Origin of the sequence: Arthrobacter sp. MYb227 (genome assembly GCF_002975435.1) — a bacterium.
Classification (GTDB): Bacteria; Actinomycetota; Actinomycetes; order Actinomycetales; family Micrococcaceae; genus Paeniglutamicibacter.
The window spans coordinates 574077-630085 of the sequence record NZ_PCPT01000001.1 but is presented as its reverse complement, the minus strand read 5'-3'; the positions used below and the strand labels follow the sequence as shown (position 1 = coordinate 630085).

Sequence of the window (56009 nt, the reverse complement as noted above, 5' to 3'; positions counted from 1 at the left end):
CGGCGCGTGCCGGGTCAATCGAGTCGGCTGTCTCGCCCTCGGCGTAGCGGTAGCCGTCACGGCCGCGGATGCGCTGGTCACCGCCCGAGCAGAACGAGTGCCCACCGTCCTTGGCAGAGGGGCCGTTGCCGGTTAGCAGCACCGTTGCCACATCCGAGCTCATGCGTGCGTGATCCATCACGCGGTAGAGCTCGTCAACGGTGCCGGGGCGGAAAGCGTTGCGAACCTCCGGGCGGTTGAACGCGATGCGTACAGTGGGAAGGTCACGCAGGATCGTTCCGCGTTCATCGCGTTCGACCTGGCGGTGGTAGGTCATATCTTCAAGGTCAAAGCCTTCGACCTCACGCCAGCGCGTGGGATCAAAGATGTCGGAAACCTTGGCTGGCAACTGGGGAGTGGAATCTACGGTGCTCACAATATTGAATGCTAGCCGCTTGGATCAGTCTTGAGCCAAAGCGCTCAGAGGAATGAAGTAAAGCAAACACTTACTAAGGGAGATATTCCGGTCTCACACGCCAGAGCGTAGGCTGAAGAGCATGGCCCATTCGCCCAACAGGATGCCGCATAAATACACTTTTTTATACTTGTTCAACAACTTTTTTGCGCAATGTTTACGGCCTCAATAATTTCCCGAGAATCCGGGCCTCATTAGAGCATTTGCAAAAATATTGGTGGCATGCATCACGCCTGAATTCGGTGAGTGATGACACAAAACAATTTAGATGTGACGCAAATTTGGTGTAAGTTGGCCGATTGTGTCCTTCTTCATATGTTGCCTACCACTATTGCCAACACTCTGAAGATGCACCACGCCCGCCGCACCCAGGCAACGGGTGGTTGAAGTCTTAAAAGGAGTTACGCGTTGGAACCCGACAACGTTCATCAACACCAGCATCACCCCTCGACTAAAGAAGCCGAAATCTCGGCTGAGGGGTACAAAAAGACCCTTTCCCGCCGACATGTTCAGATGATCGCCATGGGCGGTGCCATTGGAGTCGGCTTGTTCATGGGCGCTGGTGGACGTTTGGCCTCAACCGGCCCGGCGCTGATTTTCTCTTATGCACTAGCTGGCGTTATTGCCTACTTGCTGATGCGCGCACTTGGCGAATTGATCATGTACCGCCAGTCCTCTGGCTCCTTCGTTTCCTATGCCGGGGAGCTCTTTGGCGCCAAGGGAGCGTTCCTCTCCGGGTGGATGTACGTCCTGAACTGGGTCATGACAGGCATTGCCGAGCTGATTGCTATTGGCCTTTACTTTCAGTTCTTCTTTCCTGGCGTTTCGGTGGAGGCCGCTGCACTGAGTGCACTTGCATTGCTGGTGGCAGTCAATCTCTTTAGCGCGAAGGCTTTTGCAGAATTCGAATTCTGGGCTTCCTTCCTGAAGGTCGCAGCTATCGTGATCTTCCTGTGCATTGGCACCTATCTAGTGGTCACCAACGCACAGGTTGGGGACGGGCATGCGGCTGTTAGCAACCTCTTCGCCTCCGAGGGCGGCATGTTCCCACGTGGCGTCATGATCTCCATCTTGGTTTTGAATGCAGTGATCTTCGCCTACAACGGCATTGAGCTGGTCGGCATTACCGCCGGCGAAATGGAAGATCCAATCAAGGAAGTTCCCGCAGCTATCCGCGCTGTAGTGGTGCGTATCGTGGTCTTCTACGTCGGCTCGGTCACCCTATTGGCCATGATCATTCCTTGGAACCACTACAAGGCGGGCGAAAGCCCATTTGTCACGGTCTTTGACCAGCTGGGCTGGGGTTGGATCGGCAGCGTCATGAACTTTGTTGTCATCACCGCCGCCCTGAGTTCTTGCAACTCAGGTCTGTACTCGATTGGCCGGGTGTTCCGAGCGATGGCTAATAATGGGCACGCGCCTCAGTGGCTGACCAAGATGAACAAGCGTTATGTTCCCTACGCAGCAATTTGGGCCATTGCTGGCGTTTACTTCATCGGTGTCATCCTGAACATCTGGCTCGGTGGAACCTTCGCATTTGACCTTGCGCTGAACACCGCATCCATTGGTGTGCTCTTCACCTGGGCAGCGATCTTCGGCTGCCAGATCATGTTGCGCAAGAAAAAGGGCAAGATTTCCAAGCTACCCATGTCTGGCTCCCCGTATACAAGCTGGGCTGGCCTGATAGCACTTGCCATTATTACCGTACTGATTGGCTTTGACACGATGGTCGGTCCGGATGGCGAGATCTTCCACCTAGGCCTCTACACCATTGGCTGTATTCCGATCATTGCCGTTGCCTTGTGGATCGGTTGGCGCAAGGTGCGTAACAACAAGCCCAAGAGCGAGTTATACGCCTAAGGGTTGCTAGAGGGCCTTCGCTTGAATGATGGCGGTGTGTATGGAATCAAATACTTGGTATCCAGACGCGCCGCCATCTTTTTGCGCTTTTCCGATTCGAAAGAAGCATCACGGTGATGGGTGCACGGCTCAATAATGTGGCTCCCTTCATGGGTGTGTCAAGCATGCTAATTCTTGGGAAGAATGCCGGAATTGCGCGTTCTGTGGCCCGAATGCTCGAGAATTAGAAACGTTGAGGGTACTCCAGTCGGGCTTTTGCGTCAATGCCTTGCCTTTTGCGTCTAAACGAGATTGACCTCACGTATGCCAAGATGGGATTCTAGGTGTGAATTAATTAGTGAACGAATGGTCGGTAAATCTCTGGCTTGCCTTCAACGGTGAGCAAGGAGCAAGACCAATTCACGGAACATGATGATTGAATTCGCGGGAATACCCAACGAAAACAATCTTGGCGTGTGCCGAATGACAAAGGAGTTGTGATGACCGAGGCATTCTTGGTGGGCGGAGCCCGCACCCCTGTTGGACGTTACGGTGGAGCGCTTTCAAGCGTGCGCCCCGATGACCTGGCGGCAATTGCTATTAAGGCGGCAGTTGAGCGCGCAGGGATCGACCCGGCAGATGTTGATGAGGTCATCTTCGGAAATGCCAATGGCGCCGGTGAAGAAAATCGCAACGTGGCCCGCATGGCCTGGCTACTTGCCGGCTTCGATGACTCGGTCCCTGGCATCACGGTCAACCGCTTGTGTGCCTCGGGCATGAGTGCTATCACCATGGCTAGTCACATGATCAAGGCAGGTGCCGCGGACATCGTGGTGGCCGGCGGCGTGGAATCTATGTCTCGTGCCCCTTGGGTCCAGGAAAAGCCGACAACCGCGTTTGCCAAGCCCGGAGCCATCTACGACACCTCCATTGGTTGGCGTTTCCCGAACCCAGAGTTCCTCTCCGGTGAGCTGTCCCGCGAAGGCAAAGCAACCTTCTCGATGCCAGAAACCGCAGAAGAAGTTGCTCGCGTCTACAACACCTCCCGTGAGGACTGTGACGCCTTTGCCGTACGCTCACACGAACGTGCGCTTGCTGCCATCGAGGCAGGGCGCTTCAAGGACGAGATCGTCCCGGTCACAGTAAAGACCCGCAAGGGCGAAGTCATCGTTGACACCGACGAAGGCCCGCGCCCCGGCACCACCGTCGAAGTCCTTTCCAAGCTGCGCCCGGTAGTTAAGGGCGGCACCGTGGTGACCGCCGGCAACGCCTCGACGCTGAACGATGGCGCTTCGGCCATCATCGTGGCCTCCGCGGCCGCTATCAAGAAGTATGGTTTGGTCCCGCGCGCCCGCATTATCGACGGCGCCTCCGCCGGCCTGGCCCCAGAAATCATGGGTGTCGGCCCGGTTCCGGCCACCCGCAAGGTCATGGAACGCTCCGGCTACAAGATCGAAGATTTGGCCGCGGCCGAACTCAATGAGGCATTCTCCTCGCAGTCGCTGGCCTCGATGCGCGAACTGGGCATCGACCCGGAGATCGTGAACAATGACGGCGGAGCCATCGCATTGGGCCACCCGCTGGGTTCCTCGGGCTCACGCATCGTGATCACACTGCTGGGCCGCCTGGAGCGCGAAGCCAAGGAAGGCGGGTCCAAGCTGGGTCTGGCCACCATGTGTGTTGGTGTTGGGCAGGGCTCTGCGCTGCTCATCGAGGGAGTCTAAGAATGACCAAACGTTTGGAGTCTTCCGGTTTCACGACCCTGAAGCTCACCGAGTTCGACGACAGGCTCTACGTCCAGCTCGACCGTCCGGAGGTCAGAAACGCGATCGACCAGCTGATGGTCGACGAACTGCACGCGGTGTGCGCCTATTTGGAACGCACCCCGAAAATCATGGTGCTCTCCGGCACCCCGGCAGATCCGGAAACCGGCACCAAAGGCATCTTCGCTTCCGGCGCAGACATTGCCCAGTTACGTGAACGCCGCCGTGATGATGCACTGGCCGGAATCAACTCGGGTATCTTCGATCGTCTTGCCAAGCTGCCGATGCCGGTTATTGCGGCCCTCGACGGATTCGCACTGGGCGGCGGGGCGGAATTGGCTTTCGCCGCTGACTTCCGCATCGGCACCCCCGAGCTGCGCATGGGCAACCCGGAGACCGGCCTGGGTATCATGGCCGCCGCGGGTGCCACCTGGCGCCTGAAAGAACTCGTGGGCGAACCCGTTGCCAAAGAAATTATTTTGGCAGGAAAAATCCTCAAGGGCGATGAATGCCTACGCGTAGGGCTCATCACCGAGCTTGTCGAAGGTAAAGACCTGCTTGAGGCCGCCTCGGCGTTGGCCGATCGGATCGCCCAGCAGGACGCGCTGGCCGTGCGGATCACCAAGTCGGTGTTCCACACCCCGCGTGAGGCACACCCGGTGATTGACTCGCTGGCGCAGGGAATACTCTTCGAATCCCAAGCAAAATTTGATCGCATGCAGGCGTTCTTGGACAGGAAGAAAAAGTAATGACAACCCTTCCCAATTCACTTCCCAGCAAGGTCGGTGTGCTCGGCGGTGGACGCATGGGCGCCGGCATCGCCCATGCCTTCCTGATCAACGGCTGCGACGTGCTGGTCGTTGAACGCGACGAGGCCAGCGCGCAGGGCGCCCTGGAACGCGTCACCGAATCGGTATCCAAGTCGATCGCCCGCGGCGGCATCGAGCAGACCCAGGAACAGATCATCGCACGCCTGCGCGTATCGGTGGACTATGCAGACTTCGCCGACCGCGGATTGGTGGTTGAAGCCGTCCCGGAAATCTGGGACCTGAAGGTCTCCTCGCTGAAGAAGGTCGAGGAAAACCTCGCCCCCGACGCGATCCTGGCTTCGAACACCTCCTCGCTGTCGATGAGCGGGCTGGCCGCCGAATTGCAGCGCCCGGCAAACTTCCTGGGCCTGCACTTCTTCAACCCGGTCCCGGCCTCCACGCTCATCGAGGTAGTCATCGCCAAGCAGAGTGCCGAAGACCTCATCGAACGCTCGCGCGGCTGGGTTGCGGCCCTGGGCAAGACCGCCGTGGTGGTCAACGACGCCCCGGGCTTCGCGTCCTCGCGGCTGGGCGTGGCCATTGCACTTGAGGCCATGCGCATGGTCGAAGAGGGCGTGGCAAGTGCTGAGGACATCGACAACGCCATGGTGCTTGGCTACAAGCACCCGACCGGCCCGTTGAAGACCACGGACATTGTGGGACTCGACGTGCGCCTGGGCATTGCCGAGTACCTGAACGAGACCCTGGGGGAGCGCTTTGCTCCACCACAGATCCTGCGCGATTTGGTTGAGGCCGGGCACCTGGGCCGTAAAACAGGCAAGGGCTTCTACGACTGGAACGATTCCAAGTAGCTAGAAATGCTTCACTCAAGGCGGTGGCAAGAATGTTCAAGACCGAGTCTGGTCCGAAGATTCTCGCCGCCGCCTTGCTTTGTCTGACGGCGAACAGCAAGTGTTGAGCTGCCCACTTGCACCACTTCTGGGTAACGTGGGAATTGAGACTTCAAAACCCTAAGAGAATTCCTGCACTGCAGGGAACGCGGAAGAAGGAAACACATGTACATTGTCACCAATCGAATCGATGTTCCCAGCGAACGTGCGCAAGCCTTCGAAGAACGTTTTATTGGCAATATGCGTAATAACCTACCCAAAGTCACAGGACTTGCCCGGGCCACACTTGATCGCCCGGTGGATGCCGGAACACCCTACAAGGTCACTATGGAGTTTGTCGCAGAATCTGATTTTGAGGCATGGAAAACCTCAGACGCTTTCCGGGCCTCGCACGCTCGCCCCGCAGCAACCGAAACTCCTGCCGCTGCGGATTCCAGCGCGCCGGTAGATACCCGTTCTGTCACCGGTATTGAACGGCACGTGCGTGTGGAAACCTACACGGCGCCCAACGCATAGAAGTGCCTGTGGAGAGCATGAACGCACAAGCTGAACCGCAATGGGAGGGCGCAGTCAACGCTCGTGTTGTGCTGGGCAATATCTACCGGATGGGACGTAGCGAATGGCTGACAACTACCGGGTGGCACCAAGCCTATACGGAAGGAATTCGTACAGTTATTGACCTGCGAAACCCTCAGGAGCGGCACCGCCGACATACAGACCCACAAGTTGATGAGGCTGCAAAAGCCGGGATAACCATCATCAATTCGCCCACCGAAGAAGCCGGGCACCCGGAATTCGAACGGCTTGCTGTTCCCTATATGAATCATCCGCGAATGTATCAGGAAAACCTTGAATTCTTTCCTCATCGCATCGCCGAAGTATTCCACCAGATTGCCAAGGCCGAAGGCAAAATCGTTTTGCATTGCTCGGCGGGACGGGACCGCACCGGTCTCATTGTCTCAATGTTGCTCAAACTTGCCAGGCGGGAAGACTTACTTGAAGCCCAATATGAGGCCGCGCTGCGTGGGATTAATGAATGGCACAAGATCAGCAACTACAAACACCCGTACGAGTCCTACATCGAGGACAAGGACCTTATCGAGCCGTTGGCCGAACGACTTGAAGCCTTGGATGAGTTCGTTGATGACTTGAGCGTCGAAGAATTCCTGTTAGGTGAGGGCATCACCGAACCAGAGATCAAAGAAATCTTGGCACGCATGGGGCTTTAACAAGACCTAACCGAAGGCGAAGAGCCGGTTAATTTTCCGATGAAAGTGTATTGCCGAGGTTCGTGCAACCGTAGGCTTTGAGAATGATCTTGATGCTCCCCACCACCTTGCCTGGAAAACTTGTCACACTCGAACCGCTGTCCATGAGGCACCACGATGAGCTTGTTGAAGCGGTGCTTGACGGTGAAGCATGGAAGCTCTGGTACACGGTGGTACCTTCGCCGGAATCGATGCGAGACGAGGTAGCACGACGTCTAGAACTGCAGAAGCAGGGAAGCATGGTTCCGTGGATTAGCCGGAGAAACTCCGATGGGATGTTACTCGGGATGACCACATTTATGGGTGTGGAACCGGAACTACCACGATTAGAAATCGGGTCAACGTGGAATCGTGCCTCGGCAAGCGGTACCGGAACCAACGTGGACGCAAAGCTTTTATTGCTGACCCACGCATTTGAGGTGCTCGGCTGTCCTGCCGTTGAGTTCCGTACGCACTGGATGAACCAAGTATCACGTGCAGCCATTGAACGTCTGGGGGCCAAACTGGATGGAGTACTGCGCTCGCATCGTCGAATGGCCGATGGCTCATTGCGTGATACCTGCGTGTATTCGATCATTGAATCGGAATGGTCGCAGGTTCGTTCTGGGCTCGAATTTAGACTGGCTAAACACCTCTCCAGCTAGCGGATCCTGGAATGGGGCACCGTAGGGTCTTCGCAGAGATACCACGAATGCTCCTTATCCGGATTCCGTCGACTGGAAACTATAGGCAACGACCTCGATAGGGACTGGATCGACGGTTGTGACCGTTAGATAGATTGGGCCTTGAATTCTTGTATTCCCCGTCGCGCCTCCGCTGCTGCTCGACGCCGCGCAGCTGCCACCTACAGAGCCGAATTCCCTACCAGTTTTCCCATCAACAAATGAAGCGTTGAAGCGTGTCTCCTCGGAACACCAGACATAGACGCCGAAGCCCAGCCCCCCTCCACTAAAAGGTATTAACGCCTGTTGATCACCATGAGATGACTCGGCAAAAAGCAGTTTCGCCGAGTCATTCACTACTCCAGCCGACCTAAAAGACCCGTCAAGTAATTGCCGGGCATGTGAACCCATCGAAAATTCCATGACACGCTCTGCTAAACCCTCTTGTGTATAGAGTTCTAGATCCGGAACGGCAATGGACGGAATAGGCTCAACCATCGGTGGACTCACCGCCGGTGTAGATTCGCCGGTTTCAATGTCCAGCGGAACACAAGCGCTCACTGCCCAAGTCACCAAGGCGGCTACCGCGAAGAAGGGGCGCAAACGTTGCTTCATAGAGAAAGCCTAGTCGCGAGGACCTTTCGAAAGTTGAAAAGATTGTAACGATCCGGGTTTGGAGCGAACTAAGAGCTGGGGGCGTACCGGCCCTCTAGTCCGCCTTTGCCCGAAGCTCGAGTCGAAACAGCTCACGGATCCCACCGTCATGGCCCTTCAAAATGTTGGTATCAACTCGCGTAGGTACCGGAACCTGCGGTCCCGGGGATCCTTGCTGAGCTAGATCGCAGAGAAATGGCCACAATTCATCGATCAGGGCGTTATCGATGAACAAGATTTCACTGTAATCAATCGTGGCAGGCTCTAGGCCTCCGCTTAATTCGTCCCAGGCAATGGGGTGATCGTTGAGATCCCGAATTTCTGCGATAGACCAGCGCACCTCGTTATGGGAGTATTCCGGTATCACATAGGCATGGTCGGCTTCGGGGTAACGCCAAGTAATGGAATCTCGAACAAGTTCCGTCGATAGCCTCTGGGCCTCGTACGGAAAATTGGGCGGCGCCGAGTCCCATAACTGATGTATCTGCTCGCTTCGAGCGATAAATTTTACGCCCGCATCGAGCACATCGACGTCGATTTCGTCGTGCGGGGGTGGCGGAACTGCTTCAGTATTCCAAGGAGCCATGGTAGTTCTGGGGTCCCATTTCAATGATGCTCATGAGCGAAGACGGATGTAGATAGTCTAAAGCGAGGTGACCGTAGCAAAAGATGCGTCTACCGATGCGAAACCATAAGTGTTTGTTGCCAAGGCGGTCGAACTTGACACTTTGAGACCTCCGGCCGCAGGATTGAAGAGTCTTATTGTCGACGTGAGGATCACGCTGTGCTCAAAGTTCTTGCCTTCGCCTAATCGCGCCAAGGAACAGTTTCCCGCAACACCCCCTGATCGATGTTGCCAGAGGGATTCATGTTTTCGGCGTATTGCTTCGTCGAATCGAGAACTCATATGCAGACCCACCCCATTGTTATTGACCAGCTTGAATTTTTTTGGCCCAATGGCGGCACCCTATTTGAAGGGCTTTCAACATCATTTTCGCAGGGCGTCACGGGGCTCATAGGTTCTAACGGTTCCGGGAAATCAACGCTTTTGAAGCTCATTGCCGGTGAGCTCCTACCCACATCCGGTAGCATCACGACAAGTTCAAAGCCCGGTTATTTGGCGCAGAATACAGTTCTTCATGTCCAACGCAGCGTTGCCGATTTGATGGGCCTTGAAACGAAGCTTGCCGCGCTTGAACGGGTGATTGGTGAGCAATCGACGGATCTTGAAACCGATATGGATCTCATCGGTGACGACTGGGACCTAGCCGAGCGCAGTACCGCGCTGTTGCAGGGATACTTGGGGACACATATCGACTCAAGCTTCATGTCTCGTAAGGTGTTGAGCCTTTCGGGAGGAGAAACTATGGCCGTTTCGCTCGCCGGGATCGAACTGAGTGAAAGCTCAATTCTGCTTCTGGATGAGCCGACAAACAACCTTGATCGTGCGGCGCGGAACAAGCTCTATGGGGTGTTAGAACGCGCCAGTGGAACCGTAGTAGTCACTACACACGACAAAACGTTGTTGGGGCTGGTCGGCTCCATTGCAGAATTACGACCGGTCAACGTACGTGCCCTACGAGCCGAGAAAATGGAGATGATCCATTTTGCTGATTGGGATTCCAGGCTAGATGCACTAGAAAGTGACAAGGCATCTGCCGAGCGCCGAATTCGCGATGCTAGACAGGTCCTAGCTACCGAGAGAAGGCAACGGCGGGAAGCCGAAACGAAGATTGCTAGGCGTGCTAAGCAGGGACACAAGGCTGCCCAATCTATGCCCAAGATCTTGGCTAACACCCTGAAGAATAAGGCGGAGGGTACCGCGGCCAAGACTAGAACAACTATGAAATCTAAGGAATCCGAGGCACACACGGAACTGGAAGCGGCTCGCAACGATCTTCCGGCCGGCTTAAGGATCGCAATTGAGCTCCCCGAATCGGCTGTCCCCGCCGGACGTGACATCCTGCAGCTCGGTGGCGCCGAGATCTTGCTCGGTGTTTTGAGCGAAGGAGGGGAACCGATAAGCGAGAACGCCGTTCTCAGCGTGCGCGGACCGGAAAAAATCTCAGTGGTGGGCGGCAATGGGGTAGGCAAAACAACCCTGATGAATCGCCTCGCATTGGCGTCGAAAGTTCCAGTGGGATTCATACGTCAGCGATTAGGCGGAACAGACTCGGATAGTTGGGAAGGGCTAAACGAGCAGTCGAGCATGCTAGATAACGTGCGTGCCGCGGCACCGGAAAAGACTCCCGGCCAATTGCGTGAACAGCTAGCAGCTTTTCATTTCCGGGGCAGTCGGGTTGAAGAACCAGTGTCGCAGCTTTCCGGTGGGGAGCGCTTTCGGGTCGCCTTGGCGATGGTGCTGCTGGCGACGCCGGCACCGCAACTACTCCTGCTCGATGAACCAACAAACAATCTGGATTTGGTCACGATCGAGCAATTGCTTTCCGCGCTCGAGTCCTTTGGCGGGGCCATGATTGTGGCCAGCCACGACGAGGAATTCCTCGAGGTGCTGGCCACGGATCGTGAATGGGAAATGCAGAGAATTCCTAGACAGCCGGACGCATGACCTGCTTGGCGCTTGGAACATGCTCCGGAGCGTGGGCAACAGCCCTGGCGCCCACCTCGGCCAGTGCAATGATGGTGAAAGCATTGAGCCCGTGAAGTGCACCAACCCAAGGTGCACCAAATGCGATGAAGGCAAGAGCAATTTGCACCACCACGGCTGCTACAAGCCATAGTGCCCATTTCAGCCCCGCATGGCCCAGTAGCGCAATGACTACCAAGGCCAGGGCCAACACGGGTGCGGCATACATGCCTATGCTTCCGTGCAGCATTGCACTGAATGGTGGGCCATCAGGAACAGTCCCCTCCTCAAATCCGGGAATGAACCCGAACAATGTCCAAGCGATCAGAGCTGCCTGGATGACTACTGCCGCGGCAATAATGTGGGCGACAACCTTGTACGCGGTACGCAACTTTTTGTCCTTTCCTAAAGTTGCTTCAACTAGCAAATTGGAAGGCCAGGAGTGGCCACGTGGCTGCGTTCTGTTGTCTTGAGGTGCGAGTCGAATTGGTTTCATATGAGCAGCCCGGAACAGTTTTGATGGCTAAGAATAGTCCCGAAAGGCCGCAGAAACCAGCACGAGTAACCCGGCAATGATGTAGGCGCCGTCCGGTGTTATTCACCAGGTGGCCGCCATGAGCTCAGAGAGTAGTTCTTCGCTGTCTTTTTCGAGCCCACGCGAGGCAAACCAGCTACACATATTTCGACAATCACGCTGCAGGAGCTCAACACCTTGGGAGTTGCCAGCAAGATCAACGAGCTGTGGTAAATCAATGATCACCAAGCGCTCACCAGCGGCAAGTACGTTGTAGGCCGAGAGATCTCCGTGAGCAAAACCCAAGCTTGATAGGACACGCATCGCCTCAACGAGTTGTTCCCAATAGTCACGTAGGCGTACCTGCGTTGGATGTACCTGATGCAAACGGGGCGCAGCCATGCCCGGTGAATTGGGGTCTTCAATGAATTCCATGAGGATCTCGGTGCCAAGGATTTGAACCGGATAAGGAACCGGGACTCCGGCAGCAAAGCATAGTTTGAGGTACTGCCATTCGGAGTCTGCCCAACGCGATGCTTCGACGAGCTTGCCGTAAGTACTGGAATTTTTGAGGGCCCGCGCATCACGTGAGCGACGTATGCTGCGCCCTTCGGTATAGATCGTTGAGCGTGAAAACATGCGCTGCTCGGATGACCTATAGCGTTTCGCTGCAAGTAACGCGCTGTGCTCGGTGGTTGCACGTTCAATGAGGAAGACATCCGCTTCCTTGCCGGTTTTCAGCACCCCGAGTTCGGTATCGATAGCTGCTGCGTCTTCGATGACAAATTCGGGGTAGGGATGTGGCCCACGCATGAGTTTTTCGGTGTCGGGCCAGGTTGACCAGCGCTGGTCTTCTCGCAATTGGTCATCGAGCATATTCCAGTCGGGATCTTGCTTAGCGCCGCCTGAATCTTGACGAGAGGTCTTCGGCTTACGGATTGGTTGGAAAGTGGATTCTGAAAATTTTTTCACGATGTTTGGGACTTCCGAACGAAGGGAATAAGGATTTTGGGGTGCGCATTGGGACACTCATCGGGTTCCCTCCTTCGATAGTCATAAATGGAATGATTCAAGAAAACCATGAGTGGTCGATGTTTGTCAATCACTTTGAGGCGCTGACCCAAAAAGCGTGCAAGCTTGGTGAGGCATAACGATAAGCATTATGCTGGGGCTGATTCCAAAAAGACTTGAAATCACATTTGCCTCACGAGCCGGGAGTATTTGATGTCAATACTGGGAACCATTGCAATGCTTCTGGTGGCCTTCCTGGCCGCGTTATTGGTGGCACCGCTCTTCGATAGGAAGACTGCGCGAAATGGTGGGGAAGCTGCGCAGCGCCGTGTGGTGCTGACGCGGGGAATTGCGGTGGCGTACATCGTCATTGCCAGTGCTTCCACCATTTATCGTTTGGCCCAGACACTGACGGCGCCGAGTCTGGTGGTCAAGATGCCGGTGGAAGAATTTTGGCCTTCGCTTCCGAGCGGCTCCACCATGACGGGGGTTTCCGCCACGGTACTTTCGGGTGGGTTTACCCAGGCCCTGGTAGAAGTGGAAGGACTGGCGGCCAATACTCGCTGGTTGTTGGCAAGTACATCCTTTTTGCAGGGTGTGGCAGCTATTTTTATCGGTGCAGCAGTAGTTAGCATGTGTAATGGCTATATCACCAAGGCAACATTCCGTCCGGTGCTGATCAGATGGTTCACCGCCGCCGCGGTGGTGATTCTCGTGTGCGGGCTCGGGTGGCAACTTACCGAATCCCTGGCAGGGATGCAGGCATCGGAGCAAGTCCTTAGTTATCATGGGTCATCATTTCAAAGGGACGCCATGGAACGAGAAAGCTTGCAGGACATTATCGGTATTCCGACACCGGTTTACCTTGATATTAATTTCAACCTGTGGCCGCTGTGGGCAGGACTTGGGCTGTTCACGACCGCGCAGATTTTTAGGCGCGGCCTTGAAATGCAAAAAGATACTGCAGGACTGGTTTAGTGGGTAACTCGGAAGTTGAGGAACCCACGGGGATACTCTGCAATCTTGGTGCGTTGCTAGAAAAACGAAATATGACGCTGGTGGAGCTCAGTGAGAAAATCGGGATAAGCGTCGTGAACTTATCTGTCTTGAAGAACAACCGCGCTCGAGCCATCCGATTCTCCACTTTAGTGGCCATCTGTGGGGCACTTGACTGCCATGTTGGTGAGTTGTTAGAAACCGAAAACGAGTCCTAAAAGCACTAATGAGGACAGTTTTGGCGTAGGATCTGCCCATGGAAAAGAAACGCGGGCGCATTGTCGCATTCACCATTGGAGCGGTGCTTGTCTTTGGTGTGGCGGTGATCGGCGCTGTCTGGGTTTCTAATGCCGCAAAGGCGCGTTCCCAGGTGGAAGTCCTGATTGGGGCAGATGCTTTTAGTTGCGAGCGCCCGGAAGATGTCACGATTTTCGAGTACGAACTTGGTTCCTCCGAAGAAATCAAATACCCGGTACCGGCCCTCAAACTCAACGACGGACTTGCTTGCACTTTTTCCTTTAGCATCAGCAATGCAGGCAAAACGAAGGTTTCCTTGACGGGCCTGGGCATTGCCATGATGGGGGAGGGCAATGCAAACGGGGCGCATATGCCCCGCCTGACACTCAATTTAATTGAACGTACCGTCGGTGGTTCCGCAGATGCCAATTTCGTCTTGAATCAAGACCTTCTGCCGGGTGACGCGGTCCGGATCTCGGCAGTGGTTGAGCGAAGCCCCGGGTGCATGTCGGTCGGTGGTTCAATGGGGACCGTGCGAACCCCCGAGGTGACCCTTTCCGCCTATGGACTGAGCGGAACCGTCACACCTCAGGGGCCGGCGTTCGCTGTCGTTGGTACGCCGGACTCCACCTGCGACACGTAGTTACAGGGAGAGCTAGCGGATATCAATAATCAGGTTGGTGATGCGCATGGTGCATAGTCGCTGACCTGCCTCATTTTCGATAATTACCTGATGGCTTGCCATGCGACGGCCCAAGCTAATCGGCGTTGCGGTAATAGTAATCAGCCCTTCGCGAGCACCCTTGTGATGAGTTGCCGAGATATCGACACCCACTGCCGACTTACCCAACGTTGAGGCATGTTTCACAGCGGCCCACGAACCCACTGCCTCACCCACAGCTAGCGAAGCACCTCCGTGCAGTAGACCAAAGGACTGGCGGTTTCCTTCGACCGGCATGGTTGCAACAACCTTGTCCACCGATTCTTCAATGATCTTGATGCCCATTTTTTCATCAAGTTCGCCCAGGGCTATCTGCCAAACACCATCGATGGAATTTTCTGCGGTGGGGGCGGTGGGGCGTTGTTCACTCATCGTGGAGTTCTCCTCAAGCTAAGTCATATGGACACGTGAGACTCGTAGTGTCCTGCACCATACTGTACTGTGGTTGCTAATACTGACCGATCGTTCAGGAAGGATTCGTCGATGACGACAACTCCCATGGCTCCACTTGTTCCTAGCTTTGTCCAAAACGCCTGGTGGACTCCGTCCGATCCGGCCGAAGGCACCGCGGTACTCGATGCAAACACCGGAGAGGCCCTAGCAACCGTTGACTCCAACGGCCTAGATCTTGCCGCAATGGTTGACTACGCACGCACCGTCGGGCAGCGCGAGCTGGGCAAGCTATCCTTGCACGAGCGTGCCCTAAAGCTTAAAGAACTCGCCCAGTTCCTTAATGGACGCCGCGAAGAACTCTACGAAATGTCCTTCCGCACCGGCGCCACCAAGATCGACTCAATGGTGGATATTGACGGTGGCATAGGTGTGCTCTTCACCTTCTCTTCCAAGGGACGCCGCGAACTTCCCAACTCAAACGTCATCCTTGACGGACCCATGGAAGTTCTCTCCCGCGATGGCTCTTTCGCCGGTGAACACATCTACACCCGCATCCCCGGTGTTGCCGCACAGATCAACGCGTTCAACTTCCCGGTCTGGGGAATGCTTGAAAAGTTTGCACCGGCTTTCATTGCCGGCGTTCCAACCATTGCCAAGCCAGCAACTCCCACCGGTTATGTAGCCGAGGGCATGGTGCGCTTGATGGTTGAATCCGGCATCCTGCCAGAAGGCTCCATCCAACTGATTTCGGGTTCGGCCCGCACCCTGCTTGATGTGCTTGACTACCGCGACATGCTTTCCTTTACCGGTTCGGCTTCCACGGCATCTTCGCTGAAGGCACACAAGAATGTCATCGACGGTGGAGTACGCTTCACCGCCGAGACCGACTCGCTCAACGCAGCGATCCTGGGGCCCGATGCCGTCACCGGCACCCCGGAATTTGAGGCATTCATCAAGGCTGTTGTCACGGAAATGACTGTGAAGGCCGGGCAGAAATGTACAGCAATCCGCCGCACCATTGTCCCGGCAGCACTTGTGGATGACGTAGTGAAGGCCGTTGGTGAACGAATCGATCAGCGGGTGGTCATCGGTGACCCACGTGCCGAAGGCGTCACCATGGGTGCGCTTGCCTCACTGGAGCAGCTGCGTGATGTACGTGCAGCTGTTGAAGAAATGATTGCAGCTGGCGGCGAGATTGCTTACGGCACCCTCGATGCCCCAGTGGTGCGCACGGCAAACGGGAAAGAAGCAGTTGTTAGTGCTGGCGCCTTCATGTCCCCACTCTTATTGACCTGGGACGATGTAAATAACCAAGCGGTTCACAGCCGTGAAGCCTTCGGCCCGGTTAGCTCCGTGATTGGGTATACCGACCTTGAGGACGCGATTCGCTTGGCCGCAATGGGCTCGGGCTCGCTGGTGGCAACAGTATGTACCAATGATCCGCAGATCGCCCAGACGCTCAGCGTGGGTATCGCCTCGCACCACGGCCGCGTGCACATGCTCAACCGCGAGACCGCACGTACATCCACGGGGCACGGTTCCCCGGTGCCGCACTTGGTACACGGTGGCCCCGGGCGTGCAGGTGGTGGCGAAGAACTTGGCGGTATCCGCTCGGTCAAGCACCACATGCAACGCACAGCAATCCAGGGTTCACCAAATATGCTCACGGCAGTTACCGGTATTTGGCACACCGGTGCCGACCGCGTGATCGCCGGTGCTGCTGAGTTTGGTGCTGTGGAAGGTGCAATTCACCCGTTCCGTAAGTCGCTTGCCGAGCTAAAGATTGGTGATGCTTTTGCCTCACCATTGCGTGAAGTAACGCTGGAAGAAATTACCGCCTTCGCCAATGAAACAGGTGACACCTTCTACGCGCACACAGATCAGGCAGCAGCGGAAGCCAACCCGTTTTTCCCGGGTATTGTTGCCCACGGATACCTGTTAGTGTCCTGGGCTGCAGGACTGTTCGTCCAGCCAGCGCCCGGCCCGGTGCTTGCCAACTACGGTCTGGAGAACCTGCGCTTCATCACTCCGGTGCCGTCAGGAGATTCCATCCGTGTCACGCTGACCGCCAAGAAGATCACTCCGCGTGTCACCGATGAATACGGCGAAGTGGCTTGGGACGCAGTCATCAATAACCAGGCTGGCGAGATTGTGGCAACCTACGATGTGTTGACGTTGGTTGAAAAGGAAAACACCACTTACGCTAACTGGGCCTAAAACGGCTCATTGGTGAAAGCCAAGTAAATGATGTGACGGCCGGTTTTGGTAGATCTCCCATAAGGAAAGCTACCAAAACCGGCCGCTGTCATTTCACCGAGCTGCTTGTTGGGTGCCAAAATATTTTTTGCGAGCCGTTACCCCAAGTGAGCATCCGAATGTGAGAGGGTAGCGGACAGAACGGAATCTGGAATGGTCAAAGGCGCGCACCTGAACTGCATGTTCACCTGAAAGGAATCGAACATTCGATGAATTCACCGGTAACCCAAAATACTGGCTCATGGTCGGAACGAGAACAGCTGGATTTTCTCGGTTCCGAAGAGTTCACCGGCATGCTCGCAGAGATTGTGGCTCCGCTGGGTCTGGAGCATGCAGCGATCACAGTGGCAGAGCTTCATCATCGTCCCGGGGCTGGAGTCTCAGGTGTTTTTGAGGCCACCGACGGGAGTACTTCAATGTATCTCGGGGCGACCGCTGAAAAGCTGAAAAGCGTACCTGAGGGTACTGTCCGAATCGAGAATGAGCGTGGGAGTGTGACCGTGTGGTTACATCCGGCAGATCCGCTATTACCAGGATTGCCGCTGGCAACAACTCCTGCCTTCGTTGAGGAAACCTGGGGTGGGGGACGGACCCTAGAAGGGCTGCGAACGCTTGCCTATCGGCCCTTGCGACGTGCCGTAATGATCGCACAATTTGCCAATGACGAGCAGCTGTTCCTCAAGGTATTGCGTAAAGACGCCCAATCGTTGATGGACAAACACCTTGCCCTACTTGAAGTTGGTATTCCAGCCCCGGTTCCGGCTGGCCCTCCGGTTAACGAAGTCTTAGCTTGTGGACGAACCTCAGGGCAGCCGCTAGCCGAAGCACTAATGCATTCAGCGGTACTTCCTCTGAGTCCACAACGTATTATCGGATTGCTCGATTCGCTGCCAAAGACCTTGTTAGAGTTCCCGGCACGACCGGCATGGTCTGATCGATTAGGGTGGTATGGACATGCTGCGCAGACCGCCGTCCCCGATCAAGGGGAACGGATCGGGTTACAAATTCAGCACTTGTCTCAACTGCTTGAAGCCTGCCCACGCGGCCCCGTGGTGCCAAGTCACGGCGACTTCTATGAAGCAAATATCTTCGTCCAGGATGGGGAAATTACCGGATTACTGGATATTGATTCAGCTGGTCCTGGTTATTTGGTTGATGACTTGGCCTGTTTCCTAGGCCATCTCGCCGTATTACCAAACTTAGATCAGCGGTATCACCGAGTGCAAGAATACCTAGAAAGTTATTGTCGGGCCTTTGCCGTAGAACTTGAATCTCGAGGTATCCCAGCGGCTGGACTCTATGCACGAGCAGCATGCGTGGTGTTGTCGCTAGTGGCCGGGGCACGAGATGAAAATAATCCACAGTGGCACCTCATCGCCATGAATCGTTTGAGCATCGTTGAACATTTCCTAGGTCGTACGGACTAAGAATTTCGTTCTAAGGCAAAGATGAGAGTGTTCTCATCTGTTTCTCCTCTTCTCCTCACTTTCACTTGTCATGCTGGAAGCAGTTCAACAGCAGAAGAAAGATTGAAAGGTCTGTAGCCATGAAGAAGTCACGTATGTTTTGGTCAATCACCGGCGCACTTGGTGTAGTAGCAATTGGTGCCGGGGTTGCTGTAGCGCAGCCAACTACCACCCCGGCTAGCGAAACCGTACTTACTCAGCAGAGCAACGATTCTCAGTCACTGACCTCGGTACAACAGGCAGCCAACGCCACGACCAACTCGGTGGCGCCAACGCTCTCTGCACACTCGCCGGTGTCGGCGAAGAGCGCTGTCTCGCCGGTGTCGGCGAAGAGCGCTGTCTCGCCGGTGTCGGCTAAGTCGGCTGTCTCGCCGGTGTCGGCTAAGTCGGCTGTCTCGCCGGTGTCGGCTAAGTCAGCAGTTTCGGCTAAGACCGCCGTCTCCCCGCTGTCACCTCAGTCTCCGGTCTCTGCTCAGTCGGCTCCCAGCGCTGACTAACATATAGAATCCCCTCAGTAGGATCCCCCTAGGGCTGGTATCCGGGCTCGATTCCCCCTCGAGAACGGATACCAGTCCACCCTTCGTTGTGGTGGGAAATGCAAGCGCGCAGCGTGCCTTCCGTTACCCCGGTAAGTCTTTGGATACCACGTAGATTTCTCTATGTGCAAAGTTGGCAACGTGAACACGCAAAGTATTTGAAACGAACCGAAGCCGCACAAGGGGCATCTTCGGTATGAAGAGACCTTGATTGTTTTTGAACGATTTGGGCCGGTATGGCTCAAGTCTTTAAGCAAGTGGAACGCGTAAAATACGTGTGTCTGTCGCGTACTGTCGTCTTTAGACGGGCTCTTCAAAGCGGTATCCCATGCCGCGCACTGTGGTGAACCATTCGGCTCCAATCTTGTTGCGCAAATAGCGCACATACACATCTACGACGTTTGATCCGGGGTCAAAGTCATAACCCCAGACACGCGATAGCAGTTGCTCACGACTGAGTACCTGTCCGGGATTACGCATGAAGGCTTCGGCTAGGCCGAATTCCCGTGCAGAAAGATCAATCTCCCGGCCGTCCAAACGGGTCCGACGGCTACTGGCGTCAAGCTCGAGCGGGCCAAAACGGATGACTTGGTCCTCGGCAACTGTTGCTTGAGGACGTAAGCGCAAGCGAACGCGCGCAAGCAATTCCTCGAAGCGAAACGGCTTGGCCATATAGTCATCCGCTCCGTTCTCCAGTCCCGCTACCGTGTCATCAATGCTCGAGCGTGCTGTGAGAATGATTACCGGAGTTTCGGTGTCCGTGGAACGGATCCGGGCCAGCACCGAAAAACCATCCTCATCGGGTAGACCTAAATCGAGAATGATGAGCTCGAACTCGCCAGTTTGGGCCAGATAGCCGCCCTCTAAACCTGTTGCGGCAATGGTTGGCTGGAAGCCGGCTGCTTTTAGTCCTTTGGCAACAAAAGAAGCAATACGTTCTTCATCTTCAATAATCAGTATCCGGCTCATCTTCTGCACTCTCTAAGTAAATGGGGATTTCAATAACAAAGGTTGAACCGGCACCGATTTGTGAGTCAACGCCAACATGACCGTGATGTGCTTCGGCGATTGCCGAAACAATGTTGAGTCCCAACCCGGATCCTTCGGTACGTTTTGAATTGCGGCCACGCCCAAAACGTTCAAAGATCTTCTCCTGATCCTCTGGAGCAATACCCACACCCTCATCACGAACCCACAGACGCAACACTTGGTCTTCATCCGAAATGCTGACGAGGTTTGTGCCCATGGTGATAGTTGAACCAACAGCGGTGAACTTCACGGCATTTGAACATAGCTGAAGCATTGCTTGGGTGATGCGTTGAGGATCGAGGTTGGTGATGATTTCTACCCGGTGACCAATGCGCCAGATTCGTTCACCCAAGGGGTAAGCACGGTCCAAGAGTTCATCAAGTAGCGTTCCGGTATGAGTGGGAACTGGTTGGACGAAACCAACACTATTTGAGGTCGCGAGCGTCACCAGATCGTTGATCAGGAATGACATGCGGTCTAGCTCGGAAAGAGCGATATCCCTGGCTTGGTCCACATCCTCGGGGTCATTACGGTCCATGAGTTCAAGATGGCCCTGGACAATGGTGACCGGTGTACGAAGTTCATGGCCAACATCATCGAGTAATTGGCGTTGAGACACCACTGCATTTTCTACCCGGTCGAGCATTGCGTTGACCGTAATGGTGAGTTCGGCAAGATCATCACGGCCCACCACTTCAATGCGTTGGGATAGATCCGATTCGGAAATTTGCTGCGCTGTATCGCGCAATAGCGCCACAGGACGTAGGAAACGTCCTACTAGTAGCCAGCCCGCGGCACCTGCGGCAAGTAATACCGTAAACCCGACGACCGTGTACATGAGGAAGCCACGGTTCAGTGCGTGCTTTTCTGCTGAGTAGTTGTAGGCAAAGATCAGATGAGAATTGGAAGCCGACTGGGTGAAGTTTATCGGTACATTGAGCACACGGTAGGTGGAAGTGGTGGTGCTCATGCTTTGGAGCATGATGTACTCATCCGAGGCTTGGTTGAGCACCCATGAAACAAATTCTGGGTCTTCTTCTAAGCGGGTGTTGACCACTTCCGGGGCCGTCCAGCGGATTTTCCCATCAACTATGCTGAGCATTCCTTCATGTTTGGCGGGCAGGGTTTGTTGCATTGCTGCATATAGCAATGCTTCTGCCGTGAGGGGTTCTGCGTTGGTAGCCCGCACGGAATGTCGGGCAGCAAGCACCTCAAATTCTTGGGCACTACGTTTGAGTGAATCATCAATGCGGGCATCCATGGTCCCGACCTGGAGAAGATACACGGCAGTTCCGGTGATGGCGAATGCTACGGTCATGAGCCCTAACATGCCGGCAAGTACGCGGGTGCGTACGGAAAACCCACGACGCTTAGCCGAACTCTCATCGCCCTGTTCCAAGGTTTTCGTTGCGCGCCGCTCCGCTCTAGTCATCGTCATCATCCCCGTCATCATCATCATCATCGTCGTCGTCATATGACTTAGAAGGTGGCAGGGGTTTGACTGGTGCCGGTTTGGAGGGGAGCACAGTTTTTTGGGTTGGCTGGGGTTTTACCGACGGTCGCGGAGTCTTAGAAGGTGCCGGTTCTGCCGGTGGCGATGATGGGGGCGTGGGTTCAGGTGACTGCGTAGCTGTAGAAGGTGCTGCCGGTGATGGTAGCGCCGAGGTCGCTGGAGCACTTTGATCGATGCGAATTGCCGGGCCCAAATTTACGGCCGGGGGCGCCGAAAGCTGTTTGGCCACCGCATAGGAACCCAAAGCTAAGGCAGCTAATGCCAAAGCGGCGAGCACGATCTTGCTCAGTCTTCCCCATCTCATGCATTCCAGTATGTCCGAGAATGATGAGACAGAGATGAGAAAGACTTCATTCTGACCAGTACCAAGACACCACCAGGGGCTAAACCGCCGGTTCCATGGAATCAAAAGAGGCAAAAATAGGAATATCTGTGGTCCCTGAACTTAAGGGACCACAGATATTCCTCATGAAGATCTACTGCCGGTGCTTAGTAGGCCTTGACGCGCTGTTCCACGATCAGGTGGATGAGCGCAAACTGGCCTTCCTCATCGATAGCCTTCAGCGCGGCCTGAAGAGCTGCTGGAATGTCCGCATCCTTCTCAACTCGCACACCAAACCCACCAAAGGCCTGAGCCATCAAGGCGAAATCGGGGTTCTTCAGCTGGGTTCCGGAAACTCGTTCCGGATAGTGACGTTCCTGGTGGGTACGGATGGTCCCGTATTCCTGGTTGTCCATCACGATGACCAACGGGGTTGCGCCGTACTGAGCCGCGGTTGCCAGTTCCTGACCGTTCATCAAGAACTCGCCATCACCGGCGATGGTCACCACGCGGCGCCCAGGGAAATTCAGTGATGCGGCGATGGCGGAAGGTACCGAGTAACCCATGGACCCGTTACGCGCCGAAATCATTGAGGCGTATTCTTCGGTGGGGAAGTAGCGGTGCGCCCAGTTGGTGTGTTCACCAGCGCCAAGGGTGATCATTGCATCCTTGGGCAAACCGATGGCGAGGTTTGCCATCATGGTATCCATCCGTGCGGGACCAGCAGAGGGCGTTGCCGAAGGTAAGGCAGCAAACTTTTCCTGCTCACCGCGCATGCGCTCGGTGAATGCCTGCCATTCTGGTTTCACATCCAAGTCCATCATGACCAGGTCCCTGACGAATACATCTGGCTTGGAAACAATCTGGTGAGAAACTGGTCCGGATCGGCCGCGCAGCGAGGGGTCGATGGTGACAAGGAAGTTCTTCTTGCTCCAGTCTTGACGCACCACGAATCCATCGGTGATCACATCTCCCGGGACCGTACCAACGAAGACCAATAGATCGGTTTCTTCCAACAAATCGTAGGTTGGCTTGGGTCGTCCGTAACCAATGGGCCCAACATAGGAAGGGGAACTGAAAGGAATGTTTCCCTCGCAGCGCCATTCGACCGCCGCAGCAATTTTGTGTTCCTCTAGCCATGTGGTGAGTGTTGCAACACCTTCTGCTGTCCAGTCATTACCTCCCACAACAAATAGGGGTTTTTCGGATTCTTCGAGCGCGAACTTCAGCTCTTTCCAGTCGGTGACGGTCATGCCGCCGGGAGCCACAGGAATGATGGGGTGCAATGTAGGGTCAACCATTTCACGGATGACGTCCTCGGGCAGCCCTACAACAACCGGACCGGGACGGCCGCTCATTGCGGCAAACATTGCCTCGGCAACAATCTCCGATGCACGTTCCGGGTGATCAAGCACCATCACGCGCTTAGCGCCGGTGCTGAACCACGCCTTGATATCAAATTCTTGGAATGCCTCGCGGTCACGGTGCGCGAAAGGAATGAGCCCAACAAAAAGTACCATCGGTGTTGAATCTTGCCACGCGGTGTGCAGTCCAACATGCGCGTTAGCGGCACCCGGGCCACGGGTGACCATGGCGATACCCGGCCGCTGGTGCATCTTTCCATCGGCTTCCGCCATGTATACGGCACCGCCTTCGTGGCGGCAGACGATGGTTTCAACTGCGGAATGGTGAAGACCATCAAGAACATCCAGGTAGCTTTCGCCCGGAATTACGTAGGTGCGCTCCACCCCATGGGCTACAAGCGTGTCAACAATGACATGCCCCGCGGACCTTAAAGCAGGTGAATCTAATTCCTGCGCAACCTCTTGCAACTGTGTAGACATGAAATGTTCTCCTGGCGCTCGCCGAAACGAAGACGGGGATATTTTTCGGTGTGGCACCTCTTTGTGCTCCACCGTGCCGAAGCAATCCCAATTTTCAGTAAATGTACATGATGATCGGTTCTTACTGATATTAGGTGTCGAAATGCTTACGTCACAATGGGGCATTGATCACTATGACTTGATTTTGCTATCACAGCTCCCTTGTGGCCCAGAGGCGAAAGTAGCGTTTAGATACTGAGTATGTAGTATGGCCATTAGGAATACCGAGTATGTAGGAGTTTGGGTGTCAATCAAACATTCGCTGTTGGTCATGTTGCAGCAGCAACAACGTTATGGTTTTGAACTACGTGAAGAATTCGAACGGTCAACTGGTGCAACGTGGCCATTGAATATTGGGCAGGTCTATACGACCTTGGATCGGCTAGAGCGGGACGGGCTGGTCAAGGACATGGGGACCGACGAAGCCGGACACCGCTACTACGAAATCACCGATACCGGGTGCCAAGAAGCCCGAGACTGGTTCAACACTCCGGTGGCACCGAGCACTCCACCTCGTAACGAACTTGCCATCAAGTTGGCACTGGCGTTGAGCACTCCGGGCGTCGATACCGGAGCCGTGATACAAACCCAACGCCTAGCAACGATTCAAACTATGCAGGGATACGTACGAGCGCGACGTGAAGCCGACCGTGAAAACAAGGCCGAGGATCTCTCCTGGCGATTTGTCCTTGAGTCGCTGATCTATTCCGCCGAAGCCGAACTCAAGTGGCTTGATCATTGTGAAGCGAAGATGTCCTCAATGGCACGCGCTAGCCGGTCCAACGCTCCGCGTGAAACAACCCCCAGCCAACCTCCAACCCAAGCTAAACGCACGAACACAGCGACACTGGAGGAAACCCGTTGAGCAACCCACATGTGCGACAGATCCTTGAACTGGCCTCGGTGACCAAGACCTACGGCAGCGGGGACACCACCGTGGCAGCACTGCGCGATGTCTCCTTCGGTGTTGAGGCTGGCGAATTTGTTGCCGTCATGGGCCCCTCGGGTTCGGGGAAATCATCGTTGCTGGCCCTCGCCGGTGGTCTTGATATGGCAAGCCACGGCGAGGTCTATATTCAAGACACCCCGTTGAGTTCGTTGGGACTTGCCGAATTGGCTCGAATTCGTCGACGAGCAGTTGGCTACGTTTTTCAAGACTTTAATCTCATCCCAACACTTACTGCAGTGGAAAACGCGGCCCTGCCGCTGGAACTCGAAGGCTGGAAGCCCAGCAAAGCGCACCGGGTGGCACGTAACGCCCTGCGTCAGGTGGGTATCGAACATTTAGCAGACCGTTTCATGGACCAGCTTTCCGGCGGCCAACAGCAGCGTGTGGCCATTGCTCGAGCCATCATTGGTGAACGCAGCCTGATCCTCGCCGATGAACCCACCGGGGCTCTTGACTCGGTGACAGGCAATGGTGTTCTTGAGGTGCTACGTGAACGTGCAGATGCCGGTGCAGCGGTGGTAATGGTGACCCACGAACCCCGTCATGCGGCGTGGGCGGACCGTGTGGTATTCCTCAAGGACGGACGCATTGTTGACCAAAGCTCGGTGCAAGGCGATCCAAACTCGTTGTTGGTGACCGGCTGATGTATAAACAACGAGCAAGCACGCCGAAGGGCTCATCCGGGGTGTCTCGGGGGAACAATTCGCTGGCGCGACGGATGGCATTACGCGATATTCGTGCCAACAAGTCCACCTCGGCCCTGATTTTTTCCTTGATTGCACTGCCATTGATGGTGCTGGTACTTGTAGTGACACTTATCGACAGTTCGGTCCCCACACCTGAAGAAAACGCGACGCGGCAGCTGGGCAAATTTGATCTTCAGTTAATTGGCCATGATTACCCTGTCGGTTCGGTACAGGACCCGAATGAGCCTGGGAGATCGGCCAGCAGGGAGGACCTTAGTGACGATAGCGCGAGCTCGGGTATTGCCGATATTCCGACGATTCTCAAGGCGCTTGACTCTGGAGCTTCAAGCTCGATAATTACCAGCGGGTACGTTGAGATCCAAGGCTCCGGTGGCACGGTGCGGACTGATCTGACGGTCGGGGAGGTCTCCGATCCCCGATTCGCCGGGCGCTACATCCTCGAATCTGGGGATTGGGGCGGCCCAGATTCTGTTCTCATCAACCATGACCTCAGCCAAGCGACCGGGCTTGGTGTGGGAGACACGCTCAGGTTAGGCGATAGCGATTATCCGGTCAGTGGGATCATGAAAAATTCCTCGGGCATGGGTTTGCGGCTGAGCGGGCTTTTCCAGAGTCTGGGGCTGACTAGTTATGGATCCCCGGTATTGTTTGTGGCTCCCGGGCACCCGGCTGCGCAGGACCTTGAAGTCGATTATTCCTCGGTCTTCGTTGAAGGGATGACTATCGATCTGGATCGTCAGGCAGCCTTCAATGCCATGGGAATCGGAAGTTATGTCCGAAGCTTTATTATCGATCCTCCAGCCAGCGAAATGTGGGCAGGGTCTACAAGCGACGAGGCAAAAGCCGAGCTCCTTGTTAGATTTCTGTCGATTTTCATTATTGGATTCTTTATCTTCCTCGAGGTAGGCCTGCTCTCGGGTGCCGCGTTTGCCGTGGGAGCCAAGAAACAGCGCCGGAGTTTTGCTTTGCTTAGTGCCAACGGTGCGGAAGCTAAAACGATCCAGTGGATTGGCGCATATTCCGGACTGTTCCTCGGCGGGATGGCGGTGCTCGCCGGTAGCGCGTTTGGACTGCTCGGGGCCTGGGGAATCACGGTATGGAGCGAACTGAATGCCGGGGGATTCCCCGGCTGGCACGTGCCCTGGTTAGCTATCGCATCTTTGATGCTACTGGGTCTGGCCAGTGCCGTGGTTGCTGCGTTAATTCCGGCTCGACGGGTGGGGCGCAACGCGGCATTAAACGCCCTACGGGCCGAGGGACACTCGGCGGCTGGACCCAAAGGCCCAGTATTCGGCTATGTGTTGCTGGGTCTTGGCTTGGCCTGCTGGGCCACCGCCCTATATCTGGGAATTTCTGCGACTACCTACGGTTTACTCAACGATCGCACCACCCTAATTGTTGGTGGATTTGTCGCGGGAATTGTGCTGTGCACCGTTGGGCTGATGCTTACCATCGGTAGGATTCTGTGGGCGATCGGAGGCCTAGGCCACCGATTCCCATTGGCCAGCAGGCTTGCACTGCGCGATATTCAACGTAACCGCTCGCGGACGGTTCCCGCGATTGCCGCGGTGATTGCCGGTACCGCACTAGCCACATCTTTGGCACTTGCCATCGGATATTCAACGGCTAACGGAGGCTACCAAGTCTCAACAAAGTCATCGTCGATTTACGATCTCTACTTGATGAGTGGAAACGAAGATGGGGCCCCGCTGAACCGGCAGGCAGCGGATCAGCACGCGAGTGATGTACTAGCGCAAATGGAACGATCCGGATATCCGGCACAGGCCAGCGGACAATATGGGCAGTTCATTGCTGGATATCGGAAGGCTGCCGACGAAGACCAATGGCCGGTTGCAGATTCATGGGTTGCGCTGTTGGCACCGGCAAGCGCTTGTCGTTACGGGCAAGACGATATTTACAGCAAGACCAATCCAAGCCTTGCCGTGCTCGAAGCCCGTGATGATTCCCTAGCGCGCAACGTTAGGGACGGAGATAGGTTCACTGCACGGCATTGTGGGATTTATGGTGAACCGCGGGGTGCCTGGGATCAATCCGAGATTAACGCCCAGATCACCGATGTAGCCGGACTTAAACTTATGCTGGGCAAGCACTATACCCCGGCGCTGGGTGCCGCATTTGAGCGTGGACAGGCAATCGTCACGGTGCCCGAGTTTGTGACCGATCAGCAACGAATCTCCTTTGGGATGCCCGATCTCGATTTTCCGCTGATAAAAAATAATGAATACTTTGGTGGAAATACCGGGGTGCTCTTGGGTGTTCCACTGAAGCGAAGTTTTGAGCTTGATGCGGTGGAGGTGCTCACCGGAGATCGCCAGATGCCACCCATCATGGTCTCTGAGGCTGCGATGAATGGTACCGGCGGAATTATTGCCGATTCACGTCTGCTGGTGGATCTGGGCCGGGTACTGAATGCAGATGAGGTGATGGCGCTAAACAAAGACCTGGCGGCATTGGACGTGCGCATGAATGGTGCTACGAAGAGCACCGGAGTGGAAACGCTTCTAACGAATTTACCCTGGGTGCTGAGTATCGGTGCCGGCGCCTTGGTGCTGACAACGGCGGCCATGACAACAGGTTTGGCTCTGGCCGACGGTCGGCGCGATGCGCGGGTCATGGTTGGAGTGGGGGCCGAACCACGCACCAGACGTCGCTTTGGTGCCGTACAAGCGGGGCTTACGGCATTGCTGGGCACCACGTTGGGGATCGTGCTGGGCGCGATGCCGGTGTCCCTGCTGATCATCATCATGGAAGGATCGATGGATCCACGTCTGTTGTTGCCAGTGGTGGCACTGCTCGCTATCCCACCAGCTGCCGCGCTGATTGGTTGGGCGCTGGTTCCACGCACCGTGCCCGCCGATAGGATGGCTGGATGACCAGCAATAACTCGTTACCGTCTACGTTCCTCAGGCCATGGAATGATTCGGCACAAGACCTTGAAGCGGTTCTAGCCGCCTTTAACGCCGATGATATGGCTGGACAATCCGGGGAACCGATCAATTCTGAAGCAGCTGCCCGCCGCTGGTTGGCATATTGGGTGGAGAAGAAGGATGCTCACGCAGTTGGCTTCGCTATCGAATGTGATGGGCAGGCGGTGGGTCACGTGATGGCAAACTCGATTGAGTACCGACACGAGACTGCCTGGGTTTCCTATTGGGTGACTCCGGCCGCTCGGGGACGAGGGTTGGCCGCGGCAGCCACCGCAGCGTTGGCAGATTACTGCTTCGAGAACCTTGGACTATATAGGTTAGAACTTGCCCATCGGGTGAATAATCCTGCCTCCGGTCACGTCGCGCAGAAGGCCGGATTCATCGTTGAAGGAATTGAGCGAGGCAAATTAATGTACCTCAACGAATTCGATCAACCCGTGCGATTCGACGTGCGAACCTATTCGCGTCTTGCCACGGATCCGGCACCATCGATTGCACGGTTACCGGTGCAGAACTAGAAAACAAAAATGCTGATGCGGGGTTGTCATTTCGTGGGAAATGGCAACCCCGCATCAGCAATTTAGCTAAATATTAGGTGCTTCGAAGGCTAAGCCGTGTACGGGCTTGGAGGGTACTTCGAATCGGTTGATTCGGCTTCCTGAGCTGCCTTGACCGTCGGCAATTCGCGCCAAGCAAACCAACCGTAGATCCCGGCCAAGACCTGGAATACCGTGACCCCCAGAAGTGCAAGTGCCGGATTAGAACTAAAGAGCACCACGACGTAGGCAATTCCACTGACGCTCGCAGCAAGCCATGCCCAGCGGTATCCGCAAGCAACACCAATGAGTGAAACCACGATTGCTGCCTCGGCGATCAGCGAAATCGAAAGCGCTAGCGTCTCGCCACCAAAAATGAAACCGGTGGTCAGCATGCGGCCAAAGCGCAATGCGCTGAAAGCAGCCAGCAAAATGATGCCAATAATCAATGACTTGATGGTGAAGTCGCGACGGGTGACCTGGCGACCAAAACGACCGGACATTTCAAATTTGGAGAAACGCCACAGCCCAAAAGCACCTGCTAACAATGCTGGAACTGCGTAGAAGAGCATTGATGACTCGTACTGCAGGGCGACGACGATGGGACCTGCAAAAACCGCAAGGATTTGCGCCCACCACCCTAGGTCATTGCGGCGTGCTAGCAAGAGCATGGCGAGGAAAGTCAGCAAAGCGGATACCGCAAAAAGCGATACCTGGGTTCCGGAATCGGTGCCAGGGGCCTGGGAGAAAAGGTTGTAGAAAAGTTCGTCCACGAAGAAATACTGCCTATTCACAAAGTTTGGGAGAGAGACGGTGCGAGAGCCTCAACTATTGATCGTAGCGCGAAATAGGTGATACACCTTTATTCTTCGCGCTTGTGCAATCCCTCAAACATCATGGTGATTGCATGATCTTCGACTTGCTCGGCACTGACGTTACCGTCTTCACGGAACCATTCAACAAGGGAGTTAATGGTACCGAATAGCAACCTAGTGGTGGTGCGCGGATCAATATCGCTGCGTAGGGAACCTTCTTGCTGGGCGGCGACAACTAAGTCAGAGACTCTGCGGTCAACGGCACGACGACGTTCGAGGGCATCGCGTTCAATGTCTGTATTTCCGCGTAAGCGCAGCAATAGGGTTACGTACTGTTGGCGTTTGACTAGCACCTTGATGGTTGAACGCAGAAAGAATTTCAGCCGTTCCTCGGCGCTGCCAACGGTTGCTCGTTCGTCCAACGCAATCGCTTCAAGGGGGACTAATGCCTCATCGAGGGCTAAGCGCAGTAAATCACCCTTGGACGGAACGTGGTGATAGATCGCTGACTTACTAATGCCTAGATTCTCGGCGAGTTTGCCCATGGACGTTGCATCGTAGCCATGCTTATTGAAGACCTCAACGGCAATGGAGAGTACCGATTCTTGGTCATAGCCGGGACGTCCGCGTTTAGTCGCCGAAGGTTTCAGGGAGCTAGTGGTCATGATCAAACATTCTTTCATGAAGCGGGGAGGAGAAATTTCCTACTGAAATTAGCTGGGGCAGGAACCGCCATGGATTCCTGCCCCAGCTAGGCAGCTGACTACTTGTTACGCATGTCGTAGATGCGGCGCAACTTGCCCGAGGATCGTGCTAGGGAACCGGGATCAACCACATCAATTTCACACGATGAGCCGACATGGATCTTGATCTGCTTGGCAAGTTCCTTACCCGCGGCAATGGCCCGATCCGCAGCGCAATCCTCGCGGCGTTCAATGCGCACTGCCAGCTGGTCCATGCGGCCCGGACGGGTGATTTCAAGCTGGAAGTGCGGGGAAAGCCCCGGGATCCGCAGCGCGATTTCCTCGATCTGCGAAGGGAAGAGGTTCACGCCGCGCAGGATGATCATGTCATCGCTACGCCCGGTGATCCTACCCATACGACGGTGGCCCGGACGTGCGGTGCCCGGCAGTAGGCGGGTGAGGTCGTGCGTGCGGTAGCGGATGATCGGCAGTGCTTGTTTGGTCAACGAGGTGAAGACGAGCTCGCCGTGTTCACCGTCGCGCAGCACCTTGGTCTCGTCGAAGGCATCGATGATCTCCGGGCGGAAGTGGTCCTCCCAGATGTGGCTGCCGTCCTTGGTTTCGTTTGACTCGCCGGCAACGCCGGGACCCATGACCTCGGACAAGCCGTAGATGTCACAGGCGTCCAGGTCGAACATGACCTCTAGCTCGTGACGCATTTCCTCGGTCCACGGTTCGGCGCCGAGCACCGCTGTTTTCAGTGAGGTCTTGCGCGGGTCAAGCCCGGCACGCTGCATCGCATCACCGATGGTCAACAAGTAAGTCGGGGTACAAAGAATGGCATCCGGCTCGAAGTCCTGGATGAGCGTGATCTGCTTTTCCGTCTGGCCACCGGACATCGGGATCACGGTGGTACCCAGACGCTCGGCCGCGGCGTGCGCGCCAAGACCGCCAGTGAACAGGCCATAGCCGTAGGCGTTGTGGACCTTCCAACCCGGCTTGACGCCCGAGAGGCGCAGGCATCGGGCGCCCATGGTGGCCCAATTATCCAGGTCCTGTTGGGTGTAACCAACAACCGTTGCTCGTCCGGTGGTGCCGGATGAAGCATGAATGCGGGCTACCTCCTGCTGTGGGACGGCGAACATGCCAAACGGATAAGTCTTGCGTAGATCTTCCTTCTCGGTGAAGGGGAAGTTGGCCAGGTCGGACAGTTCCTTCAGGTCGCTGGGGTGCACACCTGCTGCATCGTACTTTTCCTTGTACAGTGGCACCCGATCATAGGCGTAGGCAAGGGTGTCCTGTAGGCGTGTGAGCTGGATCGATTCGATCTGGTCACGGCTCATGGTTTCTTCCGGATCTAGCGGATTTGGAAGTTCGATCCGTGTTGAGGTCTGGGTCATGTCTTGGCCTATCGTGCTGTGATTTTTTGGGTGAACGGAGGTTAAGCAAGCTTGCTGGCTACGCACGCTTGGGGATAGTGCGGGAGCGTCCGCGGAACTCGGCGAGGACTTCATCCTCGGCGTCGGGAACCGACTGAAATACCTGAATGTCATAGATTCCGCTGCGTCCGGTCTGTTGACGACGGTTGGCTACCGCGGTGAGGACGCGTCCGGGGATACCTGGTTTGAGGAAGTTGATGTCGACACCCGAGGCCACGGTAATTGAATCTTCGGAGCCTGTGTGCGGGTTGCAGGAAAGAGCAAAGGCAGTATCGGCAAAAGCGAAGATCATACCGCCGTGGGCGATTCCAAAACCATTGAGCATTTCTTGGCGAAGTTTCATGGTGATGGTTGCGTGCCCATCTGCAACTTTCTGAACCTCGATGCCCATCCATTCACTGGCATAGTCATTTTTCAAAATGGGATGCGCAAGTGGTGCGTCGAGGTTTGTGTCGCTCATGAAAGTCCCTTCAATTATTTACCGAACGATCATTAGGTAATCCTGAAATGTGACATAAGTCAAGATGCATGCGTCGAATCGATGTCATTTAACGTACTCGCGTACGCACAAGACGCTCAAGAATCGCTGAAGTGTCTAACCGTCTTTTGGGTCAAAAGACTCTTCCACCCGTTTATCATCCGCGGCAGACTCGGGAATAAGTAGAAATGTGAGGAGTTGGTTCAAAATGCGTAAATGGCATCGTTGGGAAGACTGGGCGGTAGTTATCGCTGGTTTGGTCATGGTCTTGACCCCTGTCTGGAGCGAGAGAATTGGAAGTTCGGTTCCCATGCTGCTGACCTCCGGGGCACTGCTTCTTGTGGTGGGCATTATTGATTTGGCCGGACCAAACCTCTATGGCATTGAAATCGGACAGATCATGGCCTCGGTGCTGGCAATTATCTTGCCATGGCTAGGAAACTTTGCCGGTGCAAATGTTCCTGCACTCACTGCGTGGATCGCAGGCGGCGTGGCCTTGGTTTCAACCGTGCTTGCTATGCGTCCGAGTATTAAGGCTTCGCGTGCACAGCAAGCTCACGTCAGGTAATGCCCCGGGGCGCAAGGCTCTGCATGGTCATAGATCCGTGTTTCGGTGAGGAATGCTTTCCTCCCTCGGAGCACGGTTCTTTGTCTCTGTGACGGTGGGTGAATCAGGGACTTCTTGCCATGAGCGAATTGGCGAATAAATAATGGGAAGTGCAGAGCATCCTGCTAGGAGTGCCCAAGCCCAAAGGATTGGTGCGGGGCCGATGAGCGTAGCTAGTGATCCGCCAATAATGCTCGCAATCGGCATGATGCCCAGGGTGAAGAATCTGTTGCTTGCCATCACAGTTCCAAGGTTTGAGGAATCGCACAACTGGGGGATGATTCCGGCACCGGCGACCGACGCAAGAATCAGTAGAAACGCCCAACTGAACGATGACGTGGCACACCAGATAATGGCGTTTCCCGGAAGAATTGTTGCCAGCGGCTGGAGGCTCACCGCAGGAATGCAGAGAAGCGTAGCGGTCACCCGCAGCGGTCCAATTCCATAGAGTGCTAAAAGCTTGGGGGCAGCAAGGCCTGCGGCTAAACCTCCGCCCGCGCCGAAGACTCCCAGCATGGCAAATGTTGCCGGCTGAAAACCGAGATCCCGCATGGCATAAACGGCAAGTACGGAATTGCCGAGCATGGTCGCCGCATTGAGGAGCATGCCGGAGAAGAGCGGTTGACGCATGATCGGCTGCTGAAGCGTTGTGAGCATTCCTAATCGAAGCGAGGCCCAGAATGGCTGTATCTGTGGTTTTGCGGTGCCGGGCTCCGGGGGAAGAAGGCGTGGAAGTGCGAGCCCGGACATGAGGTATCCAATACTGCCAATGAGTAGGACAAAGGGTGCGGCCAAAATTTTCAAGAGTCCGGTGACAAGGATAGGAGAGCCCAGCGACGTGGCGCTCGAGACCCGATGTAATTGGGCATAAGCTTCACTGACCTGTCGCGGACCTACCAGATCGGGAATTGCCGCTCCGCTGGCGGAGATGAAGATCACATCACAAATGCTGAGGACCCCTGCAATTGCAATCAGGTGCCACAGCTGTAGGAAGCCCAAAAAATATGATGCAGGAATTGCCAGGAGCAAGGCCGCACGCAGAATATCGGCGAGAAACATGAGCCGGAGTCGTGGCAAAGTATCAGCCAGTACACCAACGGGTAACCCAAGGATCGAGAACGCACTGAGCCCAATGGCATTGAGCAATCCGATATGGAATGTCCCTGCACCCAACGCACTTACCGCAATGAGTGGCAGGAGCGTGCGAATGGTTCCATCGCCCAGCGACTCAAAGGCACTCGAGGCCAAGAATCGCCCGAACGGTTTATTGCCCCGGATGGGTTTGGAGGTGTTGACGTTGGAGCTCATGGGGGTAGGTACTCGCAACTCTCGTGTCAGGCATTGCCTGACATCGTGTCAGGTGTATCCTGACAGTGTCAAGAAGAGGGGACCGAGCTGCCCCACAACAGAAGGAGTCGCTGGTGTCGGACCTCGGTGCATACATTGACCCGGAACTGTGTAGCTTTTGCGGTCGCACCCGCGAGGAGTGCGGAAAATTGGTGTTGGGCGCTGGTATCGCAATTTGTTTAGAGTGCGCCCAAAACGCCATGGCCCTTCATAAAACTACTCAGACCCATGCGGCCGCCGAACCGTGGCGCGATATGAACGTCGATGAGGTGCTTGACCTCTTACCCAAAATTTCTGCTGTCGCCGCGCAGGTCGAGTCGAGACTTACCGCCTGGGTGAACGTTGCACGCAGCAAAGGAGCAAGCTGGGCACGCGTGGGCGAATCCTTGGGAATGACCCGTCAATCAGCTTGGGAACGCTTCAAATAGCAACACACAAGCATGACTCGATGGCCGGCGATTCCGGGCACCATTCCTTGGCATGCTCAACACCAGAATCTTCTGGGCTGATGCGGCGAGGCAACGAATCGGCATTGCTTCCCGATCGTTAGACTGCACCCATGATGACTGGTGAATTCTTCTCTTCGATAGTCTTGAACATCGTTATTGTGGCCATCGGCTTCTACGTGCTCTACCACGTGATCCGTGCCGGGGTGCGTGACGGGATAAAAATGGCACGCCAGAGCGGCCCCACCGAGAAGGGCCTCGAACACGGCCCCGAGTCAGGAGCATAAACACCATGCCACTAGCTCATTAGCTGGCAAAAATCCTTGCATAGAGTGCTTGGATAAAAGGCTCTTTGACAGCGTTGTAATCCATGACCAGACCGCCGCCGTGCTCATTGATATTTGCTGCCGCTAGATACTTAACGCGCGCGTATTCATCCCGGTCTGTATCATGCATACGAAGCCAGTCCCGAAAGCTGCGCATCCGAGAAGTCTCCGGCGAGCCGGGGCCTAAAACATGCAGATTGACCGCGGGCAGTACACCCTGGCCGACGGAGACCAGTAATCTGTGCGAGTACCACCCTGGTTCACGTAAACGCAGCGCAAACCCCGCAGCCACAAGATCCTTGACGTATTCGCCCTCGGCAGCAGGATCGTCAACCGTCAAAACAATATCGATGATGGGCTTGGCCGGAAGCCCGGGAACTGACGTTGAGCCCAGATGCTGCACCGCAAGCGCCCGTGCGCCCAAGGTTTGTTTAATCAACGATTTCACTTTGGCAAAGTCACGAGCCCAGGATTCTTGCGGTGGAACAAGCTCAATCTGCATAGGCTGTGGCACCGGCTGAACCCATTGGACCGACGCGTCATCCTCCAAAGGTTCCTGAACCAACGGCAGAAAGGGCAGCACACAAAGATAACGCTGGTTTTCTGGCCAGCGCGGATCTGTAGCCGAAGCACTGCACTGAAAACCCACTACCCGGTAAAATTCAATGGCATCATCGTCCGTTCGGGCTACGATCATCGCCATCTCAAGTTCTTGCACCTTGTTGACCAGTGCGAGCCCCACACCCCGGCGTCGCAAAGCCGCAGCAACGGCTAGATATTCAATCTCCACGGCATAGGAATCGAGCCTGTGGTAGACGGCGAGCGCCAAAGGATCACCGTTCGGACCGGGGTAGAGCAGCACGTTCATGGTGCTGATCTCGGACAGCAGTGTTTCGAGTGCCTCACCGGTGGCGTCGGAGGCCTCGGTGAGCAGGGCTCGGAACGCGGAGTTTGTTGAGAACGCCGCGCTCCGAGCAACTACCAAGTTCTGTGGGGTCATGCGCCCGCTGGGTTCAGGCCCAGGGTGTCTAGCACGAAGGCGTAGTCCCAGGCACGAGTTTTCCAGCCTTCGTAGCGGCCCGAGGCGCCGCCGTGGCCACCGTCCATTTCAATTTTCATGATGATCGGTTCGGCTCCGGTAGTTTCTTCGCGCAGTTTTGCGACCCATTTGGCTGGTTCTACATACAACACACGGGTGTCGTTGAGCGAGGTAACTGCCGCGATCTTGGGGTAGGGCAAGGCCGCGATGTTTTCGTACGGTGTGTAGGACTTCATGTAGTCGTAGACTTCCTTGTCCTGGATGGGGTTTCCCCATTCTTCCCATTCCAGCGCGGAGAGCGGGAGTTCTGGGTCAAGGATTGAGGTTAGCGCGTCAACGAACGGTACTTGGGCAATGATGCCCGAGTAGAGTTGCGGGGCTAGGTTTGCTACCGCTCCCATGAGCAGGCCACCGGCGGATCCTCCCATGGCCACCACGCGTGCCGGGTCTGCCCAGCCAGTATCGATCACATATTTTGTGGCATCGACGAAGTCGGTAAAGGTGTTTTTCTTGGTGAGTTTTTTGCCATCTAGGTACCAATGCCGTCCTAGTTCGCCGCCGCCACGTACATGGGCGATGACGAAGACGACTCCGCGATCAAGCAGCGAGAGCCGTGGGATACCGAAGCCCGGGTCCATGGAGGCTTCGTAGCTTCCATATCCGTAGATCAGGACCGCGTTGGCAGTCTTGTTGGTCAGATCGGATCGGCGCAAGATGGTCAGTGGGATCTTGGTTCCGTCTGCCGCTGTTGCCCATTCGCGGGTTGCCAGGTACTTGCTCGGATCATAGTTGTTCACCTGAGTTTGCTTGCGTAGTGTCAGGGTGCCATCGGCGAGGGTGTAATCGTAGACGCGGGCCGGGGTGAAATCCGAGGTGTAGGACAGCCGGATCATGGGTGCATCGAGTTCGGCATTGGCCAGCGAGGCAGTGTAGAGCTCTTCGTCAAAAGCTGGTTCTACTGCCGGTCGTTGCGTAGCGGTGCCCAATCCCGCTAGCGGGAGAATCTGGATCCGTTCGGTGGTGTCCTTACGTACCGCAACGATCAGATGTGTTGCGGTTGCTGCGGTGCCCTCAACCTTGATGGTGTCACTGTGTTCGATGATAGTTGCCCACTGCTGCTGCTCATAAGGGAGCGAGACTTGTTCGGCAGGTAGCAGGGAAACCATATTGTTTAGTGCCTGGCGATCATGAGTAATCACGTAGGCGCGCGTGCCCTGAAGGGTGATGGGGTCAATCGAGTGCAGGATACGGTGTGCGCGGGATACCAACATCACCGGGGTGGCTTCGGGTGTGCGCAGATCCAAGGATAGGGTTTCGGAGTATTCGGAGTTGCCAATGCCGATCAACAGTTCGGTGCGATCCGCCGAGAGATCAAAACCAAGCCACATCCCGGGGTCATCTTCTTGGAAGATGACGGTGTCTTGGTCTGGATCGGTGCCGAGGGTATGGGCCTTGATCTGGTGTGGACGCCATGAATCGTCAACCACCGTGTAGAAAATGCGGGTCGAATCGGGGGAGAAGGCCAGGCCATAGAAGACGTTCTCGATCTCATCGGCCAGCATTTCGCCGGTTTCTAGATTCTTGATGCGGAGGGTGAATCGCTCGTCCCCGGCATTATCCTGCGCATAGGCCAGCAAGTTTCCGTCTTCGCTCACAGCCATGCCACCGAGGGAGAAGAACGGTTTGCCTGCGGCTTCTTGGTTGCCATCAAGCAGTACCTGTTCGCCTTGAATACTCACCCCGGCTTCGATGGCCGGGGGAGTCCAGTCTGCTGCAAGGTCTCCGGTATCGTTGGCCGCCACACGACACTGGATCGCGTACTGGGAACCTTCGACGGTACGGGTGAAATACCACCAACCACGTTTGCGGGCGGGAACCGAAAGATCGGTCTCTACGGTGCGTTCCTTGATTTCATTGAAGATTGCCTCACGCAAGGACTCTTGGTTAGCCGTGACGGCTTGCGCATACGCATTTTCGGCGTGCAGGTGTTCGAGTACCTGGGGACTTTCCTTCTCCCTCAACCATTCGTAATCGTCGGTGAAGCTATCCCCATGATGGATACGAGTGGTGGGGATCTTGGCGGTTTGTGGTGGCTGTGGCATCTGCTCGGTCTGGCTCATGCTTCCTATTCAATCCGAACCTTGGCCCGAAGAGGGCGTAGCTACGCCCACCGCGTAGAAAGAATTGCAGAATCTCGCCCTGACCGGCTGTCAAAGACCCGTATCAGGCATGAGCGACCAACCGAGAAGAAGCTAACTGCCTGCTGGTTTCCACCGGGCTGCTTGGAAGACCAAAGTTGCGCTAAGAATAACGATGCATAAGACCAGCAGAACCAGCGCTACAACGTTGAAGCGCAACAAAATAGTGGGGTCATAGACAATTCCCAAAAAGTCCCCGGAATCGCTGTCCATTCCACCACTGAGCCAAGCCTTGGAAACTCCAACACGCTGGATGATGAGGGCAGCCAGGCCCAACAGCGCGCTCAGCCCATAAAGAGCCAACACGAAGGGATTGCGCTGGGTCATCGATTGCCGATCCGACAAGGTCATTGATAGCTCTGATGCCTCACTCATACAGCGAGCCTACGCAGTAGCCCAAGCGAATACACCGGAGAAAGGAAAAATATGCGCGATTGTTATTTGCCCAGTGGCAGGATGGTGATCATGAACCTCGCACACTCTGCCACCGACGCACAGTTGCCCAACGAAGCCAGCGCCATCTGGGAATCTGTCCTGAAATATGCTCCAACGTATTTGGATAAAAATCGGGCCTACTCACATCAGCCAGGTTTCCAATGCGCGGTGGGCGTTAACGGTGAACTCATCGGAGCTTTCAGCGGTGGCTATGCACATCTTGGTGCCAAGACTCGGCTGAAGAACGATCACCTATTCAGGGTCGCTTCCCATTCCAAAACCTTCACAGCAACAGCCATCATGCTCCTTCGCGAAGACGGATTGCTGAACCTCGAAGACCAGGTAGGTCAGCTGCTTCCGGAGCTTAGCAATAGTGACATTGCGCGCGTGAACGTGCGTGAACTTCTTTCACACTCAGGCGGCATCATCCGCGATAGCGAGAATGCTGACTTCTGGGCCTTAGGCAGACCATTCCCCAAGGACAAAGAATTACTAGAAATCGCTGGGCACGCAAAAATTCTAGAACCCAATGAACACTTCAAATACACAAATATTGGGTATGGGATCCTGGGACTAATCATCGAAACCAGCAGCGGACAATCCTTCGAGCAGTTCATTACAGAACGCATCATTGACCCCCTCGGACTAGCAAACACGGGAACCGATATTGACGCGAATACCTCGAACCTGGCAGCCGGGTATGGGCCACTGGTCCACGCCGGGAGCGACTATGCCTTAGCTGCACGCGCCGAAATCACACATATAAACACCGGAGCCCTTGCCGCAGCCACAGGAATCTATTCCACCGCCACTGATCTGGTTACCTATTTCGGTTCCCACCTAATGGGCAGCGAACCGAGCGTACTGACCGATGACTCAAAACGACTCATGCAACAACGAGCAGAAGAATCTGGTGCCCCGGGACGAAGCTACGGACTTGGATTCATCCTCCAAAAAATTCAAGGGCGCGAAACCTTTGGGCACAGCGGAGGCTATCCGGGACACATCACCCGGACCTGGGCCGTTCCTCAAACGTCAGTGGTGCTAAGCATGCTGACGAATGCCGTAGACGGTCAGGCCACCAGCTGGGGAGAATCCCTCTTTGCCCTGGCAGCGCTCGCCGAGCAAAGCACACCGGACTCCTATACGGGAATCACCCAGGAGGCTTTGGAGCGCTTTACCGGCCGCTTCGCCGCGTTATGGGGTGTGCAAGATGTTGTGTTGCTCGGTGGGAAACTCTTCCAGATTGATCCGACTTCTGCGGTGGATGCCAAGAACACCGTGCCGCTTGAATTCGTTGATGAAAACACCTTGAAATCAGTGGACCCGAATGGATTTGGTGGGTACGGAGAAAAGGTGCACTTTGAGTTCGATGATTCCGGGGCTTCGGCATTTCGCGGCCCCGGAGGGATGCGGTTTGTGCGGGAAAAAGATTTTGCGCTTCCGGCACTTGTTCAGCCCGCCACCGATGATGAAACAAACACATAAAACCATGAAAAGTACGGGAATTTGGGGCACGAATTCTTTGCGAAGTTGTTAGCCGTTTTTGCTTCTAACCAGTGTTTTCTTGACTTCTAAACGCATATGCTTTGTGGCGTGAAGCACATCAAGGGACTCTCCCTTCGGGGAGAGAACTGTGACGCAGGAGGATGAACGAGACTTGAAAACACCGGTAAGTACAGGCCATTCATGGCCAAGAGTGAGGGCACTACTTGGTGTCGTGTTGGGACTGCTGCTACTGCTCGGTGGCGTAGGAAGCGCCATGGCGCAAACGAGTGATAGTGGGGTCGAAGGAAAAACCTTTGTCATTGGCACCGATACCACTTTTGCACCCTTCGAGTTCCGGCAGGATGGAGAACTGACCGGTATTGATATGGATCTGATTCGTGCCATTGCTGAGAGTGAGGGATTCAAGGTCGAAATCCGCTCGTTGGGCTTCAACGCGGCGCTTCAGGCACTAACCTCAAATCAGGTCGACGGGGTCATTGCCGGTATGTCGATCACCGATGAACGTAAACAGGTCTACGACTTCTCCGAGCCCTATTTCGAATCCGGCATCCAGATGGCAGTCGCACGCAATAACGATGACATCAAGGGCTACGAGGACCTCAAGGGCAAGACCGTGGTCGCCAAGACAGGTTCCGAGGGTGAAACCTATGCCAAATCAATTGCCGGAAAATATGGATTTACCGTCAAATCTCTTGACCAATCGGCAACCATGGTGGAATCGGTTAAATCGGGATCGGCGGCAGCAGTCTTTGATGACTATCCGGTACTTGCCTATGGCATTGCACAAAATAGTGGCCTCAAAGCTGTCACCGATAAGGTCCCGGGTGGTTCCTATGGTTTTGCAGTAAATAAGGGCAAAAATACTGCCTTGCTCGGTGCGTTCAACGATGGTCTTGCCAAAATGAAAGCCAACGGTGAGTACCAAAAAATTCTTGATAAGTACCTTGCGGATCCAACGGCCGCAGCTCCCAGCACGTTTTGGGATCTTTTGGTCAAGTCTTTCCCGGCCCTTATGAGTGGTTTGAAAAACACGCTGCTGGTAACCATCATTTCTTTCGCCGTTGCCATGGCCTTGGGCCTACTAGCAGGGTTTATGAAGATTTCCCGCAACATCTTATTGCGAGGTATTGCAACAACGTTCGTCAACGTTTTCCGCGGCACACCGTTGCTGCTGTGGGCCTTCATGTTCTACTTCGGTATTCCTCAGCTCATCGGGCAGCCCATCAATATTTGGGTTGCCGGCGTGTTGACGTTGTCCTTGAACTCAGGAGCCTATGTTGCAGAGATTGTGCGCGGAGGCATTCAATCAGTTGATCCTGGACAGCTTGAGGCTTCGCGTTCGTTGGGCCTAGGCTATGGCAAATCAATGCAAAAGGTAGTGGTCCCGCAGGCGTTTAAGATGATGACTCCATCATTGATTAATCAGCTGATCATTATGCTGAAAGATTCATCTTTGCTGCTGGCTATTGGATTTGCCGAACTGCTCTACCAGGGCCAACAAATCTACGCAGCGAACTTCCGCGTCACCGAAACGTTGCTGATCGTCGGTGCTATTTACTTCATCGCCATTATGGCCCTGACCAAACTCGCAAACTTCGCAGATAGGAGGTTCAACAAGTGAGTACAGCACCTGTTGAAACACAGAAACCGGCAAAGATCACCGTCCAAGGTCTGCGGAAATCTTTTGGTGCCAATGAGGTTCTCAAAGGTATTGATGTGCAAATCGGTGAGGGAGAAGTCGTCTGCATCATTGGCCCTTCGGGCTCCGGTAAGTCAACGCTATTGCGTTGCCTGAATAAGCTTGAGGAAATATCTGCTGGTCAAGTGGTTGTCGATGGGTTCGACGTCACCGACCCAAAGGTGGACATCAATGAAGTACGCAGGCATGTGGGCATGGTTTTCCAGCATTTCAATCTTTTCCCCCATATGTCGGTGGCCGAGAATATTATGCTCGCCCCGGTGGAGCTGAAGAAGGCAACCAAGGCCGAAGCACGAGAACAAGCACTAAAACTATTGGATCGAGTCGGCCTGCGAGCTAAAGCAGATGCGCGTCCCGCTTCACTCTCGGGGGGCCAGAAACAGCGCGTGGCCATTGCTCGAGCACTGGCCATGAGCCCTGGAATCATGCTCTTTGACGAGGCAACCAGTGCGCTAGATCCAGAAATGGTGGGCGAAGTACTCCAAGTGATCCGAGACTTGGCGGACGAGGGCATGACCATGGTCTTGGTGACTCATGAGATGGGATTTGCCAAAGAAATTGGTGACCGCGTGGTCTTCATGGCAGATGGGGTTGTCTGTGAGTCAGGACCTCCGTCCGAACTCTTTGGTAACCCGCAGCAGGAGCGAACCAAGGAATTTCTTTCTAAGGTTCTCTGAGAGCTTGCTTTGACCCAACTGATTCGCCATATATGCCACGTTTGCGACATCTCAGTCAATAAATGGTCACCATGCCATTTTCACGCAATCTCAACCTATGGTTGGAGCATCCACTATGGATTTCTTGGGAGAGGCAACACATCATGGGACTTTTTCGAACTGCAGGAAGGGCAGCTGTTGCAGGTTCAGTTGTCGGACGAGTACAACGTAAACAACAGCAACGATTTGCTGCCGAAGATGCAGCCGCTGAACAAACCGTGACAAGCGTGCCAGCTGCTGCAACAACAGTTACCCCGGTGGAGGCGCCGGTTTCCTCAATGGACCTCACTGATCACAAGCTCGCGCAGCTGAAACAGCTTGGCGAACTGCGAGTTGCTGGGGTACTAACTGAAGAAGAATTCTTGGGTGAAAAAACTAAGATTCTAGCTCTGTAAACCTGTGGCTCACTCCAACGGCCAACGGCTTTCGGGATGAACATTGAAGGCGGTTTCCCATGCACACGAATGTGTAGGAAACCGCCTTCAGTTTTGTGTGGGCGGATTTGGCAGGATGGTTATTTTTTCGTGGCCGGGCTTTGCCCCGTTCCATATCCGATGCCATCTTTCGGTTTTCCGATGATCTCGGTAACCGTCACGAAGTGATACCCCTGAGCCTTGAGCGTCTTCAGCATTTCGGGTACGGCCTTGACCGTTGATTCATGAATATCATGCATTAATACAATGTCACCAGGCTTGACTTTTTCTGCAGATTTTTCAGTTTTTTTGGTGTCACGGGTCTTCCAATCAAGAGTGTCCACACTCCATAACGCCACCGGAACGTCAAGGGACTTCTTGAGCGAGGGAGCTAAAGCACCAAAGGGTGGACGAACCAAGGTGGCTTTCTGCTCAATTGCTTTTTGTATCGCGTCATCGGATTTCTGAAGGTCCTTCTTGGCCGCGGTAACTGACATCTTGCTCAAGTCTTTGTGAGCCCATGAGTGGTTGCCAATTTCATGCCCGGCATCAAGTTCGGCCTTGACGATATCCGGGTGCTTTGCAACATTCTCTCCAATCAAAAAGAAAGTTGCCTTGGCGTCATACTGGGCAAGAACTTTTAGTAATTCGGGGGTATGACTGCCTGGACCATCGTCGAAGGTCAGCGCAACACACTTTTCGATACTGCAGTCGGGGGCTACACGTTCCAGCTTCTTTTCAGGCTCCGGCGCGGCACTCGGTGGTGTGGTCGCAATGATTTGGGCCGGTGCGGCCGGAGGTGTGTAATCGGACCAGTTTTCACTCAGGGGTGTCCCGCATCCGGCGATAACTAAGACAAGTGCTGTGCTGAGGGACAAACGAAGGGCCGTGAAACGCGAAGTCATGACCTCCATGTTCCATGGTGAACCTTTGAGCTTCCTAAGCCAGCGCGCCGTACTGGCCGAAATGTTAGCAAATCTCGACCTAAGCGAATGGCGCAATGCCTTACGCATAATTCCAGAGAATGCCTCAGCTGTAGTGAGACTCAATAGCCTAAGGCTTCGGGTGTAGTGAGAGTGCCTTACCTTGAATAAGAGGGGCAACACGTCTTGTCCTTCTTCATTTCAGGTGAGGTAGATGGTCCCGGTTTTCCGCGGGGGCCTCGGGTGTCGTGGACCGTAACGCCGAATTCCGTTTCACTACACGCGAGGTAAATCGGCATTTGCCTCGGGTTTACGGTGGTGTGTCGGTTTTGCTGAGACCGTTTGAAGTTGAAACACGGACTGAATGATCTGGGATTCGTTCGGCCCAAGTCAGATGATGTTTTTTCTCGGTTGACGGGAGCCGGATTTGGCCAAATGCCTGGGTGTAGAGAAGCGGAGAGGTGTTTGTCTCAGCTGTAGCGAAATGGAATGAGCAGCTGCCATGGGCGTAGTGAGACAAGAGCACCTAATGCCTCAAGTGAAGTGAAATTGCCTCACCTGCAGTGAAACATGACACGTCTTATGTGTGTCATTGATTGACGAAAAGGTGACCATCCGCATATCCTGAACGAACGGTCAGTAAATATAAATTTGTCACAGTGAGGTGAGCACTATGGCTGCACAGAATGAAAGCGGCGGAAAACTATCCGCGGTACTTTCTCCTGAGGAGCAGGCCGGCAAGGATCGCTTTGAAGCGATTATTGCCGAAGATTCGCGTATCGAACCACGCGATTGGATGCCCGAGGCATACCGAAAGACTTTGACGCGTCAGATTTCCCAGCACGCGCACTCCGAGATCATTGGAATGCAACCAGAAGCTAACTGGATTACCCGTGCCCCGTCGCTAAAGCGTAAGGCCATCTTGATGGCCAAGGTTCAGGACGAAGCAGGCCACGGCCTGTACCTGTACTCGGCCGCAGAAACTCTCGGCACCGGACGTGACGAGCTCAACGACCAGCTGCTTACAGGTCGAGCCAAGTACTCCTCGATCTTCAACTACCCGGCACGTTCCTGGGCAGATATGGGTGCGATCGGCTGGCTGGTAGATGGTGCGGCAATCGCCAACCAAGTGCCACTGTGCCGAGCATCCTTCGGCCCCTATGGCCGAGCTATGGTGCGTGTCTGTAAGGAAGAGTCCTTCCACCAGCGCCAGGGATTCGAAATCCTACTGGAACTCTCTCAGGGATCCGAAGCTCAGAAGAAGATGGCCCAGGAAGCAATCAACCGTTTCTACGCACCATCCCTGATGATGTTTGGCCCACCGGATGACGACTCACCAAACTCCAAGCAGTCAATGGAGTGGAAGATCAAGCGTTTCTCCAACGACGAGTTACGCCAGCGTTTCGTTGGAATGATCGCGGAGCAGGTTAAGGTCCTTGGACTTACCCTGCCGGATCCGGAACTTCGCTTTGATGAAGAGACCGGTCAGTGGATTCACATGGATCTTGACTGGGAAGAGTTCAAAGCAGTGATTTTCGGTAACGGACCACTGAACGCACAGCGCATGGAACGTCGCCGTGAAGCCCACCGCGATGGCGCTTGGGTTCGTGAAGCAGCAGCTGCATACGCAGCGAAGATGGCTCGAAAGACTGAGGTTGCCTAAACAATGAGTGAAAAAAATAGCGCCTGGCCGCTCTGGGAAGTATTTGTTCGTTCGTCACGCGGTCTTTCGCATGTCCACGCAGGCTCCCTGCACGCTCCGGATAAGGACATGGCATTGCGTAATGCCCGCGATCTTTACACTCGTCGCAATGAGGGTGTCTCTCTGTGGATCGTGAGCTCCAACGACATCGTTGCCTCGGATCCGGATGCCAAGGGACAGTTCTTTGAATCCCCGCAGGGTAAGGATTACCGCCACGCAACGTACTACACCAAGAGTGAGGGCGTGAAGCACCTGTGAGCACCCAGAAGACTGATCACTCGTTGGATAGCTTTGGCGACTCCAGCGCTTCGGCAACCCGCGTCACCCCGGGTAATGCACTGCGCCCGGAAGACATTGCCATTCAAAAGGCAGTGCCAAGTGAAGCCAACGCCCAGTATGCCTTGCGCTTGGGTGATGATGCGCTGATCTTAGCTCAGCGTCTTTCACACTGGATTTCACGCGGGCCGGAGCTTGAAGAAGATATTGCCTTGGGCAATATTGCCCTCGACCAGTTGGGCCATGCCCGATCGTTCCTTTCCTATGCGGCACTCGCCTGGGATAAGACGGAGGACGATCTTGCCTACTTCCGTGAGGAAGAAGAGTTCACAGCCCTGCACATCGTCCAGCAGCCCAATGGGCACTTCGGTGTGACGATCATGCGTCAGCTGATCGTCTCGATTTTCCAGCACCTGCTCTATACCGAGTTGCTGAAGTCAAGCGATGAAACCATCGCCGCGATCTGTGCCAAGGCAGTCAAAGAAGTTGACTACCATCGAGATCACGCAATCCAGTGGACCTTGCGCCTCGGCCTAGGTACCGAGGAGTCGGCCGAAAAGATGCGCCACGCGATGGAAATCCTTTGGCCGTATGTTGATGAGATGTTCAAGGACGAGCCGCTTTACGATGAGCTCGGCGATGCCGGAGTTCGTCCGTCGACACTGCGTGCTGCCTGGGATGAAGAAATCAATGCAGTTCTGGCAGATGCCGAACTGGAAATTCCCAAGACCGGCTCTGCCATGAGCTTCGGTCGCCAGGGCCAGCCCAGCGAGCACATGGGATTCATCCTCGCTGAAATGCAGGTCCTGGCTCGCAAACACCCCGGCGCCACCTGGTAACGAAAAGAAAGAGGCCAATACACAGTGTCTGTTTCCACCGAGCGTCTGCTCGAAATCGCCTCAGGGGTCACGGATCCAGAGATTCCCGTTCTCACTATTGCGGACCTTGGAATCCTACGCTCGGTGCAGCTAGACACCGAAGGCACCGTCCATGTGACAATCACACCCACGTATTCGGGGTGCCCTGCCATGGATGCTATTACCGAAGATCTCGGCATTGCTTTCAATGCCGAAGGTTTTGACAAGGTAAGTGTTGACCTAGTGCTATCCCCGGCCTGGACCACCGACTGGATGAGTGAATCCGGCAAGGTCAAGCTCGAGGAGTATGGCATTGCCCCACCCACCGGGAAGGGACATCGAGGGACTGTAACCCTTGGCATGTCGGTCAAATGCCCACTGTGCCACTCACTGAATACCAAAGAACTTTCCCGCTTTGGTTCCACCGCCTGCAAGGCTTTTTACTCTTGCAAGGATTGTTTGGAACCCTTTGATTACTTCAAGGTGCTCTCATGACAGAAACAGCTGCCACACCGGATACAACCCGCCGTCGGGCTACCTTTCATACATTGAAGGTAGCCGAGGTGCGACGGCTCACCGCCGAAGCCATTGAGGTGACCTTTGCGGTCCCCGAAGAACTTGCCGATCAGTATGACTACGTGGCAGGCCAATATGTTGCCCTGCGCAAGGAACTTCCCGATGATGAGGGAAACCCCTTTGAGCTACGCCGCAGCTACTCGATCTGTGCAGCTCCGGTGCGCGGAGAAATTCGCGTAGCCATCAAACGTGACCTCGGCGGCATCTTCTCCACCTGGGCCAACGAGTCGCTGGTGGCCGGGGACGAGATCGATGTGATGAGCCCGGCAGGTGCCTTCATTTCCAAGCATAAGATGACTGGAATGAATGACCCGGAATCTATTGATACGGACAATGAAAACAACTTTGTCGCCGTAGCAGCAGGCTCGGGTATCACCCCGGTCATCGCCATTGCACGTACAGTGCTTGCCGCAAACGAAACCACTCGCTTCGATCTGATCTACGCGAACAAGGCAGCGATGGATGTCATGTTCCTCGAAGAACTTGCCGACCTCAAAGACCGCTACCCGGCACGTTTTGCCCTGCACCACGTTTTGAGCCGTGAACAGCGTATTTCGCCCCTACTCTCCGGGCGTATTGACTCGGAAAAGCTTGACACCATGCTCAGCACAGTGATTCGCACCTCGGCGGTTGATGAATGGTTCCTCTGCGGGCCGTTCGAACTTGTCCAATTGGTTCGCGATAACCTCAGCGGTCAGGGCGTTGCCGCCGAAAAGGTGCGCTTTGAGCTCTTTAGCACCGGCGAACCAAACCGCCCCGAAGGGCATATTGGCCGCCCGGTCATTATTGATGAGGGTGATGAAAGCTTCGACATTTCCTTCAAACTCGACGGTCTGCAAGGTGAAGTCAAGAGCCCTGTCAAGGCTCGCGAGACCATTCTTAATGCTGCACTTCGCGTACGTCCCGATGTTCCATTCGCTTGCGCGGGCGGTGTGTGTGGCACCTGCCGCGCGAAAGTCATCACCGGTACCGTGGACATGGACGAGAACTATGCACTGGAGCCGGACGAGATTGAAAAGGGTTATGTATTGACCTGCCAGTCACGTCCCACCAGCGATAGCGTTTTGGTCGACTACGACGCCTAAATATTTTCTCTGGGGAAAGGGTTCATCCACGATCGGCGGATGGGCCCTTCACTCATAGCAACTCGAAAAGAGGACCGGATGATTGAACTAAATATTTCCGGCGGCGTGGCAGAAATCGTGCTCAACGCCCCACACAAAATGAATTCCCTCGATGAATCTGCACTTGCCGAACTCGAAGCAGCCTATGACAAGGCCGCCGAAGGAGTTGAAACTGGTGAGGTACGTGCGCTTCTCCTGCGAGGCGAAGGCCGCGGATTCTGTGCTGGGCGCGATATTTCCGGCGTCAACCCTGCCAATGATGATGTCATTGGGTATCTGGGCGGAAAAGTACAGCCGCTACTTGCCAAAATGGCCTCGTTCCCTGCCCCTACGTTTGCCGCGGTTCAGGGTGCCTGCCTCGGTGTTGGGCTAGGCCTGGCGATTGCTTCCGATGTCGTCTATGTTGCTGAGAATGCGAAGATCGGCTCGCCATTTGCCAACCTTGGGGCGACCTTGGACTCTGGCGGCCACTGGCTATTTACCGAACGTCTGGGGTCACACAGAACCCTGGATCTGATCTATACCGCGGAACTCATGAGTGGTGCCGAGGCAGTGCGCTCCGGGCTCTTCTCGCGTTCCATGCCGGCAGAGAAACTACTGGAAGACACCCGTGCCATTGTTGCCAAGGTTGCTACCGGTGCCACCGAAGCCTTCAGGGCTTCTAAGGAACTTGTTGCTGAGATTCGTGATGCTCGATTGGGGCTTTGGGATTCGATGGCCAATGAGAATCAGGCCCAGGCCGATCTGTGCGCTACCGAAGACTATGCCGAGGGTTTCTTAGCCTTCCAAGAAAAGCGTAAGCCGGTATTTAAGGGATAAATTCTTCCGCCGCTCTGAGCAGGAGGGTGCCGACACTGAATTAGTGCAGGTGCCCTCCTGTCGTTTTTTGAAAACTAACCAAAATGTCAATAATCCTTTACATGGGCTAACGCCCTAACTACGCTCTAAAGTAAAGAGTTTTTGACATCTAGGAGTGGCAAATATGTCTGACCAAGAAAAGATTGCCTGGACGACTTTGCTGGCCGGTATCGCAGGAATGGTTTCCTTTGTCGGCGTGGTGCTGCTCCACGTTCTCAGTGAACAACCGGTGGGGGAGGCCAACTATTCAATTGCAATGGTTGGTTGCCTTCTGCTGATGGCGATCCCCGTCTTCGTCGTACAGACGGTCCTGCACTTCCGCGATGAATATAATGCCCAGGGCGCGGATGAACGTGACCGTGACATCGCTCGACGAGCTGACCAGATCAAATTCCAGATTCTTTCCTTCGCTTGTGTCATCGTCTTGTCTTTGGTCTTTACCGGTGCCGCATACTTTTGGATCGCCACGGTAATGGCGAGTGGATTTATCCTGGCACTACTGTCCGGCGCTTGGACGCAAATAAGTGGCTATCGACGCGGTCTAGCAGCATGATAAAAAGGGGAAGGCTGGGTAACTCCATGAGGGAGTTACGTGCCTCGCGAGAGAACATGACTCAGGCCGAACTTGCCGAGGCAGTGGGCGTCACCCGACAAACGATCATTGCCATTGAGCAAGGCAAATATTCTCCTTCCCTGGAGGCGGCCTTTCTCATTGCGCAGGTGCTGGAGCAACCACTAGACAGAGTTTTTAGCTACACGCCCGACAAGAATGATTTTCGCTAGCTTTGCGTCTTGACGGGTCGACGCGATCGTAAGAGAGAGAAGAGTGGAACCGCTGCACAGGCGGTGATCCCTACCCATATCCACGTCGCATTTTGCAATCCCAGTGCGTCCCCGGTTAGGCCGCCGATGATTCCAAATAAGGGAACAGGTCCCATGGTGAACACGAGCCGGAAACCTTGCTGCCTGCCCATCATCTCGTTGGGTGTGAGCCCTGCCAGCAGCCCGTAGGCCGTCGCGTTGTAGGAAACCATCAGTGCGTTGTATAAAACTGCGTTTCCAACGACAAGGATCACTGCCGCGGTAGGGAACATTGCGGCCAACGGAATGAGGACTACTGCTAGGGGAAGGCTAAGCACCGACAATGCCAAGGTCTTGTGTTCACCAAGCTTGCCCACAAGCCACGGAACCACCAGAGAGCCAAGGAGGCCGCCGACCGCAACTGTAGAAATGAGTAGCCCAATGGTCTGCGGCGAGAATCCCAAGATCTTCACGAAGTAGATCGTTTCCAGTGCCGAGCCAAAAGCCAGACCCATATTGGTGACTGACGAAGAAGCTATGAGCGCTCGAATCAGCGGTTTGGTGAGCGTAAACCTCCAGCCCTCGCTAAAGGATTGTTTGAACGATAAACGTTCTGACGCACCGGAGACCTCGGTAGCAGGACCGGAAAGTTTTCCTAGTCCGAATATGAGGGATAGCGCTGCAAGAACGTTGGCGATTGCCGCAACCAGCAGCGTGAACGGTGCAGAAATCACGGCAATCAATAGCCCGGCAAACCCTGGGGCAACGATCCCTATTGATGTTTCGACGGTTTCTTTGCGCGCGTAGGCGCTGGAGAGTAAGTCTTTGCCAACAAGGGCTGGCAAGGTTGAGCCGGCGCCCATGCTCCAGAGCATCCCAGCGATGCCGCCTAAGAAAGAAACTGCGACGAGTTGCGGGTAACTCAGCACGCCCAGAGCCCAACAGATAGGGACCGAGAAAATCGCCAACCCTGCGGCGCACTGTGCCACGATCATGACTTTGATCCGATTGACTCGATCCAAGAACATACCTGCGGGGATCGCGAAGAAAAGGAACGTCAAGGAACCGGCAGCGTTTAGTATCCCGATCTGGGTTGCGCTAGCACCAAGTGCATAGATCGCCACTAAGTCATCTGCAACATTGAGGATGCCCGAGGAGATTGCTCCGAATCCCAACGAAATCATCAGCGTTGAAAAACCTTGGCGGTTCCGCAAAAGCGGTTCCTGCGGCGCAGTCGATGCTGACGTTACTACATCTTTGGACTGTTGCTCCACGGCGGAAACCTTCGTGTTCTGTACAACCACTCATGAGTCATTGGGAATACCCTATCGCAAGGTGTGTCGACTAGCGAGTGTCTACATCTTCGAAGATCAGGAAGGTTTGAGTGTCCAAGACTCCGGGCATGGCCTGGATCTGCTCAAAGATCACGCGGCGTAAATCAACATTGTCCTTGGCGCGCACCAGTAAGATGACATCGAAATTTCCACCTACCAATCCCACGTGGTGGACTTCTGGCATCAGGGCAAGCCGTTCACGCAGCTCACGCCACGAATGCTGGCGCAATTTCAGCGTTACGTAGGCACTGGCGCGTAACCCGGCGCGCAGTGGATCGATCACCGCCGTATACCTGGTGATCACACCCTCTTCCTGCAGCCGATTGATGCGGGAGTAGGCGTGCGCACGGGAGACGTGGACCTTTTGTGCGACCGTGGTGACGGACTGACGACCATCTCTGGTGAGCTCTTCAAGGATGCGACGATCCACGTCATCAAGCCGAACGGGGGGAGTCTCCATTAAATGCCTCTATCTGCTTTGTCTAAAAACCATCATGTAGTGACGGTCACATTTTCATTCTGTCTACAAGACTATCGATCTCATGCCCACTTTTCCAGAATATTTCGTGAAGCTGGATACATTTCGGTAGCGAAACCCATAATTGAGTTAAGAAATGGCCTCGGGTCAAACCCTCAAGGTTTGCTCAGATGTCACCCCAAGAGTAGAAAGGCGTGGACCGTGACCATCAACGAATCGCGCGAAGCAATGGAGCAGGTGAGCAGCAAGTTCGGTATTACCCCGGAGGACTACATGCTCCCGGCCCGAACCGAAATTCACATGCTTGACGTCAATGGAAAGTTGCACCCGGCTGGCCAGCAAGGCGCCGAGCCGGGACACGAATACCCGTTGCCAAGCCCTGCCGCGCTGCTCGCGGCCTACGAACAACTGGTGATCGGCCGCCGCGTCAACGACCAAAACTCCGCACTGGTCCGTCAGGGACGCATGGCTGTCTACCCCTCGAGCCACGGGCAGGAAGCCTGCCAGGTGGCAGCGGCCCTGTGTCTGGGTGAAGACGACTGGATGTTCCCCACCTACCGCGACTCGGTTGCGGTGATGGCCAAGGGCGTTGCCCCCATGGAAGTCATGACGAGCTTCCGCGGCGACTGGCACAGCGGCTACGACCCCAACCAGTACAAGGTCTCCGTCCAAGCCACCCCACTGACCACCCAGCTCCTACACGCTGTTGGTGTCGCACACGCTGCCAAACTGCGCGGCGAAGACACAGTGGTTCTTGCCATGTGCGGTGACGGTGCTACCTCCGAGGGCGACTTCCATGAAGCACTGAACTTCGCAGCAGTTTTCAACCTACCGGTGATCTTTTTCGTGCAGAACAACCAGTACGCAATCTCCGTCCCACTTTCCCAGCAGTCCGTTGCTCCATCGCTGGCGCACAAGGCGGTTGGCTACGGCATGGCCGGTGAACGTGTAGACGGCAATGACCTTGTCGCGCTGCTTGCGGTCTTGGGCCGAGCCGTGCGTCTTGCCCGCGAAGGAAACGGTCCGCTCCTTGTTGAGGCGCATACCTACCGGATGCAGGCACACACCAACGCCGATGACGCAACGCGTTACCGCGAAGACGCCGAGGTGCAGGCCTGGATTGCCAAGGACCCGCTGACCCGCATGCGTAGCTACCTAGCCGATGCAGGCTTGCTCACCGAGGCAGCAGAAGAACGCATCACCGCAAGTGCCGAGGCAGTGGCCAAGACGCTGCGCGATGGAATGAACTCGGAAGAAACTCCGGATCCGGCCGAGCTTTTCGCCTACGTCTTTTCGAGCCCCACCACTCAGCTAACCGAGCAGGCACACATGCTTGCCGACGAACTCGCCCGCGAGGAGGACACCAAGTGAGCCCGAGCATCAGCACCTCATCCCCGGCTAACGGCAACGTAAGCGCCGAAACCGCAGCCCAGGCCGCACGCACAGCAAACACCGGTGTGCAGTCGGTAACCTTTGCCAAGGCCCTGAACACGGCACTTGCCGATGCCATGGAACATGACTCAGCTGTCTTGATGTTCGGCGAAGACGTTGGAGTACTCGGTGGCGTTTTCCGCATTACCGACGGGCTGACCAAGCGCTTTGGTACCGGGCGTTGCTTTGATACCCCGCTGGCAGAATCTGGCATTGTGGGCATGGCCATTGGCATGGCAATGAATGGCATGCGCCCGGTTATTGAAATGCAGTTCGATGCCTTCGCGTATCCTGCCTTTGAGCAGATCGCCTCGCATGTTGCCAAGATGCACAACCGCACCAAGGGCAAGATGCCATTGCCCATGGTCATCCGCATTCCCTATGCCGGTGGCATTGGCGGAGTTGAGCACCACTGTGATTCCTCCGAGGCCTACTACGCACACACGCCGGGATTGAAAGTTTTCACCCCGTCGACGGTTAAAGACGCGTACCTGATGTTGCGTGAAGCCATCGACTCTCCGGACCCGGTGGTCTTCATGGAACCCAAAAAGCTCTACTGGACCAAGGAACAAGTCGATCTTGAATCCCTGCGCCTGTCCCATGAGACCTCAATGGTTCCACCCACCGAAGGTAAGGCGGCCATCGCCCGCGCGGGTACAGATGCAACATTGATCGCCTATGGTCCCTCGGTTTCTACGGCTCTTGCTGCAGCCGAGGCAGCAGCTCTGGAAGGGCGCAACCTCGAAGTCATTGATGTGCGCACGATCGTGCCCTTCGATGATGCAACGATTAGCGAATCGGTCCGCAAGACCGGACGCGCGGTAGTGATTTCGGAAGCCCCGGGCTTTGCCTCGGTTGCTAGCGAAATTGTTGCTCGGGTTCAGGAGCGTTGCTTCCATTCATTGGCAGCCCCCGTGCTGCGCGTGACAGGGTTTGATACTCCATTCCCGCCGCCGAAGCTTGAAAAGTATTTCTTGCCGTCGGTTGACCGCATTCTCGATGCTGTTGACGCGTTGCAGTGGGAGGAAGTGGCATGAGCGTGAAAACTTTCTTGTTGCCGGATCTTGGTGAGGGACTTACCGAGGCCGAATTGGTGAAATGGCTAGTTTCCGTGGGCGACACAGTAGTCATCGATCAGCCCATTGCCGAGGTTGAAACCGCCAAATCCATGGTTGAGGTACCAAGCCCATACGCCGGTACTGTGCATCAGCTGCACGGTGCTGCCGGAGAAATGATCCAGGTTGATACCCCGCTGATTTCTGTTCTTGAAGAAGGATCCGAGGCACCGACCGCCCCGGCTCCGGAACGTGAAGTTGCGTTGTCTTACCGCGAAGAAGAACGCGCCGGAGCCACCGAGCCTAAGAGCGAAGGCTCTGGCAACGTACTCATTGGTTATGGAACTCCCGAGGGACTATCGGCCAAGGCACGGAAGCGTCGCCCGCGTGCCGGGGCTGTAGCCGCGGTGGCTTCCTCGGCACAGAGTGTTGCAGCATCAGTGCGCGCACCACTGGTTATCTCTCCCTTGGTTCGCAAACTTGCCAAGGAACGTGGGATCGATATTGCTTCGGTACGTGGAAGCGGTGCCGGTGGCTTGATTCTGCGCAGCGACGTTGAAACAGCATCCAGTGCAGTGTCGCAAGCTATTCCGGTCGACCCTGCCCCTGTCGCCGTGGCACCGGTTCAGGTTTCAGCTATTGCGGTGAACGTGCCTGCCGGCGAACGTGATTCGCGTTCGGGTCTCACGATTGCTTCGCGCACACAGCTCACCGGGGTGCGCAAGACCATTGCTGCGGCAATGACTCGCTCGCGCAGTGAGATTCCTGAAGCAACCGTGTGGGTTGATGTTGATGCAACCGCCCTGCTTGAGATGCGTTCGGCGCTCAAGGCTAAGGAACCGGAAAATACTCCTGGACTCTTGGCGTTCATTGCCCGCTTCGTAGTAGCCGGGTTGCAAAAATACCCTGAGCTAAACACTCGTATCGAAACCAATGCGCAGGGTGATGCCGAGATTATTGGCTTTGAGGGAATCAACCTTGGCATTGCCGCGCAGACCGATCGCGGACTGATGGTTCCGGCCATCCGTAATGTTCAACAGCTCAGTGCCCGGGGCATCAATACCGAACTAGCCAGGCTCACCGAGGTCACTCGGGCTGGCAAGGCAACGATTGCCGAGCTAACCAGTGGCACCTTCACACTGAATAACTACGGTGTCTTTGGTGTTGATGGTTCTGCAGCAATCATCAACTACCCCGAAGTTGCAATTCTGGGAGTCGGTCGAATCATCGATAAGCCATGGGTTGTCAATGGCGAACTGGCCGTACGCAAGGTCACCGAACTGACGCTGGCCTTCGATCATCGGGTATGCGATGGGGGAGTCGCCGCAGGGTTCCTCCGCTTTGTCGCTGATGCAATGGAGAACCCGGCCGGAGCATTGGCCGATCTCTAAGAGAAATTTCAAATTATGGGTGCCCTTCACGATCCGGAAACGGATTGCAGGGTACCCATAGTTTTTCTACGCACCGTTACGGCTGTCATATGATTTTCAGATTGGCGGCTTTTGCCTCTATGACGTGGCAGATTGCGGCTCTATCCTAG

58 protein-coding genes and 1 pseudogene (1 of these 59 only partly in view) are annotated in these 56009 nt (G+C 55.2%); 39 read left to right on the top strand and 20 right to left on the bottom strand.

From position 1 onward, the window contains the following. Positions 1 to 415, bottom strand: partial view of a 1,4-dihydroxy-2-naphthoyl-CoA synthase gene (locus CQ018_RS03010; protein ID WP_105548459.1) — the start only. The gene continues 551 nt to the left of window position 1, outside the view; 415 of the gene's 966 nt are visible here — the first part of the coding sequence; its start codon is at positions 413 to 415; its stop codon lies beyond the left edge, outside the window. Between the two features lie 447 nt (positions 416 to 862). Here CQ018_RS03010 and CQ018_RS03005 point away from each other — a divergent pair, with 447 nt between their 5' ends. The 7 genes from CQ018_RS03005 (at position 863) to CQ018_RS02975 (ending at position 7628) form a co-directional block, all read left to right on the top strand. Next, entirely contained in the window at positions 863 to 2314 is a 1452-nt protein-coding gene (locus tag CQ018_RS03005) for an amino acid permease (protein ID WP_258142374.1), read from the top strand. A 479-nt stretch (positions 2315 to 2793) separates the two neighbouring features. Continuing rightward, positions 2794 to 4017, top strand: a complete 1224-nt coding sequence (locus CQ018_RS03000) for an acetyl-CoA C-acyltransferase (RefSeq protein WP_105548458.1) — start codon at positions 2794 to 2796, stop codon at positions 4015 to 4017. A gap of 2 nt (positions 4018 to 4019) precedes the next feature. Next, on the top strand, positions 4020 to 4805 hold the full coding sequence (locus CQ018_RS02995; protein WP_105548457.1) for an enoyl-CoA hydratase/isomerase family protein: 786 nt from the start codon (positions 4020 to 4022) through the stop codon (positions 4803 to 4805). After that, entirely contained in the window at positions 4805 to 5677 is an 873-nt protein-coding gene (locus CQ018_RS02990) for a 3-hydroxyacyl-CoA dehydrogenase family protein (RefSeq protein WP_105548456.1), read from the top strand. Before CQ018_RS02995 ends, CQ018_RS02990 begins: the two co-directional genes overlap by 1 nt. A gap of 204 nt (positions 5678 to 5881) precedes the next feature. Then, entirely contained in the window at positions 5882 to 6232 is a 351-nt protein-coding gene (locus tag CQ018_RS02985; RefSeq protein WP_105548455.1) for an antibiotic biosynthesis monooxygenase, read from the top strand. Positions 6233 to 6249: 17 nt separating this feature from the next. Then, positions 6250 to 6945 carry a tyrosine-protein phosphatase gene (locus tag CQ018_RS02980; protein WP_105548689.1) on the top strand — a complete coding sequence of 232 codons (696 nt, stop codon included), beginning with the start codon at positions 6250 to 6252 and terminating at the stop codon, positions 6943 to 6945. Positions 6946 to 7028: 83 nt separating this feature from the next. Next, positions 7029 to 7628 (top strand): GNAT family N-acetyltransferase, encoded by a 600-nt coding sequence (locus CQ018_RS02975; protein ID WP_105548454.1) that lies wholly within the window; start codon positions 7029 to 7031, stop codon positions 7626 to 7628. A gap of 54 nt (positions 7629 to 7682) precedes the next feature. Here the strand turns inward: CQ018_RS02975 and CQ018_RS19775 are convergent, their stop codons facing one another. Together CQ018_RS19775 and CQ018_RS02965 are read right to left on the bottom strand one after the other, a co-directional pair. Then, positions 7683 to 8261 carry a hypothetical protein gene (locus CQ018_RS19775; RefSeq protein ID WP_146111806.1) on the bottom strand — a complete coding sequence of 193 codons (579 nt, stop codon included), beginning with the start codon at positions 8259 to 8261 and terminating at the stop codon, positions 7683 to 7685. Positions 8262 to 8355: 94 nt separating this feature from the next. Next, on the bottom strand, positions 8356 to 8886 hold the full coding sequence (locus CQ018_RS02965) for a hypothetical protein (RefSeq protein WP_105548452.1): 531 nt from the start codon (positions 8884 to 8886) through the stop codon (positions 8356 to 8358). A 321-nt stretch (positions 8887 to 9207) separates the two neighbouring features. Here CQ018_RS02965 and CQ018_RS02960 point away from each other — a divergent pair, with 321 nt between their 5' ends. Continuing rightward, a complete protein-coding gene (locus tag CQ018_RS02960; RefSeq protein ID WP_181149699.1) occupies positions 9208 to 10869 on the top strand; it encodes an ATP-binding cassette domain-containing protein in 1662 nt (553 codons plus the stop codon). Here CQ018_RS02960 and CQ018_RS02955 read toward each other — a convergent pair. Together CQ018_RS02955 and CQ018_RS02950 are read right to left on the bottom strand one after the other, a co-directional pair. Then, positions 10850 to 11278, bottom strand: a complete 429-nt coding sequence (locus CQ018_RS02955; protein ID WP_105548450.1) for a hypothetical protein — start codon at positions 11276 to 11278, stop codon at positions 10850 to 10852. The genes CQ018_RS02960 and CQ018_RS02955 overlap by 20 nt on opposite strands. A 207-nt stretch (positions 11279 to 11485) precedes the next feature. Continuing rightward, complete coding sequence (locus CQ018_RS02950) at positions 11486 to 12373, bottom strand: serine protein kinase RIO (protein ID WP_258142373.1); 888 nt, start codon at positions 12371 to 12373, stop codon at positions 11486 to 11488. A gap of 252 nt (positions 12374 to 12625) precedes the next feature. Between CQ018_RS02950 and CQ018_RS02945 the strand changes: the two genes are divergently transcribed. Genes CQ018_RS02945 through CQ018_RS02935 form a run of 3 tightly spaced genes read left to right on the top strand, consistent with a single transcriptional unit; the run spans position 12626 to position 14288 of the window. Continuing rightward, on the top strand, positions 12626 to 13390 hold the full coding sequence (locus CQ018_RS02945; protein ID WP_105548449.1) for a hypothetical protein: 765 nt from the start codon (positions 12626 to 12628) through the stop codon (positions 13388 to 13390). Beyond that, positions 13390 to 13626: a helix-turn-helix transcriptional regulator gene (locus tag CQ018_RS02940; protein ID WP_105548448.1), complete on the top strand. Its 237-nt coding sequence runs from the start codon at positions 13390 to 13392 to the stop codon at positions 13624 to 13626. The genes CQ018_RS02945 and CQ018_RS02940 overlap by 1 nt, the downstream gene beginning before the upstream one ends. Positions 13627 to 13664: 38 nt before the next feature. Further along, positions 13665 to 14288, top strand: a complete 624-nt coding sequence (locus CQ018_RS02935; protein WP_105548447.1) for a hypothetical protein — start codon at positions 13665 to 13667, stop codon at positions 14286 to 14288. Between the two features lie 12 nt (positions 14289 to 14300). Here CQ018_RS02935 and CQ018_RS02930 read toward each other — a convergent pair whose 3' ends face one another. After that, on the bottom strand, positions 14301 to 14738 hold the full coding sequence (locus CQ018_RS02930; RefSeq protein WP_105548446.1) for a PaaI family thioesterase: 438 nt from the start codon (positions 14736 to 14738) through the stop codon (positions 14301 to 14303). A 111-nt stretch (positions 14739 to 14849) separates the two neighbouring features. On the opposite strand from CQ018_RS02930, the gene paaZ reads away from it, so the two are divergent. The 3 genes from paaZ (at position 14850) to CQ018_RS02915 (ending at position 18978) form a co-directional block, all read left to right on the top strand. Beyond that, a complete protein-coding gene (paaZ, locus tag CQ018_RS02925; RefSeq protein ID WP_105548445.1) occupies positions 14850 to 16976 on the top strand; it encodes a phenylacetic acid degradation bifunctional protein PaaZ in 2127 nt (708 codons plus the stop codon). Positions 16977 to 17224: 248 nt separating this feature from the next. Next, on the top strand, positions 17225 to 18442 hold the full coding sequence (locus CQ018_RS02920) for a phosphotransferase (RefSeq protein WP_105548444.1): 1218 nt from the start codon (positions 17225 to 17227) through the stop codon (positions 18440 to 18442). Positions 18443 to 18561: 119 nt separating this feature from the next. After that, positions 18562 to 18978, top strand: coding sequence for a hypothetical protein (locus CQ018_RS02915; protein WP_146111805.1), 417 nt, complete (start codon positions 18562 to 18564; stop codon positions 18976 to 18978). 339 nt (positions 18979 to 19317) lie between these two features. On the opposite strand, the gene CQ018_RS02910 is transcribed toward CQ018_RS02915, so the two are convergent. Both CQ018_RS02910 and CQ018_RS02905 read right to left on the bottom strand, forming a co-directional pair. Further along, positions 19318 to 19986 (bottom strand): response regulator transcription factor, encoded by a 669-nt coding sequence (locus tag CQ018_RS02910; protein WP_105548442.1) that lies wholly within the window; start codon positions 19984 to 19986, stop codon positions 19318 to 19320. Further along, positions 19964 to 21364, bottom strand: a complete 1401-nt coding sequence (locus tag CQ018_RS02905) for a cell wall metabolism sensor histidine kinase WalK (protein ID WP_258142372.1) — start codon at positions 21362 to 21364, stop codon at positions 19964 to 19966. The genes CQ018_RS02910 and CQ018_RS02905 overlap by 23 nt, the downstream gene beginning before the upstream one ends. On the opposite strand from CQ018_RS02905, the gene CQ018_RS19990 reads away from it, so the two are divergent. Next, positions 21363 to 21524 carry a hypothetical protein gene (locus tag CQ018_RS19990; RefSeq protein WP_181149725.1) on the top strand — a complete coding sequence of 54 codons (162 nt, stop codon included), beginning with the start codon at positions 21363 to 21365 and terminating at the stop codon, positions 21522 to 21524. The two genes, CQ018_RS02905 and CQ018_RS19990, sit on opposite strands and share 2 nt — an antisense overlap. 19 nt (positions 21525 to 21543) lie before the next feature. After that, a complete protein-coding gene (locus CQ018_RS20415; protein ID WP_105548441.1) occupies positions 21544 to 21729 on the top strand; it encodes a hypothetical protein in 186 nt (61 codons plus the stop codon). A 319-nt stretch (positions 21730 to 22048) separates the two neighbouring features. Here the strand turns inward: CQ018_RS20415 and CQ018_RS02895 are convergent, their stop codons facing one another. Further along, positions 22049 to 23725 carry a thiamine pyrophosphate-dependent enzyme gene (locus CQ018_RS02895; RefSeq protein ID WP_105548440.1) on the bottom strand — a complete coding sequence of 559 codons (1677 nt, stop codon included), beginning with the start codon at positions 23723 to 23725 and terminating at the stop codon, positions 22049 to 22051. 283 nt (positions 23726 to 24008) lie between these two features. Here CQ018_RS02895 and CQ018_RS02890 point away from each other — a divergent pair, with 283 nt between their 5' ends. The 4 genes from CQ018_RS02890 (at position 24009) to CQ018_RS02875 (ending at position 28886) form a co-directional block, all read left to right on the top strand. Next, complete coding sequence (locus CQ018_RS02890; protein WP_105548439.1) at positions 24009 to 24629, top strand: PadR family transcriptional regulator; 621 nt, start codon at positions 24009 to 24011, stop codon at positions 24627 to 24629. Then, positions 24626 to 25357, top strand: a complete 732-nt coding sequence (locus CQ018_RS02885; RefSeq protein ID WP_219843983.1) for an ABC transporter ATP-binding protein — start codon at positions 24626 to 24628, stop codon at positions 25355 to 25357. Before CQ018_RS02890 ends, CQ018_RS02885 begins: the two co-directional genes overlap by 4 nt. A 74-nt stretch (positions 25358 to 25431) precedes the next feature. Beyond that, positions 25432 to 28314 (top strand): FtsX-like permease family protein, encoded by a 2883-nt coding sequence (locus tag CQ018_RS02880; protein ID WP_105548438.1) that lies wholly within the window; start codon positions 25432 to 25434, stop codon positions 28312 to 28314. Continuing rightward, positions 28311 to 28886, top strand: a complete 576-nt coding sequence (locus CQ018_RS02875; RefSeq protein WP_105548437.1) for a GNAT family N-acetyltransferase — start codon at positions 28311 to 28313, stop codon at positions 28884 to 28886. Before CQ018_RS02880 ends, CQ018_RS02875 begins: the two co-directional genes overlap by 4 nt. An 89-nt stretch (positions 28887 to 28975) precedes the next feature. On the opposite strand, the gene CQ018_RS02870 is transcribed toward CQ018_RS02875, so the two are convergent. The 4 genes from CQ018_RS02870 to paaI all read right to left on the bottom strand — a co-directional run bounded on the left by CQ018_RS02870 (position 28976) and on the right by paaI (position 32301). Continuing rightward, positions 28976 to 29677: a nicotinamide mononucleotide transporter gene (locus CQ018_RS02870; RefSeq protein ID WP_105548436.1), complete on the bottom strand. Its 702-nt coding sequence runs from the start codon at positions 29675 to 29677 to the stop codon at positions 28976 to 28978. A gap of 89 nt (positions 29678 to 29766) precedes the next feature. Beyond that, on the bottom strand, positions 29767 to 30384 hold the full coding sequence (locus CQ018_RS02865) for a TetR/AcrR family transcriptional regulator (RefSeq protein WP_105548685.1): 618 nt from the start codon (positions 30382 to 30384) through the stop codon (positions 29767 to 29769). Positions 30385 to 30482: 98 nt separating this feature from the next. Then, positions 30483 to 31802 (bottom strand): AMP-binding protein, encoded by a 1320-nt coding sequence (locus CQ018_RS02860; protein ID WP_105548435.1) that lies wholly within the window; start codon positions 31800 to 31802, stop codon positions 30483 to 30485. A gap of 58 nt (positions 31803 to 31860) precedes the next feature. Beyond that, entirely contained in the window at positions 31861 to 32301 is a 441-nt protein-coding gene (gene paaI / locus CQ018_RS02855; protein WP_105548434.1) for a hydroxyphenylacetyl-CoA thioesterase PaaI, read from the bottom strand. 226 nt (positions 32302 to 32527) lie between these two features. Here paaI and CQ018_RS02850 point away from each other — a divergent pair, with 226 nt between their 5' ends. Next, positions 32528 to 32887 (top strand): hypothetical protein, encoded by a 360-nt coding sequence (locus CQ018_RS02850; RefSeq protein ID WP_105548433.1) that lies wholly within the window; start codon positions 32528 to 32530, stop codon positions 32885 to 32887. Between the two features lie 27 nt (positions 32888 to 32914). Here CQ018_RS02850 and CQ018_RS02845 read toward each other — a convergent pair whose 3' ends face one another. After that, the gene (locus CQ018_RS02845; protein ID WP_105548432.1) at positions 32915 to 34234 is read right to left on the bottom strand and encodes an MFS transporter; all 1320 of its coding nucleotides are present in this window, start codon (positions 34232 to 34234) and stop codon (positions 32915 to 32917) included. A gap of 65 nt (positions 34235 to 34299) precedes the next feature. Here CQ018_RS02845 and CQ018_RS20765 point away from each other — a divergent pair. The 3 genes and pseudogenes from CQ018_RS20765 to CQ018_RS19985 form a co-directional block, all read left to right on the top strand. Continuing rightward, positions 34300 to 34464, top strand: a pseudogene (locus CQ018_RS20765) (ClpX C4-type zinc finger protein); the annotation flags it as partial. A gap of 9 nt (positions 34465 to 34473) precedes the next feature. After that, on the top strand, positions 34474 to 34701 hold the full coding sequence (locus CQ018_RS20410) for a hypothetical protein (protein ID WP_258142371.1): 228 nt from the start codon (positions 34474 to 34476) through the stop codon (positions 34699 to 34701). A 131-nt stretch (positions 34702 to 34832) separates the two neighbouring features. Continuing rightward, on the top strand, positions 34833 to 35006 hold the full coding sequence (locus tag CQ018_RS19985; protein ID WP_181149724.1) for a hypothetical protein: 174 nt from the start codon (positions 34833 to 34835) through the stop codon (positions 35004 to 35006). A 19-nt stretch (positions 35007 to 35025) separates the two neighbouring features. On the opposite strand, the gene CQ018_RS02835 is transcribed toward CQ018_RS19985, so the two are convergent. The 3 genes from CQ018_RS02835 to CQ018_RS02825 form a co-directional block, all read right to left on the bottom strand. Then, a complete protein-coding gene (locus CQ018_RS02835) occupies positions 35026 to 36045 on the bottom strand; it encodes a bifunctional GNAT family N-acetyltransferase/GrpB family protein (RefSeq protein WP_105548430.1) in 1020 nt (339 codons plus the stop codon). Further along, complete coding sequence (locus CQ018_RS02830; protein WP_105548429.1) at positions 36042 to 38204, bottom strand: S9 family peptidase; 2163 nt, start codon at positions 38202 to 38204, stop codon at positions 36042 to 36044. The genes CQ018_RS02835 and CQ018_RS02830 overlap by 4 nt, the downstream gene beginning before the upstream one ends. 132 nt (positions 38205 to 38336) lie before the next feature. Next, positions 38337 to 38657, bottom strand: coding sequence for a hypothetical protein (locus CQ018_RS02825; RefSeq protein WP_146111802.1), 321 nt, complete (start codon positions 38655 to 38657; stop codon positions 38337 to 38339). 90 nt (positions 38658 to 38747) lie between these two features. On the opposite strand from CQ018_RS02825, the gene CQ018_RS02820 reads away from it, so the two are divergent. The 4 genes from CQ018_RS02820 to CQ018_RS02805 all read left to right on the top strand — a co-directional run bounded on the left by CQ018_RS02820 (position 38748) and on the right by CQ018_RS02805 (position 43036). Continuing rightward, entirely contained in the window at positions 38748 to 40205 is a 1458-nt protein-coding gene (locus CQ018_RS02820; RefSeq protein ID WP_181149697.1) for a serine hydrolase, read from the top strand. Between the two features lie 274 nt (positions 40206 to 40479). Then, positions 40480 to 41847, top strand: coding sequence for an amino acid ABC transporter substrate-binding protein/permease (locus CQ018_RS02815; RefSeq protein ID WP_105548426.1), 1368 nt, complete (start codon positions 40480 to 40482; stop codon positions 41845 to 41847). Then, positions 41844 to 42602, top strand: a complete 759-nt coding sequence (locus CQ018_RS02810; RefSeq protein ID WP_105548425.1) for an amino acid ABC transporter ATP-binding protein — start codon at positions 41844 to 41846, stop codon at positions 42600 to 42602. The genes CQ018_RS02815 and CQ018_RS02810 overlap by 4 nt, the downstream gene beginning before the upstream one ends. A 143-nt stretch (positions 42603 to 42745) precedes the next feature. Further along, positions 42746 to 43036, top strand: a complete 291-nt coding sequence (locus tag CQ018_RS02805; RefSeq protein WP_105548424.1) for an SHOCT domain-containing protein — start codon at positions 42746 to 42748, stop codon at positions 43034 to 43036. Positions 43037 to 43155: 119 nt separating this feature from the next. On the opposite strand, the gene CQ018_RS02800 is transcribed toward CQ018_RS02805, so the two are convergent. Further along, positions 43156 to 44067, bottom strand: coding sequence for a polysaccharide deacetylase family protein (locus tag CQ018_RS02800; RefSeq protein WP_258142370.1), 912 nt, complete (start codon positions 44065 to 44067; stop codon positions 43156 to 43158). 583 nt (positions 44068 to 44650) lie between these two features. Between CQ018_RS02800 and paaA the strand changes: the two genes are divergently transcribed. The 8 genes from paaA (at position 44651) to CQ018_RS02760 (ending at position 50153) form a co-directional block, all read left to right on the top strand. Then, positions 44651 to 45640: a 1,2-phenylacetyl-CoA epoxidase subunit PaaA gene (gene paaA / locus CQ018_RS02795; protein ID WP_105548423.1), complete on the top strand. Its 990-nt coding sequence runs from the start codon at positions 44651 to 44653 to the stop codon at positions 45638 to 45640. Positions 45641 to 45643: 3 nt separating this feature from the next. Then, the gene (gene paaB / locus CQ018_RS02790) at positions 45644 to 45937 is read left to right on the top strand and encodes a 1,2-phenylacetyl-CoA epoxidase subunit PaaB (RefSeq protein ID WP_105548422.1); all 294 of its coding nucleotides are present in this window, start codon (positions 45644 to 45646) and stop codon (positions 45935 to 45937) included. Further along, positions 45934 to 46794, top strand: coding sequence for a 1,2-phenylacetyl-CoA epoxidase subunit PaaC (gene paaC / locus CQ018_RS02785; RefSeq protein ID WP_105548421.1), 861 nt, complete (start codon positions 45934 to 45936; stop codon positions 46792 to 46794). Before paaB ends, paaC begins: the two co-directional genes overlap by 4 nt. A gap of 24 nt (positions 46795 to 46818) precedes the next feature. Continuing rightward, positions 46819 to 47307: a 1,2-phenylacetyl-CoA epoxidase subunit PaaD gene (paaD, locus tag CQ018_RS02780; RefSeq protein WP_105548420.1), complete on the top strand. Its 489-nt coding sequence runs from the start codon at positions 46819 to 46821 to the stop codon at positions 47305 to 47307. Continuing rightward, positions 47304 to 48473 carry a 1,2-phenylacetyl-CoA epoxidase subunit PaaE gene (gene paaE / locus CQ018_RS02775; RefSeq protein WP_105548419.1) on the top strand — a complete coding sequence of 390 codons (1170 nt, stop codon included), beginning with the start codon at positions 47304 to 47306 and terminating at the stop codon, positions 48471 to 48473. Before paaD ends, paaE begins: the two co-directional genes overlap by 4 nt. A gap of 78 nt (positions 48474 to 48551) precedes the next feature. Then, positions 48552 to 49331 (top strand): enoyl-CoA hydratase/isomerase family protein, encoded by a 780-nt coding sequence (locus CQ018_RS02770; protein WP_105548418.1) that lies wholly within the window; start codon positions 48552 to 48554, stop codon positions 49329 to 49331. 163 nt (positions 49332 to 49494) lie between these two features. Continuing rightward, positions 49495 to 49923, top strand: a complete 429-nt coding sequence (locus CQ018_RS02765; protein ID WP_105548417.1) for a hypothetical protein — start codon at positions 49495 to 49497, stop codon at positions 49921 to 49923. Continuing rightward, complete coding sequence (locus CQ018_RS02760) at positions 49920 to 50153, top strand: helix-turn-helix transcriptional regulator (RefSeq protein WP_105548416.1); 234 nt, start codon at positions 49920 to 49922, stop codon at positions 50151 to 50153. The genes CQ018_RS02765 and CQ018_RS02760 overlap by 4 nt, the downstream gene beginning before the upstream one ends. Here CQ018_RS02760 and CQ018_RS02755 read toward each other — a convergent pair. Both CQ018_RS02755 and CQ018_RS02750 read right to left on the bottom strand, forming a co-directional pair. Continuing rightward, on the bottom strand, positions 50150 to 51445 hold the full coding sequence (locus CQ018_RS02755) for an MFS transporter (protein ID WP_146111801.1): 1296 nt from the start codon (positions 51443 to 51445) through the stop codon (positions 50150 to 50152). The two genes, CQ018_RS02760 and CQ018_RS02755, sit on opposite strands and share 4 nt — an antisense overlap. Positions 51446 to 51515: 70 nt before the next feature. After that, a complete protein-coding gene (locus CQ018_RS02750) occupies positions 51516 to 51965 on the bottom strand; it encodes an Lrp/AsnC family transcriptional regulator (protein ID WP_105548414.1) in 450 nt (149 codons plus the stop codon). A 246-nt stretch (positions 51966 to 52211) separates the two neighbouring features. On the opposite strand from CQ018_RS02750, the gene pdhA reads away from it, so the two are divergent. The 3 genes from pdhA to CQ018_RS02735 are packed head-to-tail and all read left to right on the top strand — an operon-like array spanning position 52212 to position 55860. Beyond that, a complete protein-coding gene (pdhA, locus tag CQ018_RS02745) occupies positions 52212 to 53354 on the top strand; it encodes a pyruvate dehydrogenase (acetyl-transferring) E1 component subunit alpha (RefSeq protein WP_105548683.1) in 1143 nt (380 codons plus the stop codon). Then, on the top strand, positions 53351 to 54451 hold the full coding sequence (locus tag CQ018_RS02740) for an alpha-ketoacid dehydrogenase subunit beta (RefSeq protein ID WP_105548413.1): 1101 nt from the start codon (positions 53351 to 53353) through the stop codon (positions 54449 to 54451). The genes pdhA and CQ018_RS02740 overlap by 4 nt, the downstream gene beginning before the upstream one ends. After that, entirely contained in the window at positions 54448 to 55860 is a 1413-nt protein-coding gene (locus CQ018_RS02735; RefSeq protein WP_105548412.1) for a dihydrolipoamide acetyltransferase family protein, read from the top strand. The genes CQ018_RS02740 and CQ018_RS02735 overlap by 4 nt, the downstream gene beginning before the upstream one ends. Positions 55861 to 56009: the final 149 nt, after the last annotated feature.

Excerpts from the sequence above, each read along its gene's own strand:
- CQ018_RS02995 (WP_105548457.1), top strand. The coding sequence starts at position 4,020 with ATGACCAAACGTTTGGAGTCTTCCGGTTTCACGACCCTGAAGCTCACC.
- CQ018_RS03000 (WP_105548458.1), top strand. The coding sequence starts at position 2,794 with ATGACCGAGGCATTCTTGGTGGGCGGAGCCCGCACCCCTGTTGGACGT.
- CQ018_RS02875 (WP_105548437.1), top strand. The coding sequence starts at position 28,311 with ATGACCAGCAATAACTCGTTACCGTCTACGTTCCTCAGGCCATGGAAT.
- CQ018_RS02845 (WP_105548432.1), bottom strand. The coding sequence starts at position 34,234 with ATGAGCTCCAACGTCAACACCTCCAAACCCATCCGGGGCAATAAACCG.
- CQ018_RS02895 (WP_105548440.1), bottom strand. The coding sequence starts at position 23,725 with ATGTCTACACAGTTGCAAGAGGTTGCGCAGGAATTAGATTCACCTGCT.
- CQ018_RS02920 (WP_105548444.1), top strand. The coding sequence starts at position 17,225 with ATGAATTCACCGGTAACCCAAAATACTGGCTCATGGTCGGAACGAGAA.
- CQ018_RS02905 (WP_258142372.1), bottom strand. The coding sequence starts at position 21,364 with ATGACCGTAGCATTCGCCATCACCGGAACTGCCGTGTATCTTCTCCAG.
- CQ018_RS02965 (WP_105548452.1), bottom strand. The coding sequence starts at position 8,886 with ATGGCTCCTTGGAATACTGAAGCAGTTCCGCCACCCCCGCACGACGAA.
- CQ018_RS02830 (WP_105548429.1), bottom strand. The coding sequence starts at position 38,204 with ATGAGCCAGACCGAGCAGATGCCACAGCCACCACAAACCGCCAAGATC.
- paaI (WP_105548434.1), bottom strand. The coding sequence starts at position 32,301 with ATGAGCGACACAAACCTCGACGCACCACTTGCGCATCCCATTTTGAAA.
- CQ018_RS02930 (WP_105548446.1), bottom strand. The coding sequence starts at position 14,738 with ATGAGTGAACAACGCCCCACCGCCCCCACCGCAGAAAATTCCATCGAT.
- CQ018_RS02935 (WP_105548447.1), top strand. The coding sequence starts at position 13,665 with ATGGAAAAGAAACGCGGGCGCATTGTCGCATTCACCATTGGAGCGGTG.
- paaE (WP_105548419.1), top strand. The coding sequence starts at position 47,304 with ATGACAGAAACAGCTGCCACACCGGATACAACCCGCCGTCGGGCTACC.
- CQ018_RS20410 (WP_258142371.1), top strand. The coding sequence starts at position 34,474 with ATGGCCCTTCATAAAACTACTCAGACCCATGCGGCCGCCGAACCGTGG.
- CQ018_RS19990 (WP_181149725.1), top strand. The coding sequence starts at position 21,363 with ATGAGCCCTAACATGCCGGCAAGTACGCGGGTGCGTACGGAAAACCCA.
- CQ018_RS02910 (WP_105548442.1), bottom strand. The coding sequence starts at position 19,986 with ATGAGCCGGATACTGATTATTGAAGATGAAGAACGTATTGCTTCTTTT.
- pdhA (WP_105548683.1), top strand. The coding sequence starts at position 52,212 with ATGGAGCAGGTGAGCAGCAAGTTCGGTATTACCCCGGAGGACTACATG.
- CQ018_RS02760 (WP_105548416.1), top strand. The coding sequence starts at position 49,920 with ATGATAAAAAGGGGAAGGCTGGGTAACTCCATGAGGGAGTTACGTGCC.
- CQ018_RS19985 (WP_181149724.1), top strand. The coding sequence starts at position 34,833 with ATGATGACTGGTGAATTCTTCTCTTCGATAGTCTTGAACATCGTTATT.
- CQ018_RS02750 (WP_105548414.1), bottom strand. The coding sequence starts at position 51,965 with ATGGAGACTCCCCCCGTTCGGCTTGATGACGTGGATCGTCGCATCCTT.
- CQ018_RS02805 (WP_105548424.1), top strand. The coding sequence starts at position 42,746 with ATGGGACTTTTTCGAACTGCAGGAAGGGCAGCTGTTGCAGGTTCAGTT.
- paaA (WP_105548423.1), top strand. The coding sequence starts at position 44,651 with ATGGCTGCACAGAATGAAAGCGGCGGAAAACTATCCGCGGTACTTTCT.
- CQ018_RS02820 (WP_181149697.1), top strand. The coding sequence starts at position 38,748 with ATGAACCTCGCACACTCTGCCACCGACGCACAGTTGCCCAACGAAGCC.
- CQ018_RS02765 (WP_105548417.1), top strand. The coding sequence starts at position 49,495 with ATGTCTGACCAAGAAAAGATTGCCTGGACGACTTTGCTGGCCGGTATC.
- CQ018_RS02800 (WP_258142370.1), bottom strand. The coding sequence starts at position 44,067 with ATGCGTAAGGCATTGCGCCATTCGCTTAGGTCGAGATTTGCTAACATT.
- CQ018_RS02945 (WP_105548449.1), top strand. The coding sequence starts at position 12,626 with ATGTCAATACTGGGAACCATTGCAATGCTTCTGGTGGCCTTCCTGGCC.
- CQ018_RS02770 (WP_105548418.1), top strand. The coding sequence starts at position 48,552 with ATGATTGAACTAAATATTTCCGGCGGCGTGGCAGAAATCGTGCTCAAC.
- CQ018_RS02865 (WP_105548685.1), bottom strand. The coding sequence starts at position 30,384 with ATGACCACTAGCTCCCTGAAACCTTCGGCGACTAAACGCGGACGTCCC.
- paaB (WP_105548422.1), top strand. The coding sequence starts at position 45,644 with ATGAGTGAAAAAAATAGCGCCTGGCCGCTCTGGGAAGTATTTGTTCGT.
- CQ018_RS02980 (WP_105548689.1), top strand. The coding sequence starts at position 6,250 with ATGAACGCACAAGCTGAACCGCAATGGGAGGGCGCAGTCAACGCTCGT.
- CQ018_RS02825 (WP_146111802.1), bottom strand. The coding sequence starts at position 38,657 with ATGAGTGAGGCATCAGAGCTATCAATGACCTTGTCGGATCGGCAATCG.
- CQ018_RS02915 (WP_146111805.1), top strand. The coding sequence starts at position 18,562 with ATGAAGAAGTCACGTATGTTTTGGTCAATCACCGGCGCACTTGGTGTA.
- CQ018_RS02960 (WP_181149699.1), top strand. The coding sequence starts at position 9,208 with ATGCAGACCCACCCCATTGTTATTGACCAGCTTGAATTTTTTTGGCCC.
- CQ018_RS02850 (WP_105548433.1), top strand. The coding sequence starts at position 32,528 with ATGCGTAAATGGCATCGTTGGGAAGACTGGGCGGTAGTTATCGCTGGT.
- CQ018_RS19775 (WP_146111806.1), bottom strand. The coding sequence starts at position 8,261 with ATGAAGCAACGTTTGCGCCCCTTCTTCGCGGTAGCCGCCTTGGTGACT.
- CQ018_RS02880 (WP_105548438.1), top strand. The coding sequence starts at position 25,432 with ATGGCATTACGCGATATTCGTGCCAACAAGTCCACCTCGGCCCTGATT.
- paaZ (WP_105548445.1), top strand. The coding sequence starts at position 14,850 with ATGACGACAACTCCCATGGCTCCACTTGTTCCTAGCTTTGTCCAAAAC.
- CQ018_RS02985 (WP_105548455.1), top strand. The coding sequence starts at position 5,882 with ATGTACATTGTCACCAATCGAATCGATGTTCCCAGCGAACGTGCGCAA.
- CQ018_RS02835 (WP_105548430.1), bottom strand. The coding sequence starts at position 36,045 with ATGACCCCACAGAACTTGGTAGTTGCTCGGAGCGCGGCGTTCTCAACA.
- CQ018_RS02860 (WP_105548435.1), bottom strand. The coding sequence starts at position 31,802 with ATGACCCAGACCTCAACACGGATCGAACTTCCAAATCCGCTAGATCCG.
- CQ018_RS02735 (WP_105548412.1), top strand. The coding sequence starts at position 54,448 with ATGAGCGTGAAAACTTTCTTGTTGCCGGATCTTGGTGAGGGACTTACC.
- CQ018_RS02990 (WP_105548456.1), top strand. The coding sequence starts at position 4,805 with ATGACAACCCTTCCCAATTCACTTCCCAGCAAGGTCGGTGTGCTCGGC.
- CQ018_RS02975 (WP_105548454.1), top strand. The coding sequence starts at position 7,029 with ATGATCTTGATGCTCCCCACCACCTTGCCTGGAAAACTTGTCACACTC.
- CQ018_RS02815 (WP_105548426.1), top strand. The coding sequence starts at position 40,480 with ATGGCGCAAACGAGTGATAGTGGGGTCGAAGGAAAAACCTTTGTCATT.